Below are 57,671 nucleotides of genomic sequence, written 5' to 3'. Positions count from 1 at the left end.
GTGGCAGGCGTTCCCGGTTTCGGCGGCGCGGTGGGGCAGGGAGGCGCGGTCAGTGCGATCGATAACGTTCCTCACGGTGCGGTTCATGGCGGTGTGGGCGGGTGGATGGGCAGTGTGGATACCGCAGCGTTCGATCCGGTATTCTGGTTTCATCACGCAAATATCGATCGCCTGTGGAATATGTGGCTGGCCGCGAAAAACAAGTACTGGGGCGCCATGCCGGATGGCTGGCTCGATCAGGCGCCATTTTCCTTCATGGCGCCGGACGGCACCATTGTGCGCGAAAAGCGCTCGTTTTACGCCGATCAGGCCAATCTGGGATACCGTTACGATTCCGATCCGACCCTGCTACCCCAGCCGACGCTGGGTCAGCCGGCGGGTAAAAAGCCGCCCAATCTGAAAAGTATCCAGCAACTACCCCGGGAAATAAAGGGCTTTTTCGAAAAACCAGCCGGACCGGCCACCAGCGCGGTGACATTGTCGAGTAGCGCCCGTACCGACATCCGAGTGCCGCTCGCGCCATTGCCGCCGCCTCCTGGATCGACTGCCCCGGGCAAGCGTCCGATGGCGCTGGAAAGCGTCAAGGAAAAGTATAACTATGTCGTGCTCGATATCAGCGGCATCGAGAAAGAATCGGGAAGCGCCGGAAATTACGACATTTATGCCAGCCTCCCGGGAGCGGTCCCCCCTGAACTGGGCAAGGCCAGCAGGGTCGGCTACCTGACCACGTTCGAGGCGCCGCGCCGCCGCCCGAACGGCGCCCCCGGCAAGGAAGTTCATCATCGGGTCGATATTACGGCGTTTGTCCAGAAGCTTTCTTCCGACAAAAAAGTCAATCCCTCGGAAATTATCTTTACGTTCGTCCGCTCCGTCGGCACGGACGCCTCAGGCAAGCCGCTCGATCAAGCGGAGGGCGGCCCGGTTCACCTCCGCTCGCTTGCGGTGAAGGTACTGGTCGGTTCCACCGATGAGGTCATCTAGCCCATTTGCCTGACGAGGTGGCTTGCCACCGTACCACGGTGGCAAGCCCTTCATTCTTATGTTCGATGGCGCACAGTCGCGGACGCGTCATCGTTATAGGATTGCAACAGCCGTACGACCCGGTCGCAACCCGCTGTGCCGCAGCGTGTTGGTCATGCCCACGCGAGGTCTCTGTTGAATCAAGAAAATACCAAATTAGCCGACACGCTGTATGCGTGGCGCAACGTCCACGACGGCGAACGCCATGCCGGCGACGATGTCCCCCTGCGCTCGGAACTGTTCAGTGCCGCCCAGATGGCGATGCACGGAAAGCACCTTGCCACTTCCCACAAGCTCAGCGAGCGCAGCGGTCCCGACCGCCTGCTTCCGCGCCTGACCGAAAACGCCGCCATCATCACCGACACCTGCTCGGAGCTGACCGCCGCGATCAAGGCGGGGCGGCAGATCACGCCCGCCTCCGAATGGCTGCTGGATAACTTCTACCTGGTCGAAGAGCAGATCCGCATCGCCCGGCGCCACCTGCCGAAGGATTACTCCAAGGAGCTGCCGCGCCTGGCCAACGACGAAGCCGACGGCAATCCGCGCGTGTACCAGATCGCGCTGGAGATCATCTCGCACGGCGACGGCCGGGTCGATCCCGAGAGCCTGTCGCGCTTCGTGGACGCCTACCAGGAAGTCGCGACCCTCAAGCTGGGCGAACTGTGGGCCATTCCGATCATGCTGCGCCTGGCGCTGATCGAAAACCTGCGGCGCGTGGCCGCGCGCGTGTACGACAACCGCGCCCAGCGCGACCGCGCCAACACCTGGGCCGACCAGATGGCCGAAACGGCCGAAAAAAATCCGAGCGACCTGATTTTGCTGGTGGCCGACATGGCCCGCTCGGGCCAGCCGATGAACAGCGGCTTCGTTGCCGAACTGGCGCGCCGCCTGCAGGGGCAGAGCCCCGCGCTGACCCTGGCGCTGCAGTGGGTGACCACGCGCCTGGCCGACGCCGGCCTGACCATCGAACAGCAGATCCAGGCCGAAATCGGCCAGCAGGCGGCCGACCAGGTCTCGATCAGCAACAGCATCGGCAGCCTGCGCTTCCTCGGCACCATGGACTGGCAGGAGTTCGTCGAAACCATGAGCGCGGTCGAACAGACCCTGCGCCAGGACCCCGCCGGCACCTACGGCAAAATGGATTTTTCCACGCGCGACAACTACCGCCACGTGATCGAAAAGCTGGCCAAGCGCAGCGACTTCACCGAAGTGCAGGTCGCCGAAGCCGCGCTCGAACTGGCCACCGCGAACCGCGCGCCGTCCGCCGGCGGGCTCGATGAACGCACGCGCCACATCGGCTACTACCTGGTCGGCAGCGGCCAGGCGCAGCTCGAAAAACGCCTGGCGGTGCGCAATCCGCCGCTCGAAGCGCTCAACAAGAGCGGGCGCGCCTCGCCGCTGTCGACCTATTTGGGCGGCATCGTCGTGCTCACGCTGCTGTTTACCGGCACCGCCATCATCCACGCGCGCGCCGACGGCGTCGACGACTCGATGCTGGCCGTGCTGGGCATCCTGGCCCTGCTCGGATCGAGCCAGCTGGCGCTGGCCCTGGTCAACTTCATGGCCACCCAGCTCACCCGCCCGCACCCGCTGCCGCGCATGGACTTCAAGGAAGGCATTCCGACCGATGCGCGCTCGATGGTGGTGGTGCCGACGCTGCTGTACAGCCGCGACAACGTGGCCTCGCTGTGCGAAGCGCTGGAAGTGCGCTACCTGGCCAACCGCGATGCCAACCTGCGCTTTTGCCTGCTGACCGACTTCGTCGACGCGCCCAAGCAGCACATGCCGGGCGACGACGAGCTGGTCGAGCAGGCGCGCGCCACCATCGACGAACTCAATGCCAAATACGGCTGCGACGTCGACCAGGAAATCATCGGGCCGGACGGCCAGAAGGCCATGTCGCGCTGCCACCTGCTGCCGTTCCTGCTGCTGCACCGCCCGCGCATGTGGAGCGCCAGCGAAAACGCCTGGATCGGCTTCGAACGCAAACGCGGCAAGCTGGCCGCGCTCAACGCCTTCTTGCGCGGCGGCGCGCGCGAGCAGTTCTCCATGGTCGCCGGTTCCACCGACGGCCTGGCCAACGTGCGCTACGTGATCACGCTCGACACCGACACCCAGCTGCCGCGCGACGCCGCGCGCCAGTTCATCGCCACCATGGCGCACCCGCTGAACCGCCCGACCCTCGACAAGGACGGCCGGCGAGTGGTCGAAGGCTACGGCATCCTGCAGCCGCGCGTGGCCGCGGCCCTGCCGGGCGACACCGCGTCGCGCTACGAGCACCTGTGCGGCGGCGAACCGGGCATCGACCCGTACACCCGCACCGTCTCGGACGTCTACCAGGACGTGTTCTACGAAGGTTCCTTCGTCGGCAAGGGCATCTACGATGTCGACACCTTCGAAACGGTGCTCGGCCACCGCCTGCCCGACAACCAGATTCTCAGCCACGATCTGCTGGAAGGCTGCTACCTGCGCGCCGGCCTGCTGAGCGACGCCCAGCTGTACGAGGAATACCCGGCGCGCTACAGCGACGACGTGAGCCGGCGCCACCGCTGGATCCGCGGCGACTGGCAGCTGGCCGGCTGGCTGCTGCCGCGCGTGCCCGGCGCGAACGGCAAGCGCGAAGCCAATCCGCTGACCGCGCTGTCGCGCTGGAAGCTGTTCGACAACCTGCGCCGCAGCCTGATCGCCACCACCCTGACCGCCTTGCTGATCGTCTGCTGGGCCCTGATGCCGACGCCGCTGTTCTGGACCCTGGGCGTGCTGGCGGTGATCTTCCTGCCGACCTTCTTCAGCGCCATGTTCGACATGATCGAAAAGCCGCACGACGTGCTGTGGGAGCAGCACCTGTCGACCGCCTTCAAGAGCGCGCGCCTGATGTTCGGGCACTCGGCCCTGCAGCTGGCCTTTTTGCCGTACGAAGCGTACTTCAGCCTCGACGCCATCGTGCGCGCCTCGTGGCGCATGCTGGTCACGCGCCGCCGCCTGCTGGAATGGCGTCCATCGAGCCTGAACCGCTCCAGCACCGACATGGAGAGCAACTGGAAGAGCATGTGGATCTCGCCGGTCCTGGCCGTGGCCACCGCGCTGATGCTCGCCTACGTGCACCGCGCCGCGCTGCCGGTCGCCGCGCCGGTGCTGCTGCTGTGGTTCTTCGCGCCGGTGGTGGCATGGTGGATCAGCCTTCCGCAGGAGCGCGCCGCCACCGCCCTGTCGTCGCCGCAAACCCTGTTCCTCGAGTCGCTCGCGCGCAAGACCTGGAGCTTCTTCGAGACCTACGTCACGGCGGAAGACAACTGGCTCGCGCCCGACAATATGCAGGAACACCCGGTCAAGGTGGTGGCGCACCGCACCTCGCCGACCAATATCGGCATGGCGCTGCTGGCCAACCTGACCGCCTGGGACTTCGGCTTCATCACCACCGGGCGCCTGCTCAAGCGCACCCGCGACACGCTCAACACCATGGCGCGCATGGAACGCTACCATGGCCACTTCTATAACTGGTACGACACGCTGACCTTGAATCCGCTGCACCCGATGTACGTGTCGGCGGTCGACAGCGGCAACCTGGCCGGCCACCTGCTCACGCTGGCGCCGGGCCTGACCCAATTGGCCGACCAGCCGATCGTCGGCAAGCAGACCCTGGACGGCATCTCGATCACCCTGAACGTGGTGCAGGAACACGCGCTTGAAGCCGGACCGGCCGTCAAGGCCGCGATCGACGCCATGCGCAGCCACCTGTCGGCCGACCGCGTGCGCGCAAGCGACAGCCTGCCCGGCATGGTGGCCGAACTGGGACGCCTGTCCAGCTGCGCCGACGCCATCCTGGCGGCGATGCATCCGGTGGGAGAGCCGGCCCTGCAAGGCTGGGCCGACAAGCTGGCCGACCAGTGCCACAGCGCGCGCGACGAGCTGCTGCAGCTGGCGCCGTGGATGCGTTCGGCCCAGGAATACGTGGTCGACACCAGCCTGACCCGCATTCCGACCCTGCGCGAACTGGCCAACTTTGCCCTCACCGGCAGTGCCAGTACCGACCTCGCCCCGAGCGAGCGCGAACGCCAGCAAACCCTGACCGAGCTGGTGGCCCAGGGCAGCGCCCGCGCCGCCCAGCGCATCGAAGACATCAACCGCATGGCGTTCGAGGCGCGCGAGTTCGCGAACATGGACTTCCGCTTCATGTACAACACGACCACCAACCTGCTGGCGATCGGCTACAACGTCTCCGACCGCCGCCTGGACGCGGCCTGCTACGACCTGCTGGCGTCCGAAGTGCGCCTGTGCAGCTTCGTCGGCATCGCGCAGGGCCAGTTCCCGCAGGAGCACTGGTTTGCGCTGGGCCGCCAGCTGTGCATCATCGGCAACGAGCAGCTGCTGCTGTCGTGGAGCGGCTCGATGTTCGAATACCTGATGCCGCTGCTGGTCATGCCGACCTACCAGAATACCCTGCTCGACCAGACCTACCGTTCGGTGGTCAACGCCCAGATCGAGTACGGCAAGCAGCGCGAGGTGCCGTGGGGGATTTCCGAATCCGGCTACAACACCGTCGACGCCAGCCTGAATTACCAGTACCGCGCCTTCGGCGTGCCCGGCACGGGCCTGAAGCGCGGCCTGGCCGACGACCTGGTGATCGCCCCGTACGCCACCATGATGAGCCTGATGGTCCATCCGGATGCGGCGGTCGAGAACCTGCAGCGCATGGCCGACCTGGGCTTCATGGGCAAGCACGGCTTCTACGAAGCGATCGACTACACCGCTGCGCGCCTGCCGCGCGGCCAGAGCTTTGCCGTGATCCGCTCCTTCATGGCGCACCACCAGGGCATGGGCTTCCTCGCCCTCAGCTACCTGCTGCACGACCGTCCGATGCAGCGCCGCTTCGAGTCCGACCCGCTGTTCCAGGCCACCTTGCTGGTGCTGCAGGAGCGGGTGCCGCGCGCCGGCGCCTTCTATTCCAACACCGCCGAACTGGCCGCCATGCGCGCCCCGGCGCAGGAAGTGGCCACCGCCGCCACCCGCATCATCACCCAGACCACCACGGTGCAGCCGGAAGTGCAGCTGCTCTCGAATGGCCGCTACCATGTGATGGTCACCAGCGCCGGCGGCAGCTACAGCCGCTGGAAGGACCTGGCCGTGACGCGCTGGCGCGAAGACGGCACCTCCGACAACTGGGGTAACTTCTGCTACGTGCGCGATGTCGACAGCGGCCATTTCTGGTCGACCGCCTACCAGCCGACCATGGTCGAGCCTCAGTCCTACGAAGTGATCTTCTCGGAAGGGCGCGCCGAATTCCGCCGTCACGACCGCGGCCTGGACCTGTACACCGAAATCGTGGTCTCGCCGGAAGACGATATCGAAATGCGGCGTACCCGCATCACCAATAAGTCGAACGTCAAGCGCACCATCGAATTTACCAGCTACGCCGAAGTGGTGATGGCGCCGGCCGCCGCCGACAACGCGCACCCGGCGTTCAGCAAACTGTTCGTGCAGACCGAAATCCTGCGCAACGAAAATGCCATCCTGTGCACCCGCCGTCCGCGCGCCAAGGACGAGCAGATGCCGTGGATGTTCAACCTGATGACGGTGCACGACGGCGCGCTGCTCGATGTCTCGTTCGAGACCAGCCGCAGCGAATTCCTCGGCCGCGCCAACAGCGCGGTGGCCCCGCGCGCCCTGCTCGAACCGCAGCCGCTGGGCGGCAGCGAAGGCTCGGTGCTCGATCCGGTGGTCGCGATCCGCTACAAGGTCACGCTCGAACCGGACCAGATGGTGGTGCTCGACGTGGTGACCGGCATGACCGACACGCGCGAGCAAGCCGTGCACCTGATCGACAAATACCAGGACCGCCACCTGGCCGACCGCGTGTTCGAACTGGCATGGACCCACAGCCAGGTCGTGCTGCGCCAGTTGAACGCCACCGAATCGGACGCGCAGCTGTACAGCCGCCTGGCCAGCACGGTGATCTACCCGAACGCCTCGCTGCGCGCCGACGCCGGTATCCTGATCCGCAACCAGCGCGGCCAGTCCGGCCTGTGGGCCTACGCCATTTCGGGCGACCTGCCGATCGTGCTGTTGCAGATCAAGGACGCGGCCAATATCGACCTGGCGCGCCAGATGGTGCAGGCGCACGCTTACTGGCGCCTCAAGGGGCTGGTGGTCGACCTGGTCATCTGGTACGAAGACCAGTCGGGTTACCGTCAACTGCTGCACGACCAGATCATGGGCCTGATCGCCTCCGGCATCGACGCGCAGGCGATCGACCGTCCGGGCGGCATCTTCGTGCGCCTGCTCGACCAGATCGCGCAGGAAGACCGGGTGCTGATGCAGTCGGTGGCGCGCGCCATCATTTCCGACAGCCGCGGCACCCTGGCCGACCAGGTCAAGCGCGCCACGCCGGTGGCGCCGAAACTGCCGCCGCTGGTGGTCGAATCGCGCGACGAGCAGTACCAGCCGCGCGCCGACATCCCTGTCGCTGCGCGCGACCTGATCCTGCACAACGGCCTGGGCGGCTTCAGCGCCGACGGCAGCGAATACGTCATCCGCACCAATGCCGCGAACCGCACGCCGGCGCCGTGGGTCAACGTGCTGGCCAACCCGAACTTCGGCAGCGTGGTGTCGGAGAGCGGCCAGGCCTACACCTGGAGCGAAAACGCGCACGAATTCCGCCTCACGCCGTGGGACAACGACCCGGTATCGGACCGCAGCGGCGAGTCGTTCTACATTCGCGACGAGCAGACTGGCCGCTTCTGGTCGCCGACTGCGCTGCCGGTGCGCGCGGCGGGCGACTACGTCACGCGCCACGGCTTCGGCTACAGCGTGTTCGAGCACAGCGAAGAGGGCATCCACACCGAACTGTCCACCTTCGTGGCGCTGGACGCGTCGATCAAATACTCGGTCATCAAGATCCGCAACGACAGCACCGTGCCGCGCCGCCTGTCGGCCACCGGCTATGTTGAGTGGGTGCTGGGAGACCTGCGCGCCAAGTCGGCGATGCACGTCACCACCGAGCAGGATCCGATGAGCGGCGCGATCTTTGCGCGCAATGCCTACAACACCGAGTTCACGGGCCGCGTGGGATTCTTCCACGTCGACGCGCAGCAAAAGTCCTTCACCGCCGACCGCAACGAATTCATCGGCCGCAACCGCACCCTGGCCAGTCCGGCGGCAATGGGGCGCGCGCGCCTGTCGGGCAAGATCGGCGCCGCCCTCGATCCCTGCGCCGCGCTGCAGGTGATGGTGGAACTGCAGCCGGGCCAGGAACGCGAGCTAGTGTTCATGCTCGGCGTGGGCGGGCGCCGCAACGCGGACGCCAGCGGCCTGGTACAGAAATACAGCGGCAGCGCGGCAGCAGCAGCCTCGCTGGCGATGGTGCGCAAGCACTGGGATCACACGCTAGGCGCGATCCAGGTGCAGACGCCCGATCCATCGCTCGACGTGATCGCCAACGGCTGGCTGATGTACCAGACCATCGCCTGCCGCCTGTGGGCGCGCAGCGGCTACTACCAGTCCGGCGGCGCCTTCGGCTTCCGCGACCAGCTGCAGGACGCGATGGCGATGATCCACACCGAACCGCACCTGCTGCGCGAGCACCTGCTGATGTGCGCGGCCCACCAGTTCGTGGAAGGCGACGTGCAGCACTGGTGGCATCCGCCGTCGGACCGTGGCGTGCGCACGCACTGCTCGGACGATTATCTGTGGCTGCCGCTGGCGGCGCACCGCTACGTCATCGGCACGGGCGACCGCAGCGTGCTGACCGAACCGGCGCCGTTCCTCGAAGGGCGCATGCTGAAACCCGAGGAAGAGTCCTACTACGACATGCCGGGACGCTCCAGCCAGACTGGCGACCTGTACGAGCACTGCGTGCGCGCCATCAAGCGCGGGCTGCGCTTCGGCGAACATGGCTTGCCGCTGATCGGCACCTGCGACTGGAACGACGGCATGGACCGCGTCGGCAACGAAGGCAAGGGCGAGAGCGTGTGGCTGGCCTTCTTCCTGTACGAAGTGCTGCAGCGCTTCTCCGAGGTGGCGGTGGTGTACGGCGACCACGCGTTTGCCGAGACCTGCAAGACCGAGGCGGCCACCCTGGCGGCCAACGTGGAAGCGCATGCCTGGGACGGCCAGTGGTACCGCCGCGCCTATTTCGACGACGGCACGCCGCTCGGATCGCACACCAACGACGAATGCCAGATCGATTCGATCTCGCAGAGCTGGGGCGTGATTTCGGGCGCGGCCAATCCGGAGCGCACGGCGTCGGCCATGAAGGCGGTCGACGAGCGCCTGGTGCGGCGCGACTACGGTCTGGTGCAGCTGCTCGATCCGCCGTTCGACGACGGCGTGCTCAATCCCGGCTACATCCGTGGCTATGTGCCGGGAGTGCGCGAAAACGGCGGGCAGTACACGCACGCCGCGATCTGGACCGCGATGGCCTTCGCCAAGATGGGCGACACCGAGCGCGCCTGGGAGCTGCTGCGCATGATCAATCCGGTGCAGCATGGCAGTACGCCGGAAAGCGCGGCCCTGTACAAGGTCGAACCGTATGTGGTGGCGGCCGACGTGTATGCGGTCTCGCCGCACATCGGGCGTGGCGGGTGGAGCTGGTACACCGGTTCGTCGGGCTGGATGTATCGCCTGATCGTCGAATCGCTGCTGGGCGTGAGCCTGTCCGGCGACAAGCTGAGCATGACGCCGCATCTGCCGCACGACTGGCCGGGCTTCAGCTTGCAGTACCGCTATCGCGAGACCGTGTATGCGATCTCGGTGCAGGCCGGCGAGGCCGACGCCATGACCGTCGATGGCGTGCGCCAGGATGTGCACGTGATCCAGATGGTCGATGACGGCCGGCCGCACACGGTGCAGTTGCAGGTGCGCCGCAAAGCGTAATCGCCGGCCTCGATTCCGTCGTTGCGGCTCGCCGCGAACGACGGAATCTGTCTCAAATGAGACATTTTCATGTTTTGCGCAACAGACCATGGATTTAGTTATCCACAGGCGCGTTGCGCTCTTCTTCGGCAATCCACCCCGTCCTCCCTGCTAAGCCCGCCATGTTGACGTTGGCCCTCGGCAACGACCGTGTTACTTCACCTAAGGAAACACGTTCGCTTCTGGCAGGACATTTCCAAATGTAAATACTCTGTCACGTTTACGTCATGCATAGTTGCGAGAATTCAGTTGTCTGCAACTATCACTGTAAACGGGATTCCCATGCGCCACCTCACCAGTTTCAAGCTGTTCCGCCCGCTCGCCATCGCCCTGGCCCTGTCCGCCAGCCCTGTCGTCATGGCGTCCGAAGCCGACCATCGGGAATTCGACGCCACCCTGCATGTGCCGTACGCCGCGTCCAGCGCGGCGCGCACCTTCACGCTCGCCTTCGACTATCCGCACGTCGAGCGCCAGCAGGAAGTGAGCTGGAAACTGGAGCTGCTCGGCCCGGCCGGGCAGGTGGTCCAGCAATGGCACGGCGTGCAGCGCATGTTCCAGAAGCCGGTCGAGGTCAAGGTGCGCTGGGCCGGACGGGCCGGCCTGGCCGACGGCGTGTACCAGGTGCGCATGCAGGCCGTGTCCAACGACGCTGCCGAGCGCGGCCGTGAACCGGACCTGTCGCAGGAATCGATCGAGCGCCTGCTGGCGGCCGGCGCCGACGCGCTGGTGGAGCAACGCTGGGACCTGGCCATCGGCAAGACCGCCCAGCCCGCCATGCCGGCCTTCCGCGCTTTGCCGGCAAACAAGGCCAACGCCAAGGGGGGCGAGCTGTCGTCCGTGCAACTGGCCGCGCCCGCGCCCGGCTCGTTGCCCTACACCGTCTACTTTGCCAACCTGCACAGCCAGACCAACCACAGCGACGGCGGCGGCGCCCTCGGCAGCTGCAGCGGCTCGCAAGCGCCGCAGAGCGCCGCCTTCGGGCCGGCCGACGCCTTCGCCTACGCCCGCAACAAGGGCCTCGACATCCTCGCCACCTCCGAGCACAACCACATGTTCGACGGCTCCGACGGCACCAACACCTCGGCCAGCCCGGCCACGGCCAAGGCCCTGTTCAAATCCGGACTGGCGGCCGCGGCCGATTTCAATGCCGCCAATCCCGGCTTCCTGGGCGTGTACGGTATCGAATGGGGCGTCATCAACAATGGCGGCCACCTGAACATCTTCAACACGCCGGAACTGTTGCAGTGGGAATTGAACAGCAGCGGCCAGCTGATCGGCGACACCCTCACGCCCAAGGGCGACTACAGCGCCCTGTACACCCTGATGCGCCAGCGCGGCTGGGTCGGGCAATTCAACCACCCCTCGTCGAGCGGGCAATTCCTGGTCGGCGGCGTGCCGCTCGGCTACACCGCCGACGGCGACGAAGCCATGGTGCTGTGCGAAGTGCTCAATACCTCGGCCTTCTCGACCAATACGAGCGAAACCGAAACCGGGCGCAGCAGCTTCGAAGGCGCCTGCAACAAGGCGCTGGAAGCGGGCTTTCACATCGCCTTTGCCACCAACCAGGACAATCACTGCGCCAACTGGGGCGCGTCCTACAGCAACCGCACCGGCGTGTTGATTCCGAACGGCACGCCGCTGACGCAAGCGAGCTTCATCGAGGCACTCAAAGCGCGGCGCGTGTTCGCCACCATGGACAAGAACGCGCAGCTGGTGCTTACCGCCAACGGCAGGCTCATGGGCGAGCGTTTCAGCAACAGCGGCCCGCTCAACCTGGTCGCCAACTTTGCCAGCACCAGCGGCAGGACGGCGTCGACGGTATCGATCGTCGAAGGCGTACCGGGGCGCAAAGGCACGGTCAGCCAGTTGGCCAGCACGGCCGACACCACCATCACGCCATCGGTCGGCGAGCACTACTACTACGCCAAAGTGACCCAGGATGACGGCAAGATCCTGTGGTCGGCGCCGGTCTGGGTGACGCAGACGGCGGGCGGCGGCGGTGGCGACACCACGGCGCCGACCGTCAGCGCCAGCCAGAGCGGCAGCAGCGGCACCATTGCGCTGGCGGCGACGGCGAGCGATGCCGGCGGCATCAGCCGGGTCGAGTTCTATGTCGACAATGTGCTCAAAGGCGTCGACAGCACCGCGCCGTACGCGCTCAGCCTCGATTCGGCGACCTTGAGCAACGGCAGCCATCAATTGACGGCGAAAGCGTACGACGTGGCGCTCAACAGCGCGGTGTCGGCCCCGATCGGATTTAGCGTCAGCAACGGCGGCACGGTGCAGCAGCAATTGCTGTTAAACAGCGGCTTCGAATCGGGCGTGAGCGGCTGGGTGGCGACGGCTGGCGTGATCAACGCGAGCGGGCAGGCGGCGCATGGGGGCAGCTGGAAGGCTGCGCTCAACGGCGAAGGTGCAGCCAACACCGACAGCGTGTACCAGCAGGTCGCGATTCCATCGACGGCGACCAGTGCGAAGCTGGGATTCTGGCTGAAAGTGGTGTCGAGCGAAACGACCACCAGCAGCGCCTACGACAAGCTGAAGGTGCAAGTGCGCAGCGGCGGCAACGCCGTGCTGTCGACCCTGGCGACGTACTCCAACCTGAACAAGGGAACGAGCTACGTGCAAAAGAGCTTCGACCTGACGGCCTACAAAGGGCAAACGGTGCGGATCTACTTCGAAGGCGTGGAAGGCTCGACAATCCCGACCAGCTTCCTGATCGACGACGTGACCCTCACGATCCAATAATCAAAACCAACACCCCCCTACACCGGGGTCAGAGCTTTAATTTGCAACTTTTTTGTTGCATCACCGACGACAAAGCGCGCTAGTACAACAAACTACTGCCCGTTGCGTAGTTCGTGCACCGAACTCGGCAAAATTTGCGGATTGGGCAGAATGTGAAATCGGATGCGTCGTTGGGTTTGCAATGTTTCGAGTCAAAGCTCTGACCCCGGTTGTAGGAATCGGGGGCGGAATTTGTTAGGAATTCAAAAGCCGAAGCGGGCGCCGGCGCCGAGCAGGGTGGCGATGCCGAGCGCGGCGAAAATGGCGGCGGCGATGCCGTGCACCAGCTTTAACGGTACTTTGTTGGCGATCCGTTCGCCGAAATACACCGCCGGCACGTTGGCCAGCATCATCCCGAAGGTGGTGCCGGCCACCACCGCCAGCATCGATTCGTAACGCGCGGCCAGGGCCACCGTGGCGATCTGGGTCTTGTCGCCCATCTCGGCCAGGAAGAAGGCGATCAGCGTCGTCAGGAACACGCCGTAGCGGCCTATCCCAGCCTGCTCGTCATCGTCGATCTTGTCGGGCACCAGCGTCCACGCGGCCATCCCCAGGAACGACACGCCCAGCACCCAGCGCATCACGTCCGGCCCGAGCAGGGCGCTGATCCACGCCCCCACCGCCGCCGCAAACGCATGGTTGGCGAGCGTCGCCGCCAGGATCCCCAGCACGATCGGCACCGGCCGCCGGAATTTGGCCGCCAGCAGGAAGGCCAGCAGCTGCGTCTTGTCGCCGATTTCGGCAAGGGCGACGATGCCCGTTGATACAAGAAAGGCGTCCATACAGTGCAATCCGAGGGGAAGGCGCGGATCATAACAGAGACGCGTGGCCCGCTGCGCGCCTCACGCCGCCGTCAATACGAACCCGCGCGCTTTCGTCCGGCCTGCGGAAGTGATATTCTGCCTGCGCCAATCCACATGCCACCGACCCGGAAAGACCATGAAGACATCGACCCTCCTGCGCGCCACCGCCTGCGCCGTATTCTGCCAATTGAGCGCCCACGCGTACGCCCTCGACCCCCTCAGCTATGCGCGCTACGACCAGGTGAAAACCAGCGCCCTGCACATGGACCTGAAGGCCGATTTCGCGAAGAAGACGCTGTCCGGCCACGCCGAACTGACCCTGAACTGGATCGATAAATCGGCGCGCACCCTCGACCTCGACACGCGCGCGCTGACCGTCTCCAAGGTGCAGGCGCTGGACGCCGATGGCAAGTGGGTCGCCGTGCGCCACACGATCGACAAGCTCGATCCCGAAAAAGGCCAGGCCATGCACATCGACCTGGCCGCGCTGCCCGCGCAGCCGGAAAAGGTGCGCATCTATTACCGCACCTCGCCGAGCGCCACCGCGCTGCAGTGGCTCGCGCCGGTGCAGACCATGTCGGGCAAGCGTCCTTTCATGTTCAGCCAGTCGCAGACGATCGATGCGCGCTCCTGGGTGCCGCTGCAGGATACCCCGGCCGTGCGCTTCACCTACAGCGCCCACATCGAGGCGCCCAAGGACCTGCGCGTGGTCATGAGCGCCAATAACGATGTCAATGCCACCGGCAAGGGCGGCTGGGACTTCAAGATGCCGCAGCCGATTCCATCCTACCTGCTGGCCATCGGCATCGGCGAGATCGACGTGCGCGCCCTCGGCTCGCGCACCGGCGTGTACGCCGAACCGAAACGCATCGGCGCGGCCGCCTACGAATTCATCGATACCGAAAAGATGGTGGCCGCCGCCGAATCGCTGTACGGCCCCTATCGCTGGGGGCGTTACGACATGCTGGTGCTGCCGCCATCGTTCCCGATCGGCGGCATGGAAAACCCGCGCCTGACCTTCCTCACGCCGACCATGATCGCGGGCGACCGCAGCCTGGTCGACCTGATCGCGCACGAGCTGGCGCACAGCTGGTCGGGCAACCTGGTCACCAACGCCTCGTGGAAGCACTGGTGGCTCAACGAGGGCTTCACCACCTACGTCACCACCCGCATCCTGGAATCCTTGTACGGCGCGGAAGTGGCGGACATGAACCTGCAGCTGGAACAGGAAGAAGCCATCGCCTCGCTGGCCACCATTCCGGCGGCCAAGCAGGCCTTGCTGACCAAGGATCCGGACACCTCGTCGGCCAACTACACCGATGAAGGACTGGCCTATCCGAAGGGCGCCTGGTTCCTGCGCACCCTGGAGCAGCGCGCCGGCCGCGCGGTGTTCGATCCCTTCCTGCGCGGCTGGTTCGACCAGCACGCGTTCCAGAGCGTGACCACCGAGCAGTTCGTGGATTACCTGCGCAAGAACCTGCTGGCGAAAAATCCCAAGCTGTTAAGCGAGGCCGAACTGGAAGAGTGGCTGCACGGCGCCGGCATTCCGGCCAGCGCCAGGCGCGCGGTGTCGACCCGTTTGAGCGCGCTCGATGCGACCCGCGCCAGCTGGCTGTCGGGCGCCACGCCGACCGCCAGGCTCGATACCAAAAAATGGAATTCCACCGAGTGGATGAAGTTCCTGAACGATATCGATAACAAGGCCACTGCCGCCCAGCTCAAGGAACTCGACCAGACCTTCCACCTCGCGAAGAGCGCGAACAACGAAGTGGCCTTCCGCTTCTTCCGCGCGTCGATCAATGCCGGTTACACCGACGTGCGCGCGCCGCTCGAAGCCTTCCTCATGAGCGTGGGCCGCCAGAAGTTCGTGGTGCCGCTGTACGCCGCCCTGCGCGCCAAGCCGGCCGACAAGGTGTTCGCGGAGTCGGTCTACAAAAAAGCGCGCGAGCGCTACCACCCGGCCACGCAGACCAGCGTCGACAAGAAAATGGCAGGCAAATAAGAGGACCGACACCGTGCACCCTATGAACCGTCTCGCGGCAGCGATCCTGCTCGCGTTCAGTAGTTTTGCGGCCGTGGCCCAGGCGCCTGCCGCTCCGGCCGCGGCCAGCGCCCCGGCGCGCGCGTACGACCTCGATGCCGATGTCGCCCGCGCGATGAAGACCTTCGATGTCCCCGGCATCGCCATTGCCATCGTCAAGGACGGCAAGGTGGTCGCCGCGCGCGGCTTCGGCGTGCGCAAGCTGGGCGAGCCGGCGCCGGTCGACGGCAAGACCATCTTCGAGGTGGCGTCCAATTCCAAGGCCTTCACCGCCGCCGGCCTGGCGATGCTGGTCGACGAGGGCAAGCTGGAATGGGACGACAAGGTGGTCAAGCACCTGCCCGACTTCCAGATGTACGACGCGTACGTGACGCGCGAGATGACGGTGCGCGACCTGCTGGTGCACCGCAGCGGCCTGGGACTGGGCGCCGGCGACCTGCTGTGGTGGCCGACCACGACGTTTACCACCGACGAAATCATCGAGCAGCTGCGCTACGTGCGGCCCGCGACGAGTTTTCGCAACAGCTACGCCTACGATAACCTGCTGTATATCGTGGCCGGCAAGATCATCGCGCAAAAGGCCGGCAAGCCATGGGGCGATGCGATGCGCGAGCGTATCCTCAAGCCGCTGGGGATGAATGCGACCACCACCAGCCTGGCCGAGAATGCGGGCAATCCCAACGTGTCGGCCCCGCACAGCAAAATCAACGGCAAGATCGCGGCCGTGCGCGCGCTGCCGGTGCCGAACGCGGTCGGCGCGGTCGGCATCAATACCAACGCCGAGGATATCGCGCGCTGGATGACGGTGCTGCTCGATGGCGGGGCCATCGCCGCCGCGCCCAAGGATGCGCAGGGCAATCCGGCGCGCCTGTTCAGCGAGGCGCAGGGCCGCGAGATGTGGACCGCGCAAACGCCGATGAAAATCAGCGAGCCGAAACCGACCCTGGAGGCGACCAGGCCGAATTTCTTCGCCTATGGCCTCGGCTTCCAGCTGCGCGACTACAAGGGCCGCAAGCTGGCCTTGCACGGCGGCGCGCTGCAGGGATTCTATTCGCGCGTGGTGATGGTGCCGGAAGCGAAGCTGGGCATCGCGATCCTGACCAATGCCGAAAGCGGCGGTTCGCTCACGTCGCTGCAGTATCGCCTGCTCGATCATTATCTCGGTGATTCGCTCAACCGCGAGCCGAGCGACTGGATCAAGTTAATCAGCGATGTGGAGACCGAGACCCGCAACAAGGACCTGGCCAGGCAGAAGTCGGCCAGCGCCACCCGGGCCGCCGCCTCGCGTCCGTCGCTGCCGCTGGCAGCCTACGACGGCGAGTACAACGACGCCTGGTACGGCGCGGTGACCATCAAGCCGGCCGGCGCAAAGCGCGTGATGAGTTTTACCCGCACGCCCGACCTGACCGGAGAGCTGGAGCACTTCCAGCACGATACCTTCATCGTGCGCTGGAAGGAAAGGAACTTCAATGCCGACGCCTACGTGACGTTTTCGCTGAACCCGGACGGCAGCATCGAGCGCATGAAAATGGCGCCGGTGTCGTCCGAGACCGATTTCAGCTACGACTTCGCGGACCTGCTGTTTACGCCCGCGAAGAAGAAGGACGCCAAGGAAGCGAAGTAGGTCTCGCTTAGCCCTTCGGCAGCGCGGCGGTCAGGTCGACCCAGCTTTTCGGCTGCGGTTGGCCGCGTTCGCGCACGCCGAAAAAGCTCACCACCTGTTCGCCTTCGTTGTCGTAGAACTCGACCGAGGTCACCCCCGCGCGCCGGACCACCCAGCCGCTCTTGAAGGCGCTGTCGCGCAGGTGCAGGTTAAAGGCCGGATCGAGCACGTTGTACCAGCCCGCGCTCGGCGCCGTCTTGGCGATCTTGCCGCTGAAGATCTGGATCACGGCGCCGTTGCCGAGGAATGACATGATCGGCAGCTGCTGCCTGGCCGCTTCGTCGAGCAGGGTGCGCACCGCTTCCGGCTTGAGTCGCTGCACCATGCCGGCCGGCGCCAGGCGCATCGCCTGTTCGCGCGTGATCTTGAATTCGGTCAGCAGGCGGTTGAACTGGTGCACGTCGCTCATCTCGTTCCAGGCTTGCTGGAATTCCTTCACGTCGACCTTGCTGTCGGCCAGTTCGGCCGCTTTCGGCGCGCGCGCGGCCACCTTCAGCGCTGCCTGCTGGTCGGGGTGGCGGAAGTCGGCCACCAGCTTGTCGAACACCGCCACGCCGGCCGCGTCTTTCGGATAGATCTTGTGGATCGCGGCGCCGTTCTCGTCGAAGAATTGCAGGCTGCGCTTGACCGCGCCGTCGGCGCCCGGCTGCGCTACCGCGAAGGCGTATTTCCATTTCGAGAACGTGAAGCGCAGGTCGATCTCGCCACCGAGGTAGCCGCCGGCGATGTTGCGCAGGCGCGCTTCGCGTTCTTCGTCCTTGACCTCCTTATCGTCCTCCGGCTGCGGCTTGACCTTGGTGGCCACGCCGGTGCGTTCGAGCACGCCGTTCTCGTTGCGCGTCAGCGCCAGCACGGTGCCCAGGTCGAGCGCGCGGCGCATGATTTCGCGCGGGTCGTTGCCGTCGCTGCGCAGGCGCGTGACGGTGCTGCCGATGCTTGTCGCCAGCAGGTCGGCTTCGGAGACGCCGAGCGTGCGCGCGGCATCGCGGATCATCACCTTGGGCTGTTCGGCGCGCAGCGCGCTCCAGCGCTCGGCCAGGGTGGCCGCGCCGGCGTGGCCGGCCAGCACGAGCAGGGCGCCGGCAATAGCCAGCGGAAGGGTGCGTAAGCGTTTCATGAAAGTCTCCGTGGTGGGTGTGAAAATGAGTTAATACTGGAACGTCAGCATGGCCGCCGCATTGCGGCCGGGGCGCGTCTGGCGTTCGATGTCGGCCAGGGTGGCGGCGTCGACGCCGGCAGCCAGCGAGCGCGAGGTCGCATAGTCCCAATAGCGCTTGTCGCCCAGGTTGTAGATGCCGACATTGAGTTTGACGTTCTTGCCGATGTTCCACCAGGCGGCCAGGTCCAGCACGGTGGCGCCGGCAATGCGCAAGCGCTTTACGCTGGTGTCGCCGATGGTGTCCGACGCCGGCTGCTTGCCGGCCGTGGCGACGGCGCTCAGCGACACGCCGTAGGCGTCGCTCGGCGCATCATACGCAAACGTGGCGCTGGCCTTGCGCGGCAAGGTGGAAGCCAGTTCGCCTTGCTTGCCGGTGCTGCTGTCGCGCGCCTTGCCGTGCGAGACGCCGGCCGCCGCCTGGACGCTCAAGCCGGCCAGCGCCGGCGCCCATGTGCCCAGTTCCGCGCGCAGCGAGGCTTCGCCGCCCCAGGTGCGCGCGCTGCCGTTGTTCTCGGGCCGGTACAGGCCGCGCGTGATGGTCGGGTAGTTCACCGGGTCCGGCGCCTGCGCCACGTAGTCGATGAAGTTCTTGTATTCGGTGCGGAATACCGAGGCGCTCAGCTGCATGCCCTTGGCCGGGCTGCTTTTCAGGCCCGCTTCGAAGGCCTGGCTGGTTTCCTTTTTCAGGTTCGGATTGCCCAGCACCGCGTAGCCGACGCCCGATCCGGTGTAGCTGAAGGAGTCGTAGGTGCCGGTGCGTTCGGCCGCCGTCGGCAGGCGCGCGCCGCGATTGATCCTGGCATACACCGACAGGTCGTCGCGCAGCGCGACCGACAGGTTCAGGCTCGGGGTGGCGTAGGCGTCGCTCTCGGTCCTGATTTCGGCGGCCGCCGAGGGCACGGCGACCGCGTAGGCGGCCAGGTTTTTCGGCGTGAGCTTGCGGTATTCAAAGCGCAGGCCGGGCGTGAGCGTGGCCTTGTAGCCGCCCAGCGCGAAGCCGGCTTCGCCGCGCAGGTAGGCGCCGGCCTTGTCGCTGTCCATGTCGGCCATGCGGTTCTTCATGGTGAACTGGTGCGCGCCGGTGGCGATGACGGTGCGGTCTTCCAGCCATGGGCGGCGCGTCTCGGTCTGCTCCCAGGAGGCGCCGTAGGCCAGGCTGAGCGCGTCGCCCAGCTTGAGGGTGGCGTCGGCCGCCGCGCCAACGCTCTTGTTGAAGTAGCCGGTATCGATATTGCGCAGGTAGGGCTGGTTGCCGGTAATGTAGCGCGCGCGGGTGCGGTCGTCCACGCTGGCGTCCTGCACGTACAGGCGGCTCTCCAGCGTGTCGAAGATGCCGTTGGCGGCGCCCGTCATGCGGTGCTCCAGGCTGACCCGGGTGCGCTTGGTGTGCGAATCCTGCAGCACGCCGTTCGGATACAGGCCGCCGGTCTTGTTGACGTAGCTGCGCGCGTTATCGCGTTCGTAGCCGTCCAGGGTCAGGCCGATGCGCTGGCCCTGTACGGGCGTCCACTGGAACTTGGCCAGCACCGCGTTGGAATCCCAGTCGTCCGGATTTTCCGCCACGCTGCCCTTGTTCTCAAGCTCCTTGCCGCTGCGGTGCACGGCCACGGCCAGCGCATCGAGGGTGCCCATGCGGGCGGCGCCGGTCAGGCTGTGCGAGCGGCTCTTGTTGGCGGCGCTGTAGCCGAGCGCATACGCCAGGTAACTGCGCTTGTCGTCGCTCAGGTAGTCGGAAGGGGACTTGGTGACAAAGGCGACGCTGCCGGCCAGCCCCGGCGTGCCTGCCGCCGCCGGGCCGGTGCCGGAGCCGATCCGCACTTCGCGGAACATGGCGGGGTCAAAATAATCGCGGCCGATGCCGAAGGTGTTCATGGCGGTGCCGTCCGGCTTGGGGGCGGCGTCGGGCAGGGCGATGCCGTCGATGTCGAGGCTGACCCGGTTGCCTTCCACGCCGCGAATGTTAAAGCCGGTATTGCCGGCGCCATCCCACACGCTGCCGCTGCCGCTGAAAGCGGCCGGCACCGCCACCAGCGGTTCGTAGCGCGCGATGGCGCTCATGTCGCCCGCGTTGCGGCGCGCCAGTTCCTCGGCGGAGATGACGGCCACGCTGCCTTGCAGGGCGTCGGCTGCCTTGTCGCGCAGCGGCGTGACGACGATGCCGGACAACTGCTGCGGCTCGCGCGGGCCTTGCGCCTGCGCCGCGCCGGCGCCAAGGATCGCCAGCATGGCGGCGTTGAGGGTTGTGTTGAGCAGGCGGCGCGATGGTGCGGCGGCAGGCCGGCGCGCAAGCGCGCGTGCCGGCATCGGGGTCGATGTGGTCATGGTGGTCCGGGTCGGAGAGGTTCAGGCTGGCTCTCGGACCTGGCGACGCGGGGGCGTCGGGAAGGAACACTTGCTGGCGGGTGTCAAATGATAACAAGAATCATTATCATTTGCAATGTATCCCCGCCGGGGCGGTGTGCGGCTGCCTGCTTACTTGCGGTTCCAGACGTCCATCATGTCCTGGGAGCCTTGCAGGCGGATGCCGTTGTCGGACAAGATACTTTCGGTGGCGTCGACCATGTCCTTGCGCCGCACGACCATGGTTTCGCCGCCGCGCTGGTCGAAGTGGATCACGATCAGTTCGTCCTTCGAGTCGCGCAGCAGCTGCACCATGTGGGCCAGGCTGCGCACCGGGACCTTGTTCAGCGAATGGATCACCGAGCCGAAACGGTTGGAATAGCCGGTCACCGACTTATGCGGGAAGAAGGGCGAGCTGACCACCACCAGTTCCTGGCGCTCCGGCGTCGGCGGATCGCCACGGCGCGTCACCAGCGGGCTGGCGATGTAGCTGGCCGCCGCCATCACGTTGACGTTGGAGTTGAGGAAGGCCAGGAAGTCGGTGCTGGCGCGCGAGAACACGATCGGGCCGTAGATGAAGTAGGACGGGTAGCCGTTGTTCAGGTCCGGAATGAGCAGCTTGCGCCCGCCCACGGCCGGCACCTTGACGTTCATGCTTTTGCCGGCGCGGACGATGGTCAGCGGCACCGCGCCATCCCTGGTCACCTGCTGTACGCGGTACTGGAAGCGCACGCGCAGGTTGGTGCCCAGCTTGACCATGCCCTGGTTGTCGATCGGCGAATCGCCGATGTGGGTGATCACGTCCCATTCCTTGAGCGGATAGGCGGCATCGTTCTGGTTGGGGCGCTGCACCACGGCGCCGGCGACCGATTTGTCGAGTTTGAGGAATTCGCGCAGGACCGGGTTTTCCAGCGTCTGCACTTCGTCGGCGAGCGATGGCTTGCCGTCGTATTTGCCGTCGGCGACATCGCGCAGGAACAGGTCGACTTCTTCGTTGGGGATGATGTAGCCGATGTTCTGCGTGTTGGCGGCGCCGCCGAAGGCCAGGCCCACCATCTTGTCGTTGGCGATGGCCGGGCCGCCGCTGTTGCCGGGGTTGATGGCGGCGTCGATCTGGATGCGCAGGCCGGTGGTGCCCATGCTGTAGTTGGCGAATTCGATGCGCGAGACGATGCCCTTGGTGATCGAGAGCGAGGTGCCGCCGGTCGGGTAGCCGTAGGCGAAGACCTGGTCGCGCACGTCCGGCAGCACGCTGGCGCGCGAGACCGGCGCGTGGGTGTCGAAGAACGATTCGTCGTCGAGCTTGAGGATGGCCAGGTCGATCCCGCGCGCGACCGCCACCACCGTGGCCGAGACCTTGCCGCCGGCCTGGCTGGCCTGCACCTGGACCTGGCTGGCGTAGCCGACCACGTGGGCGTTGGTGAGGATGCGCTTGCCGTCGATGACCACGCCGGAACCGGTCACCTCGACCGGCGAGGCCTTGGTCCATGGCTTGTACGGGTCGGGGCGGCGCAGCGTGGCGAACACCTTGACGACCGAATTTTCCAGGTTGGCGGGAATGGCGGCCACCGGCGCGGCCGGGGTCGAGCCGCTGGTGACGTCCTGTGCGGCGTGGGCCAGCAGGCTCGCCGTGGCAAGGGCGGCGGCGACGATACGCGATATGTTCATGGGGTAATTTCTGTCTGGGAGAGGGGACGGCGAGCGTTCATCATACACGCGCTCCTGGCGCCGTCCCAGCCCTCTCGCCGCTCCCGCCTTTGCGGGAGAGGCGATCACTGCTTCACGAACTTGAGCGTCATGCGGTCGCTCTCGCCGATCGCCAGGTACTTCTCGCGGTCGACGTCCTTGTTGGCCAGGACCGGCGGCAGCGCCCAGACGCCCTTGTTGTGGTCCGCCTTGTCCTTCGGATTGGCGTTCACTTCCGATTTGCCGGCCAGCTTGAAGCCGGCGCTTTCGGCCATCTTGATGACGTAGGCTTCCTGCACGTAGCCGCTGTCGGCCTTCGGCTCCTTGCCGGCCGGCGCGCGGTGTTCGACCACGCCGAACACGCCGCCCGGTTTCAGGCTCTCGTGGACCTTCCTGAAGATCTCCTTGACCTTCTCGTCGCCATTGCCGGTCCAGTTATGGATGTTGCGGAAGGTGACCACCAGGTCGGCCGTTCCCGGCTTGGCGAAGTCGTAGGTGGTCGGCACTTCGAACACGCCGCGCTGCACCTTGTCGAACATGGCCGGCTTCGACTCGAGCTTCTTGGTCAGGTTGGCGGCGTACTTGCGCGCGCCTTCGCGGGCCGAGGTCGGCGATTCGCCGGCGGCGATCAGCTTGCCCTTCTCGCGCAGGTAGGGCGCCAGGATTTCGGTGTACCAGCCGCCGCCCGGCGACAGCTCGACCACCGTCATGGTCGGCTTGATGCCGAAGAAGGTCAGCGTTTCGTAAGGATGACGGGCGCCGTCGCGGGCGACGTTGGCGCTCGCGCGCTCGCTGTTGGCGATGGCTGCCTTGAGGGCGTCATCGGCGTGGGCTGCGCCGCTCATGCCAGCGGCCAGCATCGCGGCCAGGATCAATCGTTTCATGTTCTCGTCTCCGGTATCGGTAAGTACTGCGGGGAGCGATGTGATATCGCCAACTAGCGCGATGATCGAGTATGCACGCTTGCAGGTCAAGCCGAATTTGATGGAGCCAGTCATCCCCATCCGCTTGCCCCGATACACCGGGACAGGCTCCTGTACATACTGTCCGTTACAGGGGGCGGACAGTGCTGCGGACACTGCGGACAGCGTCCGCCGGACACTCGCGCAATCGCGAATCAAGCACTTAGCAAGTGGCACAAGTTTTGCGTATTCTTTTCGCCATTTTGCTGGTAAGGTTCTTGTTGATTTTTGGTCCAGGCCAGCGATCGGCATGGTCCGATGAGTAGAAAAATAAAGAGCGCTCGCACGGTCAAGCGGGACGTTTACCTTGGTGGTGATTGTCAGGAGATACTATGGAACGACGTGCTTTTCTCAATATCAGCGGGCTCGCACTGGGCACGATGCTGGTGCCGGTCTTCGGCAACGCCATCGCCGCTGAAGAATTACTCAATCCCCTCGCAGCAAAGTTCAAGAAGACCCTGGCCGACGTGGCCCTCAATGCCGCCACCGGCGCCGGCGCCAGCTACTGCGACGTGCGCATCGGCCGCTACCTGAACCAGTTCATCACCACGCGCGACCTGAACGTCGAAAGCGTGACCAATACCGAATCCGCAGGCGTCGGCGTGCGGGTGCTGTGCAACGGCGCCTACGGCTTTGCCGCCACCTCCGACATGTCGCCCGACGCGGTGGCCGGCGCCGCGCGCCAGGCGGTCGCCATCGCCAAGGCCAACGCCAGGCTGCAATCCGAACCGGTGCGCCTGGCGCCCGTCAAGGGCGTGGGCGAAGTGGCCTGGACCACCCCGATCAGGAAGGACTGGCGCACGGTTCCCATCAAGGAAAAAGCCGAGCTGCTGATCGCCGCCAACAAGGCCGGCATGGACGGCGGCGCGAGCTTCATGCAGTCGCTGATGTTCCAGGTGAACCAGCAAAAATACTTCGCTTCCACCGACGGTTCCTACATCGACCAGGACGTGCACCGCATGTGGATGCCGGTGTTCGCCACCGCCGTCGACAAGGCCACCAACAAGTTCCGCTCGCGCCAGGGCTTGTCCACGCCGGTCGGCATGGGCTACGAATACCTGGACGCGCGTTCCGAGGACAAGATCAAGGCCGCCGGCGGCGTCTGCACCCTGTACAAGAATTCCTACGACCTGATCGAAGACGCGCGCGCCTGCGGGCGCCAGGCCAAGGAAAAGCTGACCGCCAAGTCGGTCGCGCCGGGCAAATACGACCTGGTGCTCTCGCCGGAGCACCTGTACCTGACCATCCACGAATCGGTGGGCCATCCGACCGAACTCGATCGCGTGCTGGGCTACGAAGCCAATTACGCCGGCACCAGCTTCGCCACGCTGGACAAGTGGGAAACCAAAAAATTCAAGTACGGCTCCGAACGCGTGAACATCGTGGCCGACAAGACCGCGCCAGGTTCGCTGGGCGCGGTCGGCTACGACGATGAAGGGGTGCCGGGCAAGCGCTGGGACATCATCAAGGACGGCATCCTGGTCAACTACCAGGCCACGCGCGACCAGGCCCACATCATCGGCGAGAAGGAGTCGCACGGCTGTTCGTACGCGGACAGCTGGAGCAGCGTGCAGTTCCAGCGCATGCCCAACATCTCGCTGGAAGCGGGCAAGGCCAGGCTGACCCCGGACCAGATGGTCAAGGACGTCAAGAAGGGCATCTACATCGTCGGCGCGGGTTCGTTCTCGATCGACCAGCAGCGCTACAACTTCCAGTTCGGCGGCCAGCTGTTCTACGAGATCAACAACGGCAAGATCGGCGCGCCGCTCGAAGACGTGGCCTACCAGTCGAACACCCAGGAATTCTGGAACGCCTGCAGCGCCATCTGCGACGAGCGCGATTGGCGCATGGGCGGCTCCTTCTTCGACGGCAAGGGCCAGCCGAGCCAGGTCAGCACCGTGTCGCACGGGTCGAGTACCGCGCGCTTCAATGGCATCAACGTCATCAACACCGCACGCAAGATCGGCTAAGCCAGGGACCGCACATGAAGATTCTGACTCAAGAAGAAAGCAAGCGTATCGCCGACCGCGTGATGGCGCTGACAAAAGCCGACGAATGCACGGTGCGCGTTTCCGGCGGACGCACCGGGAACATCCGCTACGCGCGCAATAACGTCTCCACCGCCGGCCTGGTGGACAACGCCGACCTGGTGGTGCAGGTGGCCTTCGGCAAGCGCCAGGGCACCGCCACCATCAACGAATTCGACGACAAGTCGCTCGAAAAAGTCGTGCGCCGCGCCGAGGACCTGGCGCGCCTGGCGCCGGAAAACCCGGAGTTCATGCCGGCCGTGTCGAAGCAGGCGTTCAAGGCCTCGGAGACCTTCAGCCGCGCCACCGCCGCCGTCGATCCGGAGTTTCGCGCGCAGACGGCGGCCTACAGCATCGAGGCGAGCCGCAAGAACAAGCTGGTATGCGCCGGCTTCTTCACCGACAGCCACAGCTTCCAGACCATCGCCAATTCGAACGGCGTGTTCGGGCACCAGGAAGAGACCAACGTCGACTTCACCTGCACCGTGCGCACCGAAGACGGACGCGGCTCGGGCTGGGTCAAGCGTTCGGCCACCGACGTGGCGCGTTTCGATGCGCGCGAAGCGTCCGACGTGGCCATCGAAAAGGCCCTGCGCTCGGTCGACGCCAAGGCGCTCGAACCGGGCCGCTACACGGTGATCCTGGAGCCGGCCGCCACTTCCGACCTGATCGGCTTCATGCTGGGCGGCTTCGACGCGCGCCAGGCCGACGAGGGCCGCAGCTTCCTGTCGAAGAAGGGCGGCGGCACGCGCCTGGGCGACAAGCTGTTCGACGCCCAGGTCAATATCTGGTCCGACCCGTGGGACAAGGATGTGCCGGTGATGCCGTGGGACGCGGGCACCATGCTGGCGCGCGAGCGCATGAACCTGATCAAGGACGGCAAGGTATCGGCGCTCGATTATTCGCTGTTCTGGGCCAACAAGAAAGGCGTGCGCGCCATTGGCGCGCCAGGCAATATGATCATGGGCGGGACCGGCAAAACCACGGCGGAGCTGATCGCAGGCACCAAGCGCGGCGTGCTGGTCACGCGCACCTGGTATATCCGCGAAGTGGACCCGCAGTCGGTACTGCTGACCGGCCTGACGCGCGACGGCACGTTCTACATCGAGAACGGCAAGATCAAGCATCCGATCAAGAACTTCCGTTTTAACGAAAGCCCGGTGACCATGCTGAACAATATCGAGGCGATCGGCAAGCCGCAGGTGATCGCGGGCGACGAGGTGCCGTATTCGATGCTGATTCCGCCGATGAAGGTCAGGGACTTCAACTTTACGTCCTTGTCGGACGCAGTGTAAACATTACCACGTCGTTCCCGCGAAGGCGGGAACCCAAGTACGTGCCGCGTCCACCGGGCCGCGTGCAAATTGGGTTCCCGCCTTCGCGGGAACGACGGAGCGCAAGCAGGAGCAAATAGTGGAACGACGTACCTTCCTCAAAATCGGCAGCGGCGCCGCCGGCGCCATCCTGGTGCCCGTCTTCGGTAACGCCATCGCGGCCGAAGAATTAATGAACCCGGTCGCCATCGCCTTCAAGAAGTCCCTGGCCGACGCCGCGATGAACGCCGCCACCAGGGCCGGCGCCAGCTACTGCGACGTGCGCATCGGCCGCTACCTGAACCAGTTCATCACCACGCGCGACCTGAGCGTGGAGAACATCGTCAACACCGAGTCGTCCGGCGTGGGGGTGCGCGTGATCGCCAACGGCGCCTACGGCTTCGCCTCCACCAACGACATGTCCCCGGACAGCATCGCCGCCGCCGCGCGCCAGGCCGTGGCGATTGCCCGCGCCAACAGCAAGCTGCAAGGCGAGCCGCTGCAAATGGCGCCGGTCAAGGGCGTCGGCGAAGTGGCGTGGGCCACGCCGTTCACCCGCGACTGGCGCACGGTCCCGATCAAGGACAAGGCCGAGATGCTGATCGCCGCCAACAAGGCGGGCCTGGACGCCGGCGCCAGCTTCATGACCTCGACCCTGTTCCAGGTCAACCAGCAAAAGTACTTCGCCTCCACCGACGGTTCCTACATCGACCAGGACATCCACCGCCTGTGGGCGCCGCTGACCGCCACCGCCGTCGACAAGGCCAGCAACAAGTTCCGCACGCGCGACAGCCTGGCCGCGCCGGCCGGCATGGGTTACGAATACTTCGACGCGCGCCCGGCCGACAAGATCAAGGCCGCCGGCGGCGTCGCCACGCTCTACACCAAGTCCTACGATATCGTGGAGGACGCGCGCGCGGCCGGCCGCCAGGCGCGCGAAAAACTCTCCGCCAAGACGGTCGAACCGGGCAAGTACGACCTGGTGCTCTCGCCCGAACACCTGTTCCTGACCATCCACGAGTCGGTCGGCCACCCGACGGAGCTGGACCGGGTACTCGGCTACGAAGCCAATTACGCCGGCACCAGCTTCGCCACCCTCGATAAGTGGAAGACCAAGAAATTCAAGTTCGGCGCCGACAGGGTCAACTTCATCGCCGACAAGAACGAACCGGGTTCGCTCGGCGCCGTCGCCTACGACGATGAAGGCGTGCCCGCCAAGCGCTGGGACATCATCAAGGACGGCATCCTGGTCAACTACCAGGCCACGCGCGACCAGGCCCACCTCATCGGCGAAAAGGAGTCGCACGGCTGCTCGTACGCCGACAGCTGGAACAGCGTGCAATTCCAGCGCATGCCGAACATTTCGCTCGCCGCCGGCAAGGAAGCCCTGACCCCCGACGAGATGGTCAAGGACGTCAAGAAGGGCATCTACATCCTCGGGCGCGGCTCTTACTCGATCGACCAGCAGCGCTACAACTTCCAGTTCGGCGGCCAGCTGTACTTCGAGATCAGGAACGGCAAGATCGCCGGCCCCCTGGAAGACGTGGCCTACCAGTCCAACACCCAGGAATTCTGGAACGCGTGCAGCGCCATCTGCGACGCGCGCGACTGGCGCATGGGCGGCTCCTTCTTCGACGGCAAAGGGCAGCCCAGCCAGGTCAGCGCGGTGTCGCACGGATCTGCTACCACGCGTTTCAACGGCATCAACGTCATCAACACCGCCCGCAAGATCGGCTAAGGAGAATTCGCAGCATGAAACAGTTGAACCAGGAAGAAGCAAAACGCATCTGCGACCGCGTGCTCGGATTTTCCAGGGCCGACGAATGCCGCGTGGCGATCAACGGCACCCGTAGCGGCAATATCCGCTACGCGCAGAACAGCGTGTCGACCGCGGGCCTGAACGAGAACATGCAGCTGACCGTGAGCGTCGCCTTCGGCAAGCGCCAGGGCACCGCCTCGATCAATGAGTTCGACGACAAGTCGCTCGAAAAAGCCGTGCGCCGCGCCGAAGACCTGGCCCGCCTGGCGCCCGAAAATCCCGAATTCATGGCAGCCATCGGCAAGCAGGAATACAAGCCCTCCAACGCCTTTGCGCGCGAGACCGCCGCCATCGACCCGGAGTTCCGCGCCGACGTAGCCTCGCACAGCATCCTCGCGGGGCGCAAGAACAAGCTGGTGACGGCCGGCTTCTTTGTCGATAACACGGGCTTCGAGACCATCGCCAACTCCAACGGCGTGTTCGGCCACCACGAATTCACCAACGTCAGCTTCACCTGCACCGCGCGCACCGAAGACGGGCGCGGCTCCGGCTGGGTGACCCGCTCGGCCAACGACGTGCGCCGTTTCGACGCGCGCGAAGCGTCCAGCGTGGCCATCGAAAAGGCGCTGCGTTCGGTCGACGCCAAGGCGCTGGAGCCGGGCCGCTACACGGTGATCCTGGAGCCGGCCGCCACCTCGGACCTGGTCGGGCGCATGTTCGGCTCCTTCGATGCGCGCCGCGCCGACGAAGGCCGCAGCTTCCTCTCCAAAAAGGGCGGCGGCAACCGCCTCGGCGAAAAGCTCTTCGACGAACAGGTCAATGTGTGGGCCGACCCGTGGGACAAGGACGTGCCGGTGCGCCCATGGGACACCGAATCGATGCTGCCGCGCGAACGCACCGACATCATCAGAAACGGCAAGATCGTCTCGCTCGATTACTCGCTGTTCTGGGCCAACAAGCAGAAGATGAAGGCGCGCGGCCGTCACGGCAACATGATCATGTCGGGCGGCTCCAGATCGCTCGACGAACTGATCGCGTCGACCAGGAAGGGCATCGTCGTTACCCGCACCTGGTACATCCGCGACGTCGATCCGCAATCGCTGCTGCTCACGGGCCTTACGCGCGACGGCACCTTCTACGTCGAAAACGGCAAGATCAAGCATCCGGTGAAGAACTTCCGCTTCAACGAAAGCCCGGTGTCGATGCTCAACAACCTCGATGAACTGGGCAAGCCGCAGATCCTGGGCGGCGACGGCGCCAACTTCCAGATGGTCATTCCGCCGATGAAAATCCGCGACTTCAACTTCACGTCGCTGTCGGACGCGGTCTAGGGCGGGACCGCGCCATGCGCAGCTACGACTTCTACTTCACGCGCCTGATGTACGAGTCGGGCGACTGGGACGTGGATATCCGCATGCCCAGCAACGTACTCAATTCGCTGGTGGAGTACACCACCCTGCGCGTCGATCCGGTGGAACGCGTGATTGCGCTGGCCGACGCAAAGATGCTGGAGTCGCCCTTCTGCTACCTGGCCGGGCACAAGCTGGTGCAGTTCACGCCGGCCGAGCGCAAGAACTTCGAGCGCTACGTGCGCGGCGGCGGCTTTGTGTTCGTCGACGACTGCAACCACGACATCGACGGCCTGTTCGCCAAGTCCTTCGAGGCCGAAATGGCGCGCATCTTCGGCCCCAGGGCGCTCAGGAAGATCCCCAACAACCACCCGGTGTATTCGAGCTTCTTCCAGTTCGACGGCCCGCCCAACACCGGCAACGAGCTCAATGGCTGGGGCGACGACCTGGTGCACGACTACCTGAAGGCCATCGAAATCAACGGGCGCGTGCGGGTGCTGTATTCGAACAAGGACTACGGCTGCGAGTGGGACTACGACTTCCGCAACAAGCGCTGGCTGGTGGTCGACAACACCCGCTTCGCGGTCAATATCATTCAGTACGCTTTGGGAGCATGACAGTGCCAGTAGCCTGGGAAGAAAAAGACATCGCCGACCTGACGGCAAAGATCGGCGCGCTCAAGGCGAGCATGTCGAGCGTGATCGTCGGCCAGGACAATGTGATCGAGTCGCTGATCATCTGCCTGCTGGCCGGCGGCCACGCGCTGGTCGAGGGCGTGCCGGGACTGGGCAAGACCTTGCTGGTCAAGTCGCTGGCGCAGGCCACCGACCTGAAATTCCAGCGCGTGCAGTTCACGCCCGACCTGATGCCGTCGGATATCATCGGCACCGAAATCCTCGAAGAAAACCAGGCCACGCGCCAGCGCATCTTCCGCTTCCAGCCCGGTCCCGTGTTCACGCAGGTGCTGCTGGCCGACGAAATCAACCGCGCGCCGCCCAAGACCCAGTCGGCGCTGCTCGAAGCGATGCAGGAGCGCGCGGTGACCTTTGCCGGCGTCACCCACACCCTGCAAAAGCCGTTCTTCGTGCTGGCCACCCAGAACCCGATCGAGCAGGCCGGCACCTACCCGCTGCCGGAAGCGCAGCTCGACCGCTTCTTGCTGCGCATCGACGTCGGCTACCCGACCGAAGAGGAAGAGATGACGATGGTCTCGCGCACCACCCACGCGGGCCTGCCCGATGCGCCGCAGGCGATGGATGTGGACAGCCTGCTGCGCCTGCAAACGCTGGTGCGCGATATCGACATCGGCGAACACCTGCTGCGCTACGCCACGCGCCTGGTGCGCGCGACCCGCCCGCAGGAGACGCACGTCGCCGCCGTCGGCAAACATGTCGGCTGGGGCGCCGGACCGCGCGCCGGCCAGGCGCTGGTGCTGGCGGCCAAGGCGCGCGCGCTGATGCACAATCGCCTGGCGGTGACGCGCGACGACATCGGCGCCATGCTGCTGCCGGTGCTGGCGCATCGCGTGCTGCGCAACTTCGAGGCCGAAGCCGACGGCGTGGCGATTGCCGACATCCTGCTCGCCCTGCGTGCCGAGATCCGCGCCGACAAGGATTAGCCATCGCATGCTGTCGACGCCGGCGCTGCTCGCGCATACCAATGACCTGAACCTGATCATCCGCCACGTGCTGGCGGGGCTCGGTCACGGCATCCATGCGGGCCGCGAGCGCGGCGCCGGCGTCGAATTTTCCGAATACCGCGCCTACGCGCCCGGCGACGAGTGGCGCCGCATCGACTGGAAGCTGCTGGCGCGCGCCGACCGTTACTACGTGCGCGAGGCGGAGCGCGACAGCCACGTGGCGGTCTGGCTCTGGCTCGATGCCACCGCGTCGATGGCCGAGCCAAGCCGCAGCGGCGTGTCGGGACTGGACAAACTCTGGTATGCGCGCACCGTCCTGGCCTGCATCGCCGCCATCGCCCAGCGCCAGGGCGACGCCTTCGGCCTGGTCATCTGCAGCGGCGAGCGCGTGCAGTTCACCCCCGCCGCGCGCGGACCGCGCCAGATGCAGCGCGTGTTGGCGCAATTGCAGCGGATCGAGGCCGGCGGCACGCTGCCGGATGGCGAGACCCTGCGCGCCAGCATGCCCTTCGTGCGCTCGCCCAGCCTGGTGTTCGCCGCCAGCGATTTTCTCGACTGGCCTTCCAGCCAGGCCGAAGCCCTGTTGCGCCTGCGCCGCATGCGCCACGACGTGCGCCTCCTGTGCCTGCAGACGCGCGCCGAGTGCGACGCCAGCTTCGCGCCCGACACCATCTGGCGCGATCCCGAAAACGCCGACGGCGTGTTCCGCTTCGCTGCCGGGACGGTCGGCGTGTATCGCAAGAACCGCGACGAACACGTCGAGCGCATGACGGCGCAATGCCGCCACAACGATATTGCCCTGCTGGCCGCCTGCATCGAAGAGCCATTGCCCGCCGTGCTGCGCGCATGGCTGCGCCGGGGTGCGCGCGCATGATTTCACTCTGGTGGCTCGGACTGGCCCTGCTGGCGTTGCCGGTGCTGTGGCACCGCCAGCGGCGCCAGCGCATGCGCCAGGAGCCGCTGGCCACCGCGCGCTTCCTGCCGCGCGCCGATCCGCAGCAACTGCGTGTGTGGCGCTGGACCGAACGCCTGCTGCTGCTCGCGCGCTGCCTGCTGATCGTCGCCGTCCTGGCCTGGCTGGCCGACCTGGTGCTGCCATGGCGGCGCGACGCGGTGCTGATACCCGCCGGTACCGACAGCGAATGGGCCGAACGCCAGATCAGGCAGGCCGGTTTTTACGACGCCAGCTGGATCGCGGTGCCGGCCGACGATCCCTTTGCCTGGCTGGCGCGCCACGACCGCGAGTGGCGCTCCGGTTCGCGCCTGCTGGTGCTGGGGAACGTGCCGATGCCGGCTGCGCCGCCACGGTCGCGCCACCGGATCGAGGTGCGCAGCAAGGCGCCGGCATTTGCGCAAACCGAACAGCGCGTGGTCGTCGTCAGCAAACGCGCGGCGCAATGGCGCGCCATGTTCGCCGCCCTCGACGGCCCGCGCCGCTACAAGGTCGACGAAGCGCCGCAAGGCGCGGCCGAACTGGTGATCTGGGATGTGCCGCAAGCGCCGCCTGCGGATCTGCGCGCGCCGCTCTGGTGGGCTGGCGACACCACCGCCTTTGCGCAACTGCACAAGGCGGCGCAGGTCGACGGCATGCGCTACGCCGGCGGCGCGCGCGGCCGCGTGTGGACCGCCAGCGCGTGGCCGCCCGCCGGACCGGATGCCGCGCGCCGCCTGTTCGAAACCTGGCAGCGCCTGCATTACGCGCCGGTGGCGTACACCATGCCATCGCAGGTGCTCGCTGCCACGGCGAGTGCCACGCCGGCGCAGTCCAGCGGCGCCCTGCGTTACCTGCTCACGCTGGTGCTGCTTGGCCTGTTTGCAGTGGAACGGATACTGGCCCATGCAAGCCGACGCTGACATCTGCGGCCGCCTGCAGTTCGCCGCCACGCGCCGGCGCGCGCCGCTGTGGATCGCGGCGATCCTGCCATGGGTACTGTTGCTGTCGCTCCCCGGCGTCGCGGCGTGGAGCGCCTGGGCGGTATGGGATTGCCGCCGCCTGCGCGCGCGCGTCGAGCGCGACTGGAGCGGCTGGACCGACGCCGCCGTGCCCGCGCTGGAAGACAGCAGCGCGCTGCTGGCCGGCGCCACCAGTGCCATCGGCCAGCTCCAGCGGCGCCGCCTGCTGGCGCGCCTCGCCACCGCGCTTACCGACGACGTGCTGGCGGCGATTGCCAGGGAGCGCGTGCGCCTCGATGCGCGCTGGCTGGCCTTGAGCGTGTGCGCGGCGCTGGCCTTGTTCGCATGGCGGCTGGCAGACGCCCTGCCCCCCGCGCCGCACGAGGTCAAGGCCCTGATCGCGAAGCAGACCAGCGAGATCACCGTGCGCGTGACGCCGCCCGGATATACGGGAGTAGCCAGGTCCGAGGGCGCGCCGCGCGAATTGCAGGTGCCGGAACACAGCGTCGTCGAATGGTGCCTGCGCGCGCCGCAGCCGGTCGATACGCCGGTCGAACTGAGCGACGGCCAGTCGCTCAGGATCGGCCGCGAGTGCGCGCGCTGGACCGCGACCGAATCGGTGTTCTGGCGCTGGCGCGGAGCGCGCTACAAGCTGCGCGTGATTGCCGACCAGGCGCCCGAAGTGACCATGTCCGCGCCGCGCGAAATGATCCACACGCTCGCGCGCGATGCCGCCAACGCCGCCATTGCGCTGGCGGTGCGCGACGACTACCAGGTGCGGCGCGCCACCCTGCACCTGACCCTGGCGCGCGGCAGCGGCGAGAATATCCGCTTCAGCGACCGCGAACTGCCGCTGCCCGAGTCGAGCGACCCGCGCACGCGCAACTGGCACAAGCAGTGGACGCTGGCGGAACTGGGCATGGAGCCGGGCGACGAGCTGTATTTCTTCGTGCGCGCGACCGACAACGCCGAACGTGCGCACACCACCGTCTCGCCCACCTACACCCTGCGCCTGCCCGGACCGGTGGAAGAGAGCGACGAATCGTCCGCGCAGCCGATGCTGGTCAAGCCCGAGAACCTGCGCAGCCAGCGCCAGATCATCATCGACACCGAGCAGCTGCTGGCCGACCTGAAGGCCGCGCCGGGCATGAACCAGGCCACGCTGCGCGCGCGCAGCGAATCGATCGCCGACGACCAGGCGCAGCTGCGGCGCCGCTACGGCCAGTTCCTCGGCGAAGAATCGACCCTGTTCGGCGGCGAGGAACATCACGACGACGATGAGAAGCACGACGTGGTTGCCGAATTCGGCCACGCGCACGACCAGGCCGAAAACGCCACCCTGTTCGACGAGTCGACCAAGAAGATCCTGCGGCGCGCCCTGAGCGCGATGTGGGATGCCGAAAAGGCCCTGCGCGCCATCGCGCCCAAAACCGCGCTGCCGCCCGAGTACAAGGCGCTCGACGCGATCAAGCAGTTGCAGCAGGCCGACCGCATCTACCTGCACAAGACCGCCTTCGTGCCGCCGCCGCTCAAGGAGGAAATCCGCATGACCGGCGACGTTGTCGGCGCCAAAGGCTACCGCCGCGAGCAGGCCACTGCCGCCATGCCGGTGCCCGACGAGGTGCGGCGCCTGATCGAAGCGCTCGATGGCGATGGCGCCTTGCCCGCCCTGTGGAGCCGTGGCGCGCACGAGTGGATTCGCGAGCGCATCGCCAACGACGAACAGCGCCTCGAAGCGCAGCGCGCCGTGCAGGACGTGGCCGACGGCTGCGCCGCATGCCGCCCGGTGCTGCGCGCCTGGCTGCGCGGCGCCATCAGCGGCGCGCCGGTGCTGTTGCAGGCCAGGGCCGTCCCGCAAACCCCCTTCACCCGCGCGCTGCGCAATGGAGCACCCCGATGATCGCAGCCGGCCTGATTTTCCTGATAGGCATCGGCAGCGCCGCGGTCTACCTGTGGCGGCGCCAGTGGATCGACGCCGCCTTGATCCTGGTCGCTGCCGCCGCGCTGGGCGTGATCGTCGGCGACTTCAGGCTGCCGGCGGGCGTGGGCGGCACCTTGTCGATCGATTCCGAGGCCGAGGCGATCGACCTGAACGAGGCGGCCGCCGTGAAGCTGACCGGCGACGGCCTGCCGGCCGCGCAGTGGCACGACCTGCCGGCGCGGCCCTTGCTCTGGGAGACGCCCGCCAGCGAAGTGCTGCACCTGGATTTTCCGCGCGAGCTGACGCTGGGGCGCATGTTCGCGCTGACCGTGCGCCGCAGCCAGGCAGCGAGCTGGCGCCTGCAACTGCTGGCCGAGAACAGGCAGGTGATTGCCGACGTGGCAGGCGAGGGCGCGGCGCTGACGGTGCAGTGGCTGCCGCCGGTGGCCGAAACGCTGGTGCTCAGCGCGCGCATGCTCGACGCCAGCGGCAAGGTGATGGCGCATGGCCCGGTGCCGTTTTCCGTCACGGCGCCGGTGCCGCTGCAGGTGGTGGGGCGCTTCGGCGCGCCATCGTTCGATGCGCGCGCGCTCAACGAACTGCTGGTGAACAGCCATGCGGCGCTCGACTGGCAGGTGGTGCTGGGTAAAACCGTCACCCGCAGCGAGACCGCGCGCGCAGCGCCCACGCAGCCCAATCTGCTGGTGGCCGATGCGGCGCACATCGAGCGCCTGGGCGACGGCGCGCGCGCCGCGCTGCTGGCCCAGGTGGCGGCCGGTACGCCGCTGGTGATCCTGGCGGCCAACGCCCAGGACAAGCAGACCTGGGCGCGCACCGTGCAGCTGCCATTGAAGGAACAGGCCGAGGCCCGGCCTGCCGGCACGCCGCTGGCGCTGGCGTCGGCGCCGCTCAATCCGGCGGCGGTTGCGGGTCCGTGGAGCGCGGCCGGCGACCGGATCTGGACCCGCTCATGGGAAAAGGGCCGCATCGTCTGGCTTGGCGTGGCCGACTGGCACCGCTATGCGATCAGCGAACCGCAGGCGCTCGCGCTGTGGTGGCAGGGTGTGCTCGACCGCGCCGGCATCGAGCGCGCGCAGGACGTGGCCTGGCTCGACCCGCAAGAGATGCCGCTGCCCGGCCGCCGCGTGGAAGTGTGCGCGCTCGGCGTGCAGGGCAAGGTCACCTTCCCCGAACTGAAGCAGACGCTGGCCTGGCAGCGCCGCCCGGACAAGGCCGACGCTTCCTGCGTGGCCGTGTGGCCGCGCAAGGCCGGCTGGCTGGCGATGCAGACCGACGGCGCAAAACCGGTCGCGGGCAAGCTGTACGTGTACGACAGGGCCGACTGGCCCCTGTGGCAAAAGGCGCAGCGGCGCGCGGCCACGGCGCGCTACGCCGCGCGCACCCCGGCCGCCATGGCGGCCGGCACCGCGCCGCTGCCGGCCTGGCCGTTCGCGCTGCTGTTCGCGCTGGCGATGCTGCTGCTGTGGTGGCGCGAGCGGCGCTGAGTCCCGGCCGGCGTCGGTTATGATGCCGCTCAACCTGCCCAACCCTTTTTTCCTGGAGTCCTGTCCGCATGGCCGCCCGCCTCCTGTCACGCCTGTTTTCCCTGCGTCCGAGCGCGGTCGATGCGCATCTGCTGGGGTTTCATCCCCGCCCCGGGCTGACCGGCCTGGCGCGCTTTGCAGCCGAATTTCTTTACTTCGGCATCAAGGAAGCGCGCGCCTGCCTGTTCGCTGGCCTGTTTTTCGCGGCGGTGTTCCTGCTGCCGCGTACCGGCTTGTGGGGCATTCCGCGCTACGACATGCTGCTCGTCGTCGCCCTCGCCATCCAGGGGGCGATGGTCTGGTCCGGTCTCGAAACTGTCGATGAACTCAAGGCGATCACGCTGTTCCACGTGATCGGCTTCGCGCTGGAAGTGTTCAAGGTGTCCGGCGCGATCCAGTCATGGTCGTATCCGGACTTTGCCTACACCAAGCTGTGCGGCGTGCCGCTGTTTGCGGGCTTCATGTACGCCGCCGTCGGCAGCTACATCATCCAGGCCTGGCGCCTGTTCGACCTGCGCGTGGAACACCATCCGCCGTTCTGGATGGGCGTGGCGATCGCGCTTCTCATCTACATCAACTTTTTCACCCACCACTACATCGGCGACTATCGCTGGTACGTGGCGGCCTGCGCGCTCGGGCTGTATGCGCGTTCGACCGTCATTTTGCGTCCGCTCGACGTCGAGCGCCGCATGCCCCTGCTGCTGGCCTTCGTGCTGATCGGGTTTTTCATCTGGCTGGCCGAAAACCTCAGCACCTTCTTCGGCATCTGGAAGTACCCCAACCAGCTCGGGGCGTGGTCGATGGTGCATGTGGGGAAGTGGAGTTCATGGTCCTTGCTGGTGGTGATGACGTTCACCATCATCGTCAACCTCAAGCACATCAAGGCGCGGATCGACGTGCCGGCATAGGCGCTAACCCAGTCGCGCCCGGGTCACGAAGCGGGAGGCCATTGGCGCGAGCTGTTCACAAGGGCCAGAATCCCGATTGTCTCACCGTTGATTTCATATACGATACGGTAGCTTTCGTGAACGATGAGTTCAAGCGTACCGCGAATTTTCCCGGCGTGTCCGAGGCGCGGAAAGGCTGCCAGCTCAGTCTGCCTCCGAAAACTGCGGCGGGCGGCGAACCTTGCTTCGACTTCTTCGTTGGAACGTCCGTCATCGCAAGCCGATGGCAGGGATGACACTGCCTGTTCCATCAAAAAAGGCCACGCCGTCGCCGGCGTGGCCTTGTCGGATTGCTCGGGCCAGCTTAGAAAGCCCAGTCAACCTTGGCGTACATCTGGCGGCCGTTGATGCCGATCGGGCAGGTTTCCCAGCAGCGGGTGAAGCCCAGTTGCGGGAACGGTGCAGCCTTGGTCTTGTCCCATTCGGTCGGGTAGGTGTCGAACAGGTTGTTCACGCCGAACGAGGCGCTGATCTTCTTGGTGAAGGAATAGCGCAGCGACATGTCGACCAGCCACTTCGCTTCCCAGGTCTGGATGAACGGGGCGGTAAAGCCCTGGCCCTGCACCGCGCCGTAGTAGTTGGCGCGGGTGTTCACGTTCCATGCGCCGGTCGTGTAGTCGGCCGCGATGACGTGCTTCTTGCGCGGCTGGCCGCGTTCGATCAGCGTCACTTGCGCGTCGTCGAACAGCTGGGTGCCGGTCAGCACCGGCGACTGCGATTTGCGCGCCTTGACTTCGGTCTTGTTGAAGCCCAGTTGACCCGACAGCACCAGGGTCGAGCCGGTCCACCTGGTGGTGTGCTCGGCCACGATGTCCAGGCCGTCCGTGGTGGTGTCGATCGCGTTGGTGAAGAACTGCGCCTGGCCGACCTTGAGCGGATCGAGGATCGCCTTGATCGGGCACTTGGAGGCAGGCACGCAGTTGCCGGATTCCGGCGCGATGTTACTGGAGAAGACGATGCGGTCGTCGATGTCGATGCGGTACAGGTCGGCGGTGACCGAGAAGTTCGGCATCGGGCGCAGGATCATGCCGATGCTGGCGCTCTTCGAGGTTTCTTCCTTGAGCGGCGAGATGCCGAAGGCGCGCGTGACGGCGCTGCCTTCGCGCGCGGTCAGCGTTTCGGTCAGCACGCCGGCCGAATTGAGGTTGGTCGACACGGAGCTGTAGAACTTCTGCTGCACGCTCGGTGCGCGGAAGCCCGTCGAGACGCTGCCGCGCATGCCGAACATGCGGGTCGGATCGTAGCGCATGCTCAATTTGCCGGTGGTGGTGTTACCGAAGTCCGAGTATTTTTCGAAGCGCATCGCGGCGGCAACCAGCAGTTTCTCGCTGATGTTGTGCTCCGCATCGAGATACAGGGCGATGTTGTGGCGGCCCTGGTCGACTTCGGTGCCCGGCGTGTAGCCCGGGAAGCCTTGTGCGCCCGATGCCGCGATGCCGCCGACCTGGTCGAAGATCTTGATGGCCGGGTTGTTGGTGCGGCCGTACTGGTACGAGACCGGGTCGCCCGCTTCGATCGCGTAGTTGTCGCGGCGGTATTCGAAGCCGGTGGCCAGTTGCACGGTGCGGTCGCCGAACTGGATCGGGCCGCGCACGTCGGCGTTGAAGGTGGTCTGGTTGAATTTCAGCTTGCCGGTGTCGGCTTCGAGCGGCGATTCGGCGTAGATGCCGCCACCCGGCTTCGGTTCGTACCAGTAGCTGACGTTGATCGAGTTCCGTTCGTGGAAACCGAGTTCGCTGCGGCCGTGGTTCACGCTCACGTCGAACTTCCATTCGTTGGCCAGGTCGCGCTTGTAGCCGACGGCGAACGAGGCGTCCTTCACGGTGGTGATGATGTTCGGCAGGAAGCCGTTCGGGTACACGGCCGGCACGGTGCGGCCGTCGCCCGGCGAGCGGAAAAATCCCGCCGAATCGCCGGTGCGCTTGGAGATGCCGCCGAAGGCGTAGAACTCGCTGGCGTCGTCGATCGGCAGGCCGGCGTTCCACCACAGGTAGGCATCCTTGGCCAGGCTGTCGCCGATGCGCTGGGTCACGCGCGGCGGGTTGACGCGTTCGGAGTCGACACCGGCGCGGTTGGTTTCGTTGCGGCGGCGGCCTTCGACCGACAGGTTCAGGTAACCGCGTTCGCCCAGCTTGAAGCCGGTGTTGGCGCTGCCGGAAATCAGGTCGCCGTCGCCTTCGGAGGTGGTGCCGATGCTGCTGCTCAGCTGCGTCTCGTTGGTCTGCTTCTTGAGCACGATGTTGATCACGCCGGCGATCGCGTCCGAGCCGTATTGGGCGGCCGCGCCGTCACGCAGCACTTCGATGTGGTGGATGGCCGACAGCGGAATGGCGTTGATGTCGGTACCGGCCGAGCCGCGTCCGATGGTCTGCTGCACATTGACCAGCGCCTGCTGGTGGCGCCGTTTGCCGTTCACCAGCACCAGCAGCTGGTCGGGGCCGAGGCCGCGCAGGGTGGCGGGACGGATGATGTCGGTGCCGTCGCTGATGAAGGTCGAGCTGAAGTTGAACGAGGGGTCCAGCGTTTGCAGCAGCTTGCCCAGTTCCAGCGGGCCGGCGGTCTGCATGTCCTTGATGTTGATCAGGCCGACCGGCGCGGCGGTATCGAGCGAGGTCTTGGCGGTCGAGCGCGAACCGAGGATCACGACGGAAGCGGGGGTGTCCTCGCCACTGCGTGCGGCGGGAGCTGTTGCGCCCTGTTGCGCGTAGGTGCTGCCCAGCGCGAGCAGGAGGGCCGATGCGAGCAAGGTGCGTTGAAGGTGAGGGCTGCCTGGGGTATTCGTCATGTAGATGTCTCGTTGTCGTTTTCATTTTTAGGGAATTGACTGGTCACACCCTCGTGGGGCCAGCCAATGTGAAAACGATACTACCTGACGAGTTTTGCGACGCGCAACGAGTCATATGAGAGTGTTGTAAATGCGTGCAACGGCAGCAATCCGTAGCAAAATGACGTGCTTGTATTCACAAAAGCATGTAATCTCGACTACGTACCCCGCGCGCGCGCTGCACTTATGCGCCCTCGCTATATGCTTATTCGCTGTGGTCCTGCATCCAGCCTTTCAGCCCTGTCACCCAGTTCTTGGCCGGCAGGTTCATGCTCTTTTTAATGGCCCCCGCACGTTCGTACAACACCGAAAAATCGATCGACGGCGCGCGCTTGAACGCCACCACGACGATGTTCGCGTCATGCACTTCGGGTAGCCACACCACCGCGTCGAACACCAGCTCCATGTTTTGCAGGTTCTTGTCGTAGCTGGCAAAGTCGCCGAACACATTGGTGGTCATGATGCCGTCATCGGACAGGCAATCCATGCAGGCCTGGTAGAACTCGGGCGAGTCGAGTACCGGCCCGCGCGCCTCTTCGTCGTACAGGTCCACCTGCAGCACGTCGACCGTGCCGTGGTTGGCCGGATCGAGCACGAAGTCCAGCGCGTCCATCTGGCGCACGTCCAGGCGCGCGTCGTTGGGCGGCAGGCCGAAGTGGGCGTGGCAGACGTCGATCACGTTGGGATTGAGTTCGGCCACCGTCACGCGCGCCTGCGGGAAGCGCTGGTAGGAAAACTTGGTCAGGGCCGCGCTGCCCAGTCCCAGCTGCACGATGTGCTTCGGATGGTCGAGGAAGAGCATCCACATCATCATCATCTGCACGTATTCGAGTTCGATGTTGTCCGGCTTGGCCAGGCGCATGGCGCCCTGCACCCACGAGGTGCCCAGGTGCAGGAAGCGCACGCCTTTGAATTCGGTGATGGTGGCCGGCGGGTGGCCGGGGGCGTCGAAGCGGGTGGAAGTGGGGGTGTCTGGCATCGCTGGCGGAGAAAAAGTGGAACAGCGATCTTACCACCCGCACTTACTTAGGCCGGCAGGATCAGGGTCACCGTCAGGCCGCCGCCCTCGCGGTTGCCGAGCGTGATGCGCCCGCCGTGCGCCTCGGCGATTTCGCGCGCCAGCGCCAGTCCCAGGCCGGTGCCGCTGCGCTTGGTGGAGTAGAAGGGTACCAGCGCATTGGTCAGCACCGCGTCGTTCATGCCCTGGCCGCGGTCCATCACTTCGATGCGCAGGGTGCCGTGCGCCTGGCGCACCTGCAGCGCCACGTCGGCGGCCGGCGAACCAGATTCGTGGGCGTTCTTGAGCAGGTTGAGCAAGGCCTGTTCCATCTGGGCCGGGTCGAAGCGGGCCGCTTCGGGCGGCAGCGCGCCGACCACCGTCACGGCCACCTGCGAGGCCAGCTGGCCGACAAAGCCGGGCCACGGACATGCTTCGATGCGCGGCGCAGGCAGCTTGGCGAAGCGCGCGTAGCCGAGGATGAAGCTCTCCAGGTGGCGCGTGCGCTCTTCGATGGTTTCCAGGATCTGCGGCAGGCGCTCGGTCTGGCCGCGCCGCACCAGCTCCGCGCCGGAATGCGCCAGCGACGTCAGGGGCGCGAGCGAGTTATTCAGTTCGTGGCTGATCACGCGGATGACCTTTTTCCAGGTCTGCACTTCCTGGCGCCGCAGTTCGTGGGTCAATTGGCGCAGCAGCAGCAGTTCGTGCTTGCGGCCGTTCAGGCTGAAGCTGCGGCGCGCCAGGTGGTAGACCTCTTCGTCCTCGCCGTCGCCGGCCGAAAACAGGCCGTCGCCGCCGCGCGCCAGCGCGTCCACCAGCGCCGGCGAGGCCGTGCCCAGGATCTCGGACAGGCGGTGGCCTTCGAGCTTGCGGCCTTCGCCCAGCATCTGGCGCGCCGACAGGTTGGCGTAGACGATCGCCCCCGGGCTGCCCGCCAGCTCGCCCACCAGCAGCATCGCCACCGGCGTGTTCTGGACCATGGTATCGAGCAGCAGTTCGCGCTGAACCAGCGCCAGGCGCTGTTCGCGCAGCACGTTCCCGAGCGCGTTGTGGGCCGCCACCAGGTCGGCCAGTTCGTCGTTCTGCGGCCAGTGCAGGCTGAAGGAAAAGTCGCCATCCTTGTAGCTGGTGACGGTGCCTTCGAGCGCGCGGAACAGGGACAGGATGGGGCGGATCTGGGCGCGCATGGTGATTACCGCGATCGGCACCACGCAGGCCAGCGAGACGGCCAGCACCGTCAGCACGCGCCCCGGCAGCAGGCGGTCCAGCCCGAGCGCGATGAGGACGCCGAGCGTGAGCAGGGTGCCCACCAGTGCCGACCAGCGCGTGACGAGGGACAGGCGCATCGGCTAGCGCGCGATCCCGAGCCGCTCCATGCGCCGGTACAGCGCCTGGCGCGACAGGCCCAGGTCGGCCGCGGCCTGCGCCACCACGCCGCCCGCGCGCGCCATGGCCTGCACGATGGCGTCGCGGTCCGGCTCCACTTCGACGCTGGCGGCCAGCGTGACCGGCAGCCCCAGGTCGCCCGCCTTGATGACGTCGCCGGCGGCCAGCAGGCTGGCGCGCGCCATCACGTTCTTGAGTTCGCGCACATTGCCTGGCCAGGCGTGCGCCAGCAGCGCGGCCTGGGCGCAGTGGTGCAGGCTTTTGCCGCGCGCCAGAAAACTGGCCGCCAGCGGCAAAATGTCGGCCGGACGCGCCGCCAGCGCCGGCAGGCGCAGTTCGATCACGTTGAGGCGGTAGAACAGGTCTTCGCGAAAGGTGCCGGCGCGGATCATCGCGCCCAGGTCGGCGTTGGTGGCGCTGATCACGCGCACCTTGACCTGGCGCTCGCGGTTCGAGCCGAGGCGCTCGAAGCGTCCGGTCTCCAGCACGCGCAGCAGTTTCATCTGGCCGGCCAGCGGCAGGTTGCCGATTTCGTCCAGGAACAGGGTGCCGCCGTCGGCCGCTTCGAACTTGCCTTCGCGCGCGCGCGAGGCGCCGGTGTAGGCGCCCGCTTCGGCGCCGAACAGTTCGGCCTCGATCAGTTCGGCCGGCAGCGCGCCGCAGTTGAGCACCACGAAGGGGCCGTCGGCCACCAGCGAATTGGCCTGGATGATCTCGGCGATGCGCTCCTTGCCGGTGCCGTTGGGGCCACTGATCAGCACCGGCACGTCGGCCCGCGCCACCTGGCAGGCCAGGTGCAGGATGCGTTCGGTGGCGGCGTCCTGCCACACCATGCCGCGCAGGTCGAAGCCCTGTTCCAGGTCGCGCCGCACGCGCCGCTCCTGCTGCACGCGCTGGCGCAGCGCGCGGTTGGCCTGGCCCAGTTCGACCAGGTTGGTCACGGTCGCGATCAGGCGGTTGTCGTTCCAGGGTTTGGACAGGTAATCGGCCGCGCCCGACTTGACCAGCTCGACCGCCGCATCCAGGTGGGTCCAGGCGGTCAGCAGGATCACCGGCAGGTCCGGGTGGCGCCGGCGGATCTCGCGGAACAGGGCCGTGCCTTCCTCGCCCGAGGTGGTGTCGGCCGAAAAATTCATGTCCTGGATGACCAGGTCCACGCTCGTGCGTTCCAGGATGGCCAGGCCTTCTTCGGGCGAGGTGGCGCGCAGCGCGCCGATGTCGTGCAGCGAAAACAGGACATCGAGTGCGATGGCGACGGCGGCGTTGTCGTCGATGATCAGTACAGTAGGCATGGGCGCTAGCATACCATCGGAACCCGGGCCGGGAAGCGGCTCAGGCACTGCGCGTCGCGGTGGCCGGCGAGATCGAGGCGGCGCGCCAGGCCGGCCCGTACACCGCCGCCACGCCGAGCGCCCAGAACACGCCGGCTCCCACCGCCAGGTAGGCCAGCGGCAGGCGCGCCATCTCCAGCCGGCTGACCAGCAGCTGGTTCAGCGCCACCGACAGCGCCACCCCGCACAGCACCCCGACGCTGGTGATCATGAAATTCTCGGTGATGAAGTAGCGCAGGATGTCGGTGCGGCGGGCGCCAAGGGCGCGGCGCACGCCGATCTGCTTGCGGCGCTGCGTGACCCACAGGCTGGCCATGCCGACGATGCCGCTGGCGGTGATCAGCAGCAGCAGCACGCTGACCGCGATCAGCATCCACGACAGCGCCATGTCGGCCCGGTAGCGTTCCTTGCGGTCGGCCGCCGCCGTCTGCATGGTGATGATCGCGCGCCCCTGGTTGCTGGCGCGCAGCGTCGCTTCGGCCTCCTTCATGACCCGGTCCAGCTGGCCGGCTTCGGCGCGCACCGTGTACATCGCCGGGCTGAATGACTGGCGGATCGGCACGATCAGCGCATAGTCGCCGCGCGCGGCCAGTTCGCCGTTCTGGGTCTGCAGCGTGTCGATGACCCCGACCACGGTGGCGGCGTTGCCATCCGGGCTGGTGCCGAAGTAGACGGTCTTGCCGAGCACCCCGGCCGCGCCGGGCCACAGCTTGCCGGCCAGCGCCCTGGTCATCAGCACCGATTTGGGGAACAGTTCCTCGGGCGAGGTCTTGCCGTCGATGTCGACCACGTCGTCCGGACGCAGGTCGCGCCCTTGCACCAGCTTCAGGCCCCAGGTGTCGACCAGCGAATCGCTCGAGTAGTACATGGCGCCGGGCGAGGTGTCGGCGCCCGGCGTGCGCGTCGCCGCCAGGGAGGTGGTCCAGCCGGAGCGCGAAATCGGCGCCTGGCTGGCAAAGGCGGCCGAGGCCACGCCGCCGATGGCGCGCAGGGCCTGCGTTTCGGACTGCTGGCGCGCGATCTGCTGCTGGTGGCTGCCTTCGACCAGGTGGCGTACCCGGATATAGAACACGCTGTTCTCGCCGGCGATGCCGGTCGGGCGTGCCGCCACGGCCTGGCGCACGCCGACGATATGCAGCGCGTTGGTCAGGATCGCCAGGCTGATCGCCACTTGCAGCGCCACCAGGATGGCGCCGGTCTTGCTGCGCAGGAGCGCGGAGAGGATGGGACGGATTTCCATGCCGTGCCTTTCGAAGGTTATTGCGATTTGAGTTGGATGGCCGGCGTGACCTGGCAGGCGCGCCAGGTCGGCAGCAGGCCGGCCAGCATGGCGGCGCCCAGCGCCAGCAGGAAGGTCGCGCCCAGCATCTGCCAATCCATGTGGGCGACGATGCGCAACTGCTCCGATTGCAGGCGGATCAGGGCCAGGGCGCCCCAGGCCAGCAACAGGCCGAGCAGGCCGCCGGCCAGGCCGACCACCGCCGTCTCGGTCAGGAACTGGCGGAAGATCTCCTTGCGCGAGGCGCCCAGCGCGCGCCGGATGCCGACTTCGGAGGCGCGCACCGAGAATTTGGCCAGCAGCAGGCCCACGGTGTTGACCAGGCAAAGCAGCAGGAAGCCGAACGCCAGCCAGGCCGCCAGGCGGCTGTCGTTGCCGACCACCTTGCGGTGTTCCAGCCACTGCATCACGTCGAACAGCTGGTTCGGCTGCTTGCGTTTCAGGCGCCCCAGCCTGCGCTGCGCGTCGGCGTAGTTGTCCAGGTATTCCTGCAGTTCGGCGCGTCCGGCGGCGGTTCTGGTTTCGAAGAACACCTGCAGCCAGGTGCATTCGGAGCGCAGGAAACCCTGCCAGCCAGGTTCGGTCTTGCCCTGGCAGCTGATGCTGCCTTCCGGATTCGCTTCGAGCCGGATCGCGGTGGCGAACGGGATCATGATCTCGTCTTCCTGGGTGAACGCGCCACCGCCGATCAGCTTGTAGAATTTGGGTACCGGCCGCCACGGCTTGCGCACGCCCACCACCTGGAACTGCTTGTCCATCAGGCGGATGCGCTTGCCGACCGGGTTGTCCGCGCCGAACAGCTTTTCGGCCAGGTCGCGGCTTAAGACCACCACTTCGGCGCCGGCCCGTTCGTCGGCGTCGCTCCACGGCTGCCCGTGCAGGAAGGGCACATCCATCATCGCGAAGAAGTCGCGCGTCAGGGCCAGGCCGGTGACCGACATGACCGGCAAGTCCTTGCGCACCGGCTCCAGCGGGGCCGACACGCCATACAGCACGGTGCGCCGTTCGCCATGCCCGTCGCGCAGGAAGTTCATGGCGTCGGGGTAGGTCGACTGCGGGTCGAAGCGGTCGTCTTCATGCGGCTTGAAGGTCTCGAGCAGGCCGTTGTCGATCCTCGGCACGAACAGGCGCTCGCTCTTGTGCGGAATCGGATTGCTCGACATGACGTGCAGGATGGTCAGGGTCGACACGCTGGCCGCCACGCCGATGGCCAGGGTCAGCACCATCAGCGCGGTCAGGGCCGGATTGCGGCGCAGGCTGCGCACGCCCAGCTTGAAGTAGTACGAGAACATGGGCGCTCCTTATGCGGCCTGGCCGGATGCGCTGGCGCTGGCGCCGGCCAGGGTGGGGCCCTTGCGCACCAGGTCCGACACCTGGCCGTCGATGATGTGCACATTGCGCTGGGCGCGCACCGCCAGCTCGGGATCGTGCGTGACCATCAGGATGGTGGTGCCCTGGGCGTTGATGTCTTCGAGCAGCTCCATCACGCCGCGCGCCATTTGCGTGTCCAGGTTGCCGGTCGGTTCGTCGGCCAGCAGCAGCTTGGGCGAGCCGGCCAGCGCGCGCGCGATCGCCACGCGCTGCTGCTGGCCGCCCGACAGTTCGGCCGGATAGTGCTTCATGCGCGAGGCCAGGCCGACCTTGGACAGGGCGTCTTCGATGCGCTCCTTGCGCTCGGCGGCGTTGAAGCCGCGGTAGCGCAGCGGCACGTCGACGTTGTCGAACAGGGACAGGTCGGGAATCAGGTTGAAGCCCTGGAAGATGAAGCCCAGTTTTTCGTTGCGCAGGCGCGAGCGGGCGTTGTCGTCCATGCCCTTGACGTTGACGCCGTCGAGCACATACTCGCCGTCGGTAAATTCTTCGAGCAGGCCGGCGATGTTCAGGAAGCTGGTCTTGCCCGAGCCGGAAGGGCCGGTGACGGTGACGAATTCGCCCTGCCTGACGTGGATCTCGAAGCCGCGCAGCGCGTGCGTTTCGATCATGTGGGTGCGGTACACCTTGCTCAGATTGGTCATGCGCAGCATGGATGGTCCTTTCGTTGGAATGCTATCGATGGATGGAGACGCGGGCCGCGTTGGCGAAGCTGTCGGTGCCGGCGACGACGACCTGGTCGCCCGCTTTCAGGCCGCTCAGGATTTCGACCGAGGACACGCTGGTCGCGCCCAGGGCGATCGGGGTGCGCACGGCCTCGCCGCCCTGCACCACGTAGGCGAAGCGTCCGCCCTCGCTCTCGACGAAGGGGCCGCGCGGCAGCAGGACGACGTCGCGTTTTTCTTCGATCAGCAGGCGCGCGCTGACGCGCTGGCTCTGGCGCAGTCCCTTGGGCTGGGCGCCGTCGAAGCGCACCCGCGCCAGCACCTGGTTCTTGACCACTTCGGGCGAGAGCGCCGACAGCGTGCCGCTGGCGGTGGCGTTGCCGAGCGCGATCTCGGCGCGCATGCCCAGGCCCATGTCGTCGACATAGGTTTCCGGGACTTCGAGTTCGACTTCGAGGCGCGACAGGTCGACCAGCGTCATGAGCGCCGCGTTGGCCGCCACCACGCTGCGGTTCTGCACCGACAGCGTGCCGATGAAGCCGTCGACCGGCGCGCGCACCGACAGTTCGTCCACGCGGCGCTGGGCGTTGGCCATCGACAGGCGCTGGCGGTCGAGTTCGGCCACCTTGGTCTGCAGGGCCAGGCCGACGTCGTCGCCTTCCAGCGTGGCCGCCTGCGCGGCATGGCGCGCGCGGATGCCGGCCGAATTGAGCGCGTCTTTGGCCTTCTGGTAGTCGATCTTGGCGATGATGCCTTCCTGGACCACGCTGTCGTAACGCTCCAGCGTGCGCTGGGCCGAGAGGCGCTCGATTTCGGCGGTGTCGGCTTCGCGCTGGGCCAGCAGCTTCTGCTTTTTGGCCAGGATGCGCTGGCGCGCCACTTCCGCTTCCAGCTGCTGGTAGCTCGATTGCTCGCGTTTGAGCGCGTCCGACAGGTCGGGCGATTCGAGCAAAGCGAGGATCTGGCCCTTCTTGACGGTGTCGCCGGCGGCCACCTTGAGCGTGACCGTGGCCGGCGCGGTGGCGTACAGGGTGGGGCTGACGGCGGCCACCACGCGGCCGTTGACGGAGGCGTCGCGCACCAGGGTGCCGCGCGTGACCTCGGCCACGCGCAGGCGCGCCGCGCTGACCGCGTGTTCGCTGCCGCGCCAGGCGGACAGCAGCAGCGCCGCGCCGCCCAGCGCGCCCGCCGCCAGCACGGCGCCAAGCAGGCGGCGCCTGGCCTTGTGCGCGGGCGGTGCGCTGATGGTGGCGTCCTGGGAAGAAGTGTCTCGGATCATGTTGGTTTGCTTGAACAAAAGATAGCCACACCAATGCAGGAAGCGTGCCACAGGCTAAGTCCTTGATTCGTATCAGGTTCGGCGCCGGCGCAGGACTGTCCGCGCCGTCCGGACGGCGCGTATGGACAGCGAGCGGACAGCGCACACTTGCGTTTTGTCAATTAATCCACATCTTGCAGGCAGGCTGCGCGAGGGGCGCGGCCACAGGCCAGAAAGGCAGTATGTCCGCGTTCGTCTCGACGTTGTCCGCCCTGTGGGCGCAGGTAGCCACCCATGCGCGCGCTTTCCTGATCATTCCCGACAGGGAGCCGGTCGATTACGGTTTCGTGGAGAGCGACGTGGCGCAGCTGCACCGGCTCTGTCCCGATCCGGCGCGCGGCGCGCTCGACGACGCTACCTGGAAGGACCTGCTGCTCGATACCTACCGCGCGCACTTGTCCGCTGAAACGAGCATCTTCGGCCAGCAGGTGCTGTACAAGCGCCTGCGCGCGGGGCTGGACGATGGCGCCTGCGCCGCGGTGGGCGAGCGGGTGCGCGGCTTGATGCGCGACCCGGCGCGCCTGGCCGCGCTGCACCGCGACTGCACGTCGCTGCGCCATGCGGACAAGGAGATCGCCACCCTGCTGTTCGAAGACGCCGCCCCGCCCCTGCCCTGGTGGGTGGGCAAGACCTGGCCGCTGCCGATCCTGCTGCTGGCATCGATCGCGGCCGTCATCGTCACGCCGGCCGCGTGGCTGGCCACCGGCGCGGTCGCCTACCTGTTAATGAGCACCCAGATGCGCTACCACGAGAGGGTGGAAGCGTGGCAGCGCTCGATGAACGCGCTGCAGATGCTGCTGCGGGTGTCGAGCATCCTCGGCGCGCGCGGCGACGCGCCGCTGCAGCCCTTCGCCGGCGCGGCGGCGGCGGCCGGCAAGCTCAATCGCCAGCTTTCGCGCGCGCCGCTGGTGCGGATGACGCCCGGCGCGAGCGTCTACCTGGACTGGTTCATGCTCGATAACGTGAACCATTACTTCAAGGGCGTGCGCCTGGTGCACGGCCATCTGGACTTCTTGCGCGCCTGCCTTGCGCGGGTGGGCGAGCTGGAAGCCGATATCGCCCTGGCGCGCCATCTGCTCGGCGCACCGGCGCTGTGCTGGGCCGAACGGCATGCGCGCAACGCGCTGGCGCTGGAAGCGACCGTGCATCCGCTGCTGCCGCAGGCGCAGGCGCTGTCGGTCGTGCTCGATGGCGGCGGGGCCTTCATCTCGGGCCAGAACGGGATCGGCAAGAGCACCTTGCTGCGCACCGTGGGCCTGAACCTGGCGACGGCGCGCGCATTCGGCTTTTGCTATGCGCGCCGGGCCAGCGTGCCGGACCTGCCGGTCTACACCAGCATGCAGAGCGAGGATTCGCTGTTCGGCGGCGAGAGCCTGTACATGGCCGAACTGCGGCGCGCGCAGGAACTGCTGGCGGCGGCCGACGGGCCGCATCCGGGCATCTGCATCATCGACGAGATTTTCAGGGGGACGAATCACCTCGAATCGGTGTCGGCGGCGGCCTCGGTGCTCGATGTGCTGGCGGCCAAAGGGCTGGTGATCGTGTCGTCGCACAACCTGGTGCTGGCGTCGCTGCTGGCGCACCGGCTCGCGCCCCTGTGCGTGCGCCTCGACGCCGGCGGCCGGCTGGCGCTGGAAGCGGGCGTGCTGGCGCATACCAACGGCATCGCCCTGCTGGCGCAGCGCGGTTTCGGCCGCGCCGTCGAAGAGCGCGCGGACAGGGTGTTCGACTGGCTCAATGGCTATCTGGCGCACCCGGGCGACTGCGACGGGGTGCTGGCTCGCGCGCCGGCGAGCGATGCCGGCGCCTTCGGGATCCGGACCGGGTCCCGTTAATGATCGCGATCGCGATCGCGATCGCGTTTGCGCAGCGAATGCCAGGTTCCCGCGGCCAGCGCCGCCGCCACGATCAGCAGCGCGATGACGTTCGCCGCCGAGGCGCGCCCTTCCAGGATCGCCTTGATCCAGACCACCGGTCCGAGCGGCGAGAGCACCATGAACAGGCCGCCCGGCGCGTGGGCGTGCGGCGCTTCCAGCACCAGCCAGAGCTGGGTGGCGATGAAGGTCGCGGCGAGGTACCACAACAGCAGTGTGAATCCGGTTTCGATGTATTTGCTCACGATGTTTTTCCTTATTTTTCGCGCTTGAGCGGCGTGCCCTTGTCGATCACTTCGCGGCAGTCGCCCTTGAAGGCGGCGTTGTCGTAGTCGCTCCAGCCGTAGCTGTCGACGTAGCGCTTGTGCTCCCGGAAGCCGGGGTTCACGAAGCTGCGTTCCAGGCGCTCGCCGGGGTAGCGGATGTCGGCCAGGTCGAGCACGGTGTGGAACATGTTCTCGGTCGCCAGGCGCGCGTCCCGGTGGCGCTGCAGCTGTTCCACCTTGGCCGGATAGCGGGCCCGGTACTGTTCCGAATACCAGAGCAGGGCCGGCACGTGGAAGTCGAACTGGGTATTGTGGCCGTGGAAGGCCAGCTTGCAGCTCTTGTCGTACAGCGATTGGCCGTGGTCGGACACGTACAGCATGGCGCTGCGCTGCTGCGACCCTTTGAGCTGGCCGATCACATTGGCCAGGAACCAGTCGGTATACAGGATGCTGCTGTCGTAGCTGTTATTGAGCTGCGCCTTGAGCGCCGGATCGCTGTAGACCGGCTTGTCGATGCCGAACAGCGATGGCTGCCAGCGGTCGAACTGCTTGGGATAGCGCTGGCTGTAGTTCCAGTGGCTGCCCAGCGAGTGCAGCACGATCAGCTTTTTCGGGGCCGGGTCGGCGATGGCGATGCGCAGCGGGTCGAACAGGATCTCGTCGAAATTCGAACTGTTGGTAAAGCCGCCCAGGTTGAGGAACTGGATCACGTCCGCTTCCTTTGCAAACACCGACACCGGCGTGTCGAATTCCCCGAACGAGATCTGGTTCGACAGCCACCAGGTCTTGAAGCCGGCTTCCTTGTAGGCGGTCAGGAAGGATTTTTCGGCGAAGCCGTCCTTGAGGCTCTGCATGGCCGGCTTGCGCGAGATGATCACCGGGACCGACAGGCGCGTGGCCGAGACCGAGGTGACCACGTCCGGCAGGGTGACCAGGTTGGCTTCCTTGGCGAGCAGGGGATTGGTCTCGCGCGCGTAGCCGTTCAGGCTCCAGCGGTCGAAGCGCGACGATTCGCCGAGCACCATCACCACGATTTCGGGCTCGGCGTCGGGCGTGGCCTGGCGCGCGCCGAAGCTGAAGTGGCTGTTGCGCCGGACCAGCTGGGCCAGGTGCTTGCGCTCCTTATAGAAGTCGACCCCGCGTGCGGTGATGCCGAAGGGCCAGGTTTGCGCGAAGGCGTCGAATTCGAGCGGCAGCACGGCCCAGCGCGGCAGGGGCGGGGCGCGCAAGCCGGTGTAGGCGGCGCCCGCAGCGGGCTTGGCGGCGCTGGCGGCGGCTTTGGCCGATGAGGCGGCGGCGGGGCGCGGCGCCACCCCGAACTCATGGCCGTAGGCCCACAGGCCGGCGCCGATGGCCAGCAGGCCCAGGGTCAGCCAGCGCGAGCCGTCGTCCCAGTCGAGTTCGCGCGCGCGGCGCGCCGCCCGGAAGCTGGTGAGCCACCAGGCGATGACGGCGGCCATGACGGCCAGCATCAGCCACACCGTCGCGCCCAGAAACTCCAGCGCTTCCTTGGGGCTGGTTTCGGCAATGATGCCGAGGTGGTGGGTCGACATGCTCTGCCCGTAGAAGCTGAACAGGTAGATTTCGGTCGGCAGCGCCAGGAAGGCGGGAATCAGCAGCCAATGGAACCAGGCCGGACGCTTGAACAGGGCCCATACCGCCACCCAGGCCACCGCTTCGATGCCGAACACCTGCCAGGGTCGGTCGAGCCGCTTGCCGAGCAGCATGGGGAAGAAGGGGATGGCCGACAGCGCCGCGTAGGTCAGCAGCAGGTAAAGCGGGGCGGGGCGCAGCAGGTGTCGCATCAGGGAAATAGTGAACCGGCAAAATGGGGCATTATCCCGGGTTTTTAGTTCTCATAGCCAAATATTCGACGCGCCTGGCCAGGGCGGGAATGTTGTGGCGGATGCAATGATTTGGTTTGGCATGCAATGGCTGATGCACAGTGCTGCTACAATGGCAATGTTTTAATACTAATAACCTGATCGAGAACAACTCCATGAAAAACACACTCCGTATTGCCGCGCTGACCATGTTTATCCTGAGCACGGGTGCCGCCTCGGCGATCGACCTCGGCGGCATGCTGGGCGCCGGCAAGGACCTGGCCAAGGCCGCGACCGTCAGCGACAAGGATGTGATCGAAGGATCGCGCCTGATGATGCGCCAGATGGACAAGGAAGAAAAAGTCGCGCCGGCCGGCAGCAAGTACGCCAAGCGCCTGGCGATGCTGACCAAGGGCCTGGAAAACGAAGACGGCCTGAAGCTCAATTTCGCGGTCTACCAGTCCGACGAGATCAATGCCTTCGCCACCCCGGACGGCAGCATCCGCATTTACTCGGGTCTGATGGACCTGATGAGCGACGACGAACTGCGCGGCGTGATCGGCCACGAAATCGGCCATGCCAAGCTGGGTCACTCGGCCTCGCAGATGAAAAAGGCGCTGCTGCTGTCGGCCGGCACCAAGGCGGCGGGCGCGAGCGGCAGCCAGGTGGGCGGCATGGTCGCCGCCAATGAGGAAACCATCAAGGCGTTCGGCAATGCCCAGTTCTCGCAGTCGGACGAGACCGCGTCGGATGACTATGGCTTCAAGTTCATGCAGAAGCACAAGTACGACGTGCGCGCCATGGAATCGGCGTTCCGCAAGCTGGCGGCCAAGGGATCGGGCGAAGGCAGCATGATGGCCAGCCATCCGGGTGCGAACGCGCGCGCCGACCGCATGAAGGCGGCCGCCGACAAGCTGTAAGCGCCCCCCGCCGTCCCCGCGCAGCCGGGGACCCGAGTTCGCAACGTCATCGACGACGCAAACAACTTGGGTCCCCGCCTGCGCGGGGACGACGTGTCAAGGGCCAGGGCGGAAGAATCACTGTCTCGCCCCCGCCACACCCCCCGTCCCGCATGGCGCGATCGCCCGACTTTCGCCTTGCCAGACGTTAAACTGTTTGACTGCCTGCCTCATCGCGCCTATACTCGCGAGTTCTCGATTTTATTCTGCACACTGTTTACGCATTCAGCGCCGCTCCTTCGCGAGTGGCTGTCGGTGCCTCCCTTGTGCGGTCCTCGGGACTCCGTTTTAGTCCCCGGACAGTTTGTCCGGGTTATTCATGTTGTAATTTTGTTGGATTTATAACGATGCCAACCATCAATCAACTGATTCGCAATCCACGCGTCGCCCTGACCGTGAAAAGCAAATCGCCGGCGCTGGAAAACAGCCCGCAAAAACGTGGTGTTTGCACCCGTGTGTACACGACGACCCCAAAGAAGCCAAACTCGGCTCTGCGTAAAGTCGCCAAAGTTCGCCTGACCAACGGTTTCGAAGTCATTTCGTACATCGGCGGTGAAGGCCACAACCTGCAAGAACACAGTGTCGTGCTGCTGCGCGGCGGCCGTGTGAAGGATTTGCCGGGTGTGCGTTACCACATGGTTCGCGGTGCACTGGATACCCAGGGCGTCAAAGACCGTAAGCAAGCTCGTTCCAAGTATGGTACGAAGCGCGCTAAAGCTGGCAAGAAGTAATTTTTCGCCCCGCTTTACTTAGAAATTTAACGAGTTGAACCGACCGTCATGGTCGAGTAAGTGGATGGTTATGATGACCCTCCGCGAGTGAGCCCAGCCCACTCAACTGAAGATAGGAAGGAATTGAAATGCCACGTCGTCGTGAAGTACCCAAGCGCGAAATCTTGCCAGATCCAAAATTCGGCAACACCGATGTCGCCAAATTCGTCAACGTTCTGATGCTGTCGGGCAAGAAGTCCGTTGCAGAAAACATCATTTACGGTGCATTTGAGCACATCAAGCAAAAGTCCGGCAAGGACCCGCTCGAAGTGTTTGCAACCGCGATCAACAATGCCAAACCGATGGTTGAGGTAAAATCCCGCCGTGTCGGTGGCGCCAACTACCAGGTGCCAGTTGAAGTTCGTCCGGTTCGTCGTATGGCGCTGTCCATGCGTTGGTTGCGCGAAGCCGCAAACAAGCGCAGCGAAAAATCCATGCCGCAACGCCTCGGTGGTGAGCTGATGGAAGCCGCTGAAATGCGCGGTGGTGCTATGAAGAAGCGGGACGAAGTTCACCGCATGGCAGAAGCGAACAAAGCGTTCTCGCATTTCCGCTTCTAATCAATTGGCCCCATCCCGAAAGGGGTGCGGCCATGTATCTGTTGTTCGAGGCCGGGCTCATTTTGTTCACAAAATGCCGCTCGGTTTTGTCCATTAAAAGATTTAGGAATAATTATGGCACGCAAGACCCCCATTGAGCGCTACCGCAACATCGGTATCTCGGCTCACATCGATGCTGGCAAGACCACCACGACCGAGCGCGTCCTGTTCTACACGGGCGTGAACCACAAGATCGGCGAAGTGCATGATGGCGCGGCCACCATGGACTGGATGGAGCAAGAGCAGGAACGCGGTATCACGATTACCTCGGCTGCAACGACCTGCTTCTGGAAAGGGATGGCTAACAACTTCCCTGAGCACCACATCAACATCATCGACACCCCGGGCCACGTCGACTTCACCATTGAAGTTGAACGCTCGATGCGCGTGCTCGACGGTGCTTGCATGGTTTACTGCGCAGTGGGCGGTGTTCAGCCACAGTCGGAAACCGTATGGCGTCAGGCTAACAAATACAAAGTGCCACGTCTGGCCTTCGTGAACAAGATGGACCGTACCGGCGCCAACTTCTTCAAGGTCTACGAGCAGATGCGCGCTCGCCTGAAGGCGAACCCGATTCCGCTGCAGATTCCTATCGGCGCCGAAGACAACTTCAAGGGCGTGGTCGATCTGGTCAAGATGAAAGCCATCTACTGGGACGACGCGTCGCAGGGCATGAAGTTCGACTACCGCGACATTCCTGCGGAACTGCAGGAGCAGGCCGCCGAGTGGCGTCTGAAGCTGGTCGAAACCGCTGCTGAAGCGAACGACGAACTGATGAACAAGTACCTGGAAGAAGGCGATCTGTCGGAAGAAGAGATCAAGACCGCCCTGCGTCAGCGTACCATCGCCTCGGAAATCGTTCCGATGATGTGCGGCACCGCGTTCAAGAACAAGGGCGTGCAAGCCATGCTCGACGGCGTGATCGAATACCTGCCATCGCCAATCGACATTCCACCAGTCGGCGGCATGGACGAAGACGACCAGCCAACCACGCGTAAAGCGTCGGACGACGAGAAATTCTCGGCGCTGGCATTCAAGATCATGACCGACCCGTTCGTGGGCCAGCTGATCTTCTTCCGCGTCTACTCGGGCATGATCAATTCGGGCGATACCGTCTTCAATCCGATCAAGAACAAGAAAGAGCGTCTTGGCCGTATTCTGCAGATGCACGCGAATCAGCGCGAAGAAATCAAGGAAGTGCGCGCCGGCGACATCGCCGCCGCCGTTGGCCTGAAAGATGCAACCACGGGCGAAACCCTGTGCGATCCATCGGCCATCATCACCCTGGAAAAAATGGTCTTCCCTGAGCCTGTGATCCAGCAGGCAGTCGAGCCGAAAACCAAGGCCGACCAGGAAAAAATGGGCCTGGCGCTGAACCGCCTGGCGCAGGAAGATCCTTCGTTCCGCGTGAAGACCGACGAAGAGTCGGGCCAGACCATCATCGGTGGTATGGGCGAATTGCACCTGGAAATTATCGTCGACCGCATGAAGCGCGAATTCGGCGTCGAAGCGACCGTCGGCAAGCCACAAGTGGCTTACCGCGAAACGATCCGCAAGACCTGCGAAGAGTCCGAAGGCAAGTTCGTCAAGCAGTCGGGCGGTCGTGGTCAGTACGGTCACGTTGTCCTGAAGATCGAGCCGCAAGAAGCCGGTAAAGGTTTCGAATTCGTCGACGCGATCAAGGGCGGTACCGTTCCACGCGAATACATCCCTGCGGTTGAAAAGGGTGTGCGCGGCACGCTGAACTCGGGCGTGATGGCTGGCTACCCAGTGGTCGACGTCAAGGTCACGCTGTTCTTCGGTTCGTACCACGATGTGGACTCGAACGAAAACGCGTTCCAGATGGCCGCTTCGATGGCATTCAAGGATGGCTGCCGTAAAGCATCGCCAGTCATCCTGGAGCCAATGATGGCCGTGGAAGTGGAAACGCCGGAAGACTACGCCGGTACCGTGATGGGCGACCTGTCGTCCCGCCGCGGTATGGTGCAGGGCATGGACGAGATCCCAGGCGGCGGCGGCAAGATCATCAAAGCCGAAGTGCCACTGTCCGAAATGTTCGGTTACTCGACCTCGCTGCGTTCCGCAACGCAAGGCCGTGCTACCTACACGATGGAATTCAAGCACTACTCGGAAGCGCCTAAGCATGTGACTGACGCAATCGTCACCGCTAAGGCCAAGTAATCAAGCTTCGTTGCGCGACAGGGCATGGCGCACCGCCGTTGCCCCGTCCTCAGCTGAATGAATCGGTTTGCCAGGCGCGGCCATAAGCTGCGCTGGCGACAAACAAAAATTGTAAAAATAGTCTTTAAAGGAAGATCAAAATGGCAAAAGGTAAATTCGAACGGACCAAGCCGCACGTCAACGTGGGCACCATCGGTCACGTCGACCACGGTAAGACCACCCTGACGGCTGCGATCGCAACCGTTCTGTCGAAGAAATTCGGCGG

Annotated in this window: 38 protein-coding genes (1 of these 38 running past the window's edge); 22 read left to right on the top strand and 16 right to left on the bottom strand. The window is 65.7% G+C overall.

Going from position 1 to position 57,671, the window contains the following annotated elements; all coding sequences use genetic code 11:
* The 3 genes from EJB06_RS27565 to EJB06_RS27555 all read left to right on the top strand — a co-directional run.
* Nucleotides 1-981, top strand: partial view of a tyrosinase family protein gene (locus EJB06_RS27565; protein WP_164558056.1) — the 3' portion only. Its footprint begins 627 nt before the window's first position; only the last 981 of its 1,608 coding nucleotides appear in the window; the start codon falls outside the window, past its left edge; it ends in the stop codon at nt 979-981.
* Between the two features lie 174 nt (nt 982-1,155).
* Nucleotides 1,156-9,891 carry a GH36-type glycosyl hydrolase domain-containing protein gene (locus tag EJB06_RS27560; protein WP_370660157.1) on the top strand — a complete coding sequence of 2,912 codons (8,736 nt, stop codon included), beginning with the start codon at nt 1,156-1,158 and terminating at the stop codon, nt 9,889-9,891.
* Between the two features lie 321 nt (nt 9,892-10,212).
* Nucleotides 10,213-12,678 carry a CehA/McbA family metallohydrolase gene (locus EJB06_RS27555; protein ID WP_126077243.1) on the top strand — a complete coding sequence of 822 codons (2,466 nt, stop codon included), beginning with the start codon at nt 10,213-10,215 and terminating at the stop codon, nt 12,676-12,678.
* A gap of 242 nt (nt 12,679-12,920) precedes the next feature.
* Here the strand turns inward: EJB06_RS27555 and EJB06_RS27550 are convergent, their stop codons facing one another.
* Nucleotides 12,921-13,499: a TMEM165/GDT1 family protein gene (locus tag EJB06_RS27550; protein ID WP_126077242.1), complete on the bottom strand. Its 579-nt coding sequence runs from the start codon at nt 13,497-13,499 to the stop codon at nt 12,921-12,923.
* A 157-nt stretch (nt 13,500-13,656) separates the two neighbouring features.
* Here EJB06_RS27550 and EJB06_RS27545 point away from each other — a divergent pair, with 157 nt between their 5' ends.
* Together EJB06_RS27545 and EJB06_RS27540 are read left to right on the top strand one after the other, a co-directional pair.
* Entirely contained in the window at nt 13,657-15,522 is a 1,866-nt protein-coding gene (locus tag EJB06_RS27545) for a M1 family metallopeptidase (protein WP_126077241.1), read from the top strand.
* A 22-nt stretch (nt 15,523-15,544) separates the two neighbouring features.
* Nucleotides 15,545-17,185 carry a serine hydrolase gene (locus EJB06_RS27540; RefSeq protein WP_126077240.1) on the top strand — a complete coding sequence of 547 codons (1,641 nt, stop codon included), beginning with the start codon at nt 15,545-15,547 and terminating at the stop codon, nt 17,183-17,185.
* A 7-nt stretch (nt 17,186-17,192) separates the two neighbouring features.
* On the opposite strand, the gene EJB06_RS27535 is transcribed toward EJB06_RS27540, so the two are convergent.
* The 4 genes from EJB06_RS27535 to EJB06_RS27520 all read right to left on the bottom strand — a co-directional run bounded on the left by EJB06_RS27535 (nt 17,193) and on the right by EJB06_RS27520 (nt 23,293).
* On the bottom strand, nt 17,193-18,341 hold the full coding sequence (locus tag EJB06_RS27535; protein WP_126077239.1) for a hemin-degrading factor: 1,149 nt from the start codon (nt 18,339-18,341) through the stop codon (nt 17,193-17,195).
* Between the two features lie 30 nt (nt 18,342-18,371).
* Nucleotides 18,372-20,705 (bottom strand): TonB-dependent receptor domain-containing protein, encoded by a 2,334-nt coding sequence (locus tag EJB06_RS27530; protein ID WP_126077238.1) that lies wholly within the window; start codon nt 20,703-20,705, stop codon nt 18,372-18,374.
* 150 nt (nt 20,706-20,855) lie between these two features.
* The gene (locus EJB06_RS27525) at nt 20,856-22,391 is read right to left on the bottom strand and encodes a S1C family serine protease (RefSeq protein ID WP_126077237.1); all 1,536 of its coding nucleotides are present in this window, start codon (nt 22,389-22,391) and stop codon (nt 20,856-20,858) included.
* Between the two features lie 104 nt (nt 22,392-22,495).
* Entirely contained in the window at nt 22,496-23,293 is a 798-nt protein-coding gene (locus EJB06_RS27520; RefSeq protein WP_126077236.1) for a class I SAM-dependent methyltransferase, read from the bottom strand.
* Between the two features lie 410 nt (nt 23,294-23,703).
* Here EJB06_RS27520 and EJB06_RS27515 point away from each other — a divergent pair, with 410 nt between their 5' ends.
* The 11 genes from EJB06_RS27515 (at nt 23,704) to EJB06_RS27465 (ending at nt 37,724) form a co-directional block, all read left to right on the top strand.
* Nucleotides 23,704-25,341 carry a TldD/PmbA family protein gene (locus EJB06_RS27515; protein WP_126077235.1) on the top strand — a complete coding sequence of 546 codons (1,638 nt, stop codon included), beginning with the start codon at nt 23,704-23,706 and terminating at the stop codon, nt 25,339-25,341.
* A gap of 14 nt (nt 25,342-25,355) precedes the next feature.
* Nucleotides 25,356-26,693: a TldD/PmbA family protein gene (locus EJB06_RS27510; RefSeq protein ID WP_126077234.1), complete on the top strand. Its 1,338-nt coding sequence runs from the start codon at nt 25,356-25,358 to the stop codon at nt 26,691-26,693.
* 118 nt (nt 26,694-26,811) lie between these two features.
* Nucleotides 26,812-28,449: a TldD/PmbA family protein gene (locus tag EJB06_RS27505; protein ID WP_126077233.1), complete on the top strand. Its 1,638-nt coding sequence runs from the start codon at nt 26,812-26,814 to the stop codon at nt 28,447-28,449.
* Nucleotides 28,450-28,463: 14 nt separating this feature from the next.
* Nucleotides 28,464-29,801, top strand: coding sequence for a TldD/PmbA family protein (locus EJB06_RS27500; RefSeq protein WP_126077232.1), 1,338 nt, complete (start codon nt 28,464-28,466; stop codon nt 29,799-29,801).
* Nucleotides 29,802-29,815: 14 nt separating this feature from the next.
* Entirely contained in the window at nt 29,816-30,436 is a 621-nt protein-coding gene (locus EJB06_RS27495; RefSeq protein ID WP_198420931.1) for a DUF4159 domain-containing protein, read from the top strand.
* Nucleotides 30,433-31,437, top strand: a complete 1,005-nt coding sequence (locus tag EJB06_RS27490; RefSeq protein ID WP_126077231.1) for an AAA family ATPase — start codon at nt 30,433-30,435, stop codon at nt 31,435-31,437. The genes EJB06_RS27495 and EJB06_RS27490 overlap by 4 nt, the downstream gene beginning before the upstream one ends.
* Before the next feature lie 7 nt (nt 31,438-31,444).
* Nucleotides 31,445-32,332, top strand: a complete 888-nt coding sequence (locus EJB06_RS27485) for a DUF58 domain-containing protein (protein ID WP_126077230.1) — start codon at nt 31,445-31,447, stop codon at nt 32,330-32,332.
* Nucleotides 32,329-33,312 carry a BatA domain-containing protein gene (locus EJB06_RS27480; RefSeq protein ID WP_126077229.1) on the top strand — a complete coding sequence of 328 codons (984 nt, stop codon included), beginning with the start codon at nt 32,329-32,331 and terminating at the stop codon, nt 33,310-33,312. Before EJB06_RS27485 ends, EJB06_RS27480 begins: the two co-directional genes overlap by 4 nt.
* Nucleotides 33,296-35,251, top strand: a complete 1,956-nt coding sequence (locus tag EJB06_RS27475; RefSeq protein WP_126077228.1) for a DUF4175 family protein — start codon at nt 33,296-33,298, stop codon at nt 35,249-35,251. Before EJB06_RS27480 ends, EJB06_RS27475 begins: the two co-directional genes overlap by 17 nt.
* The gene (locus EJB06_RS27470) at nt 35,248-36,777 is read left to right on the top strand and encodes a hypothetical protein (RefSeq protein ID WP_126077227.1); all 1,530 of its coding nucleotides are present in this window, start codon (nt 35,248-35,250) and stop codon (nt 36,775-36,777) included. Before EJB06_RS27475 ends, EJB06_RS27470 begins: the two co-directional genes overlap by 4 nt.
* A 68-nt stretch (nt 36,778-36,845) precedes the next feature.
* The gene (locus EJB06_RS27465; RefSeq protein ID WP_126077226.1) at nt 36,846-37,724 is read left to right on the top strand and encodes a DUF817 domain-containing protein; all 879 of its coding nucleotides are present in this window, start codon (nt 36,846-36,848) and stop codon (nt 37,722-37,724) included.
* A gap of 23 nt (nt 37,725-37,747) precedes the next feature.
* Here EJB06_RS27465 and EJB06_RS27460 read toward each other — a convergent pair whose 3' ends face one another.
* The 9 genes from EJB06_RS27460 to EJB06_RS27420 form a co-directional block, all read right to left on the bottom strand.
* Nucleotides 37,748-38,014, bottom strand: a complete 267-nt coding sequence (locus EJB06_RS27460; RefSeq protein ID WP_126077225.1) for a type II toxin-antitoxin system RelE/ParE family toxin — start codon at nt 38,012-38,014, stop codon at nt 37,748-37,750.
* Between the two features lie 53 nt (nt 38,015-38,067).
* The gene (locus EJB06_RS27455) at nt 38,068-40,548 is read right to left on the bottom strand and encodes a TonB-dependent receptor plug domain-containing protein (protein ID WP_126077224.1); all 2,481 of its coding nucleotides are present in this window, start codon (nt 40,546-40,548) and stop codon (nt 38,068-38,070) included.
* A gap of 244 nt (nt 40,549-40,792) precedes the next feature.
* On the bottom strand, nt 40,793-41,566 hold the full coding sequence (locus EJB06_RS27450; RefSeq protein WP_126077223.1) for a spermine/spermidine synthase domain-containing protein: 774 nt from the start codon (nt 41,564-41,566) through the stop codon (nt 40,793-40,795).
* Between the two features lie 47 nt (nt 41,567-41,613).
* The gene (locus tag EJB06_RS27445; protein WP_126077222.1) at nt 41,614-42,930 is read right to left on the bottom strand and encodes a sensor histidine kinase; all 1,317 of its coding nucleotides are present in this window, start codon (nt 42,928-42,930) and stop codon (nt 41,614-41,616) included.
* 3 nt (nt 42,931-42,933) lie between these two features.
* Nucleotides 42,934-44,262 (bottom strand): sigma-54-dependent transcriptional regulator, encoded by a 1,329-nt coding sequence (locus tag EJB06_RS27440; protein WP_126077221.1) that lies wholly within the window; start codon nt 44,260-44,262, stop codon nt 42,934-42,936.
* A 40-nt stretch (nt 44,263-44,302) separates the two neighbouring features.
* Nucleotides 44,303-45,541 (bottom strand): ABC transporter permease, encoded by a 1,239-nt coding sequence (locus EJB06_RS27435; protein WP_126077220.1) that lies wholly within the window; start codon nt 45,539-45,541, stop codon nt 44,303-44,305.
* Nucleotides 45,542-45,558: 17 nt separating this feature from the next.
* Nucleotides 45,559-46,872, bottom strand: a complete 1,314-nt coding sequence (locus EJB06_RS27430; RefSeq protein ID WP_126077219.1) for an ABC transporter permease — start codon at nt 46,870-46,872, stop codon at nt 45,559-45,561.
* Between the two features lie 9 nt (nt 46,873-46,881).
* Entirely contained in the window at nt 46,882-47,604 is a 723-nt protein-coding gene (locus EJB06_RS27425) for an ABC transporter ATP-binding protein (protein ID WP_126077218.1), read from the bottom strand.
* 22 nt (nt 47,605-47,626) lie between these two features.
* Complete coding sequence (locus EJB06_RS27420) at nt 47,627-48,895, bottom strand: efflux RND transporter periplasmic adaptor subunit (RefSeq protein WP_126077217.1); 1,269 nt, start codon at nt 48,893-48,895, stop codon at nt 47,627-47,629.
* Between the two features lie 221 nt (nt 48,896-49,116).
* On the opposite strand from EJB06_RS27420, the gene EJB06_RS27415 reads away from it, so the two are divergent.
* Nucleotides 49,117-50,769, top strand: coding sequence for a MutS-related protein (locus EJB06_RS27415; RefSeq protein WP_126077216.1), 1,653 nt, complete (start codon nt 49,117-49,119; stop codon nt 50,767-50,769).
* Here EJB06_RS27415 and EJB06_RS27410 read toward each other — a convergent pair.
* Both EJB06_RS27410 and EJB06_RS27405 read right to left on the bottom strand, forming a co-directional pair.
* Nucleotides 50,766-51,053 (bottom strand): hypothetical protein, encoded by a 288-nt coding sequence (locus tag EJB06_RS27410; RefSeq protein ID WP_126077215.1) that lies wholly within the window; start codon nt 51,051-51,053, stop codon nt 50,766-50,768. The two genes, EJB06_RS27415 and EJB06_RS27410, sit on opposite strands and share 4 nt — an antisense overlap.
* Before the next feature lie 11 nt (nt 51,054-51,064).
* Entirely contained in the window at nt 51,065-52,879 is a 1,815-nt protein-coding gene (locus EJB06_RS27405; protein WP_126077214.1) for a phosphoethanolamine transferase, read from the bottom strand.
* A gap of 194 nt (nt 52,880-53,073) precedes the next feature.
* On the opposite strand from EJB06_RS27405, the gene EJB06_RS27400 reads away from it, so the two are divergent.
* The 5 genes from EJB06_RS27400 to EJB06_RS27380 form a co-directional block, all read left to right on the top strand.
* Nucleotides 53,074-53,817 (top strand): M48 family metalloprotease, encoded by a 744-nt coding sequence (locus EJB06_RS27400; protein ID WP_126077213.1) that lies wholly within the window; start codon nt 53,074-53,076, stop codon nt 53,815-53,817.
* 386 nt (nt 53,818-54,203) lie between these two features.
* Entirely contained in the window at nt 54,204-54,587 is a 384-nt protein-coding gene (gene rpsL / locus EJB06_RS27395) for a 30S ribosomal protein S12 (protein ID WP_025603541.1), read from the top strand.
* A 128-nt stretch (nt 54,588-54,715) separates the two neighbouring features.
* Nucleotides 54,716-55,186, top strand: a complete 471-nt coding sequence (rpsG, locus tag EJB06_RS27390; protein WP_025603542.1) for a 30S ribosomal protein S7 — start codon at nt 54,716-54,718, stop codon at nt 55,184-55,186.
* A gap of 114 nt (nt 55,187-55,300) precedes the next feature.
* Entirely contained in the window at nt 55,301-57,406 is a 2,106-nt protein-coding gene (gene fusA, locus EJB06_RS27385; protein WP_126077212.1) for an elongation factor G, read from the top strand.
* 140 nt (nt 57,407-57,546) lie between these two features.
* On the top strand, nt 57,547-57,671 hold a 125-nt coding region (locus tag EJB06_RS27380; protein ID WP_229427325.1), incomplete at its 3' end, for a GTP-binding protein.

This window comes from Massilia atriviolacea, from assembly GCF_003953935.1.
GTDB lineage: Bacteria > Pseudomonadota > Gammaproteobacteria > Burkholderiales > Burkholderiaceae_D > Telluria_A > Telluria_A atriviolacea.
This window is presented reverse-complemented; position numbering and strand designations above follow the sequence as displayed.

What these genes read in the sequence shown, in the direction of transcription:
- EJB06_RS27555 (WP_126077243.1), top strand. Translation starts at nt 10,213, where the DNA reads ATGCGCCACCTCACCAGTTTCAAGCTGTTCCGCCCGCTCGCCATCGCC.
- EJB06_RS27550 (WP_126077242.1), bottom strand. Translation starts at nt 13,499, where the DNA reads ATGGACGCCTTTCTTGTATCAACGGGCATCGTCGCCCTTGCCGAAATC.
- EJB06_RS27545 (WP_126077241.1), top strand. Translation starts at nt 13,657, where the DNA reads ATGAAGACATCGACCCTCCTGCGCGCCACCGCCTGCGCCGTATTCTGC.
- EJB06_RS27540 (WP_126077240.1), top strand. Translation starts at nt 15,545, where the DNA reads ATGAACCGTCTCGCGGCAGCGATCCTGCTCGCGTTCAGTAGTTTTGCG.
- EJB06_RS27535 (WP_126077239.1), bottom strand. Translation starts at nt 18,341, where the DNA reads ATGAAACGCTTACGCACCCTTCCGCTGGCTATTGCCGGCGCCCTGCTC.
- EJB06_RS27530 (WP_126077238.1), bottom strand. Translation starts at nt 20,705, where the DNA reads ATGACCACATCGACCCCGATGCCGGCACGCGCGCTTGCGCGCCGGCCT.
- EJB06_RS27525 (WP_126077237.1), bottom strand. Translation starts at nt 22,391, where the DNA reads ATGAACATATCGCGTATCGTCGCCGCCGCCCTTGCCACGGCGAGCCTG.
- EJB06_RS27520 (WP_126077236.1), bottom strand. Translation starts at nt 23,293, where the DNA reads ATGAAACGATTGATCCTGGCCGCGATGCTGGCCGCTGGCATGAGCGGC.
- EJB06_RS27515 (WP_126077235.1), top strand. Translation starts at nt 23,704, where the DNA reads ATGGAACGACGTGCTTTTCTCAATATCAGCGGGCTCGCACTGGGCACG.
- EJB06_RS27510 (WP_126077234.1), top strand. Translation starts at nt 25,356, where the DNA reads ATGAAGATTCTGACTCAAGAAGAAAGCAAGCGTATCGCCGACCGCGTG.
- EJB06_RS27500 (WP_126077232.1), top strand. Translation starts at nt 28,464, where the DNA reads ATGAAACAGTTGAACCAGGAAGAAGCAAAACGCATCTGCGACCGCGTG.
- EJB06_RS27495 (WP_198420931.1), top strand. Translation starts at nt 29,816, where the DNA reads ATGCGCAGCTACGACTTCTACTTCACGCGCCTGATGTACGAGTCGGGC.
- EJB06_RS27490 (WP_126077231.1), top strand. Translation starts at nt 30,433, where the DNA reads ATGACAGTGCCAGTAGCCTGGGAAGAAAAAGACATCGCCGACCTGACG.
- EJB06_RS27485 (WP_126077230.1), top strand. Translation starts at nt 31,445, where the DNA reads ATGCTGTCGACGCCGGCGCTGCTCGCGCATACCAATGACCTGAACCTG.
- EJB06_RS27480 (WP_126077229.1), top strand. Translation starts at nt 32,329, where the DNA reads ATGATTTCACTCTGGTGGCTCGGACTGGCCCTGCTGGCGTTGCCGGTG.
- EJB06_RS27475 (WP_126077228.1), top strand. Translation starts at nt 33,296, where the DNA reads ATGCAAGCCGACGCTGACATCTGCGGCCGCCTGCAGTTCGCCGCCACG.
- EJB06_RS27470 (WP_126077227.1), top strand. Translation starts at nt 35,248, where the DNA reads ATGATCGCAGCCGGCCTGATTTTCCTGATAGGCATCGGCAGCGCCGCG.
- EJB06_RS27465 (WP_126077226.1), top strand. Translation starts at nt 36,846, where the DNA reads ATGGCCGCCCGCCTCCTGTCACGCCTGTTTTCCCTGCGTCCGAGCGCG.
- EJB06_RS27460 (WP_126077225.1), bottom strand. Translation starts at nt 38,014, where the DNA reads ATGGAACAGGCAGTGTCATCCCTGCCATCGGCTTGCGATGACGGACGT.
- EJB06_RS27455 (WP_126077224.1), bottom strand. Translation starts at nt 40,548, where the DNA reads ATGACGAATACCCCAGGCAGCCCTCACCTTCAACGCACCTTGCTCGCA.
- EJB06_RS27450 (WP_126077223.1), bottom strand. Translation starts at nt 41,566, where the DNA reads ATGCCAGACACCCCCACTTCCACCCGCTTCGACGCCCCCGGCCACCCG.
- EJB06_RS27445 (WP_126077222.1), bottom strand. Translation starts at nt 42,930, where the DNA reads ATGCGCCTGTCCCTCGTCACGCGCTGGTCGGCACTGGTGGGCACCCTG.
- EJB06_RS27440 (WP_126077221.1), bottom strand. Translation starts at nt 44,262, where the DNA reads ATGCCTACTGTACTGATCATCGACGACAACGCCGCCGTCGCCATCGCA.
- EJB06_RS27435 (WP_126077220.1), bottom strand. Translation starts at nt 45,541, where the DNA reads ATGGAAATCCGTCCCATCCTCTCCGCGCTCCTGCGCAGCAAGACCGGC.
- EJB06_RS27430 (WP_126077219.1), bottom strand. Translation starts at nt 46,872, where the DNA reads ATGTTCTCGTACTACTTCAAGCTGGGCGTGCGCAGCCTGCGCCGCAAT.
- EJB06_RS27425 (WP_126077218.1), bottom strand. Translation starts at nt 47,604, where the DNA reads ATGCTGCGCATGACCAATCTGAGCAAGGTGTACCGCACCCACATGATC.
- EJB06_RS27420 (WP_126077217.1), bottom strand. Translation starts at nt 48,895, where the DNA reads ATGATCCGAGACACTTCTTCCCAGGACGCCACCATCAGCGCACCGCCC.
- EJB06_RS27415 (WP_126077216.1), top strand. Translation starts at nt 49,117, where the DNA reads ATGTCCGCGTTCGTCTCGACGTTGTCCGCCCTGTGGGCGCAGGTAGCC.
- EJB06_RS27405 (WP_126077214.1), bottom strand. Translation starts at nt 52,879, where the DNA reads ATGCGACACCTGCTGCGCCCCGCCCCGCTTTACCTGCTGCTGACCTAC.
- EJB06_RS27400 (WP_126077213.1), top strand. Translation starts at nt 53,074, where the DNA reads ATGAAAAACACACTCCGTATTGCCGCGCTGACCATGTTTATCCTGAGC.
- rpsL (WP_025603541.1), top strand. Translation starts at nt 54,204, where the DNA reads ATGCCAACCATCAATCAACTGATTCGCAATCCACGCGTCGCCCTGACC.
- rpsG (WP_025603542.1), top strand. Translation starts at nt 54,716, where the DNA reads ATGCCACGTCGTCGTGAAGTACCCAAGCGCGAAATCTTGCCAGATCCA.
- fusA (WP_126077212.1), top strand. Translation starts at nt 55,301, where the DNA reads ATGGCACGCAAGACCCCCATTGAGCGCTACCGCAACATCGGTATCTCG.